General features: G+C 45.0%; 59 protein-coding genes, 2 pseudogenes and 1 riboswitch (2 of these 62 only partly in view). Of the genes and pseudogenes, 43 read left to right on the forward strand and 18 right to left on the reverse strand.

What is annotated here, in order from left to right:
• Window positions 1–682, forward strand: partial view of a putative bifunctional diguanylate cyclase/phosphodiesterase gene (locus ACXAFV_RS02265; protein ID WP_475124157.1) — the final stretch only. Its footprint begins 1,364 nt before the window's first position; only the last 682 of its 2,046 coding nucleotides appear in the window; its start codon lies beyond the left edge, outside the window; its stop codon occupies window positions 680–682.
• A gap of 96 nt (window positions 683–778) precedes the next feature.
• Window positions 779–1,399: a DUF3298 and DUF4163 domain-containing protein gene (locus ACXAFV_RS02270; RefSeq protein ID WP_475124159.1), complete on the forward strand. Its 621-nt coding sequence runs from the start codon at window positions 779–781 to the stop codon at window positions 1,397–1,399.
• 35 nt (window positions 1,400–1,434) lie between these two features.
• Here the strand turns inward: ACXAFV_RS02270 and ACXAFV_RS02275 are convergent, their stop codons facing one another.
• Both ACXAFV_RS02275 and ACXAFV_RS02280 read right to left on the reverse strand, forming a co-directional pair.
• On the reverse strand, window positions 1,435–2,688 hold the full coding sequence (locus ACXAFV_RS02275; RefSeq protein WP_475124161.1) for an Nramp family divalent metal transporter: 1,254 nt from the start codon (window positions 2,686–2,688) through the stop codon (window positions 1,435–1,437).
• A gap of 289 nt (window positions 2,689–2,977) precedes the next feature.
• Complete coding sequence (locus ACXAFV_RS02280) at window positions 2,978–3,469, reverse strand: hypothetical protein (RefSeq protein WP_475124162.1); 492 nt, start codon at window positions 3,467–3,469, stop codon at window positions 2,978–2,980.
• A 192-nt stretch (window positions 3,470–3,661) separates the two neighbouring features.
• Between ACXAFV_RS02280 and ACXAFV_RS02285 the strand changes: the two genes are divergently transcribed.
• Window positions 3,662–3,907, forward strand: coding sequence for a YuzF family protein (locus ACXAFV_RS02285; RefSeq protein WP_475126042.1), 246 nt, complete (start codon window positions 3,662–3,664; stop codon window positions 3,905–3,907).
• Window positions 3,908–3,969: 62 nt separating this feature from the next.
• Here ACXAFV_RS02285 and ACXAFV_RS02290 read toward each other — a convergent pair whose 3' ends face one another.
• Window positions 3,970–4,878: a Gfo/Idh/MocA family protein gene (locus ACXAFV_RS02290; RefSeq protein ID WP_475124164.1), complete on the reverse strand. Its 909-nt coding sequence runs from the start codon at window positions 4,876–4,878 to the stop codon at window positions 3,970–3,972.
• A 121-nt stretch (window positions 4,879–4,999) separates the two neighbouring features.
• Here ACXAFV_RS02290 and ACXAFV_RS02295 point away from each other — a divergent pair, with 121 nt between their 5' ends.
• The 6 genes from ACXAFV_RS02295 to zupT all read left to right on the forward strand — a co-directional run bounded on the left by ACXAFV_RS02295 (window position 5,000) and on the right by zupT (window position 11,779).
• Window positions 5,000–5,515 (forward strand): CBO0543 family protein, encoded by a 516-nt coding sequence (locus ACXAFV_RS02295; RefSeq protein WP_475124166.1) that lies wholly within the window; start codon window positions 5,000–5,002, stop codon window positions 5,513–5,515.
• Window positions 5,516–5,796: 281 nt separating this feature from the next.
• Window positions 5,797–6,213, forward strand: a complete 417-nt coding sequence (locus ACXAFV_RS02300) for an NUDIX domain-containing protein (protein WP_475124167.1) — start codon at window positions 5,797–5,799, stop codon at window positions 6,211–6,213.
• A gap of 258 nt (window positions 6,214–6,471) precedes the next feature.
• Window positions 6,472–7,998, forward strand: coding sequence for a phytoene desaturase family protein (locus ACXAFV_RS02305; protein WP_475124169.1), 1,527 nt, complete (start codon window positions 6,472–6,474; stop codon window positions 7,996–7,998).
• Window positions 7,998–9,467 carry a phytoene desaturase family protein gene (locus ACXAFV_RS02310; RefSeq protein ID WP_475124171.1) on the forward strand — a complete coding sequence of 490 codons (1,470 nt, stop codon included), beginning with the start codon at window positions 7,998–8,000 and terminating at the stop codon, window positions 9,465–9,467. Before ACXAFV_RS02305 ends, ACXAFV_RS02310 begins: the two co-directional genes overlap by 1 nt.
• Window positions 9,460–10,302 (forward strand): phytoene/squalene synthase family protein, encoded by an 843-nt coding sequence (locus tag ACXAFV_RS02315; RefSeq protein ID WP_475124172.1) that lies wholly within the window; start codon window positions 9,460–9,462, stop codon window positions 10,300–10,302. The genes ACXAFV_RS02310 and ACXAFV_RS02315 overlap by 8 nt, the downstream gene beginning before the upstream one ends.
• A gap of 679 nt (window positions 10,303–10,981) precedes the next feature.
• The gene (zupT, locus tag ACXAFV_RS02320) at window positions 10,982–11,779 is read left to right on the forward strand and encodes a zinc transporter ZupT (RefSeq protein WP_475124174.1); all 798 of its coding nucleotides are present in this window, start codon (window positions 10,982–10,984) and stop codon (window positions 11,777–11,779) included.
• A gap of 36 nt (window positions 11,780–11,815) precedes the next feature.
• On the opposite strand, the gene ACXAFV_RS02325 is transcribed toward zupT, so the two are convergent.
• Complete coding sequence (locus tag ACXAFV_RS02325; RefSeq protein ID WP_475124176.1) at window positions 11,816–12,151, reverse strand: LysR substrate-binding domain-containing protein; 336 nt, start codon at window positions 12,149–12,151, stop codon at window positions 11,816–11,818.
• Between the two features lie 15 nt (window positions 12,152–12,166).
• Between ACXAFV_RS02325 and ACXAFV_RS02330 the strand changes: the two are divergent.
• The 3 genes and pseudogenes from ACXAFV_RS02330 to ACXAFV_RS02340 form a co-directional block, all read left to right on the forward strand.
• Window positions 12,167–12,277 (forward strand): annotated as a pseudogene (locus ACXAFV_RS02330) (SDR family oxidoreductase); the annotation flags it as partial.
• Between the two features lie 192 nt (window positions 12,278–12,469).
• Complete coding sequence (locus ACXAFV_RS02335) at window positions 12,470–13,447, forward strand: DUF3231 family protein (protein WP_475124177.1); 978 nt, start codon at window positions 12,470–12,472, stop codon at window positions 13,445–13,447.
• A gap of 151 nt (window positions 13,448–13,598) precedes the next feature.
• Window positions 13,599–14,909 (forward strand): uracil/xanthine transporter, encoded by a 1,311-nt coding sequence (locus tag ACXAFV_RS02340; protein WP_475124178.1) that lies wholly within the window; start codon window positions 13,599–13,601, stop codon window positions 14,907–14,909.
• Between the two features lie 102 nt (window positions 14,910–15,011).
• On the opposite strand, the gene ACXAFV_RS02345 is transcribed toward ACXAFV_RS02340, so the two are convergent.
• On the reverse strand, window positions 15,012–16,142 hold the full coding sequence (locus ACXAFV_RS02345) for a M14 family metallopeptidase (RefSeq protein ID WP_475124179.1): 1,131 nt from the start codon (window positions 16,140–16,142) through the stop codon (window positions 15,012–15,014).
• 467 nt (window positions 16,143–16,609) lie between these two features.
• On the opposite strand from ACXAFV_RS02345, the gene ACXAFV_RS02350 reads away from it, so the two are divergent.
• Window positions 16,610–17,791 carry an Alp7A family actin-like protein gene (locus ACXAFV_RS02350; protein WP_475124181.1) on the forward strand — a complete coding sequence of 394 codons (1,182 nt, stop codon included), beginning with the start codon at window positions 16,610–16,612 and terminating at the stop codon, window positions 17,789–17,791.
• A 9-nt stretch (window positions 17,792–17,800) separates the two neighbouring features.
• Window positions 17,801–18,400 carry a hypothetical protein gene (locus ACXAFV_RS02355; protein ID WP_475124182.1) on the forward strand — a complete coding sequence of 200 codons (600 nt, stop codon included), beginning with the start codon at window positions 17,801–17,803 and terminating at the stop codon, window positions 18,398–18,400.
• 62 nt (window positions 18,401–18,462) lie between these two features.
• On the opposite strand, the gene ACXAFV_RS02360 is transcribed toward ACXAFV_RS02355, so the two are convergent.
• A complete protein-coding gene (locus ACXAFV_RS02360; RefSeq protein ID WP_475124184.1) occupies window positions 18,463–19,797 on the reverse strand; it encodes an APC family permease in 1,335 nt (444 codons plus the stop codon).
• A 128-nt stretch (window positions 19,798–19,925) separates the two neighbouring features.
• Here ACXAFV_RS02360 and ACXAFV_RS02365 point away from each other — a divergent pair, with 128 nt between their 5' ends.
• The 15 genes from ACXAFV_RS02365 (at window position 19,926) to gvpU (ending at window position 28,377) form a co-directional block, all read left to right on the forward strand.
• A complete protein-coding gene (locus tag ACXAFV_RS02365) occupies window positions 19,926–20,294 on the forward strand; it encodes a DUF488 domain-containing protein (RefSeq protein ID WP_475124185.1) in 369 nt (122 codons plus the stop codon).
• Between the two features lie 901 nt (window positions 20,295–21,195).
• The gene (gene gvpA, locus ACXAFV_RS02370) at window positions 21,196–21,456 is read left to right on the forward strand and encodes a gas vesicle structural protein GvpA (RefSeq protein WP_475124186.1); all 261 of its coding nucleotides are present in this window, start codon (window positions 21,196–21,198) and stop codon (window positions 21,454–21,456) included.
• A gap of 58 nt (window positions 21,457–21,514) precedes the next feature.
• A complete protein-coding gene (gvpT, locus tag ACXAFV_RS02375) occupies window positions 21,515–21,997 on the forward strand; it encodes a GvpT/GvpP family gas vesicle accessory protein (RefSeq protein ID WP_475124188.1) in 483 nt (160 codons plus the stop codon).
• Window positions 21,998–22,036: 39 nt separating this feature from the next.
• Window positions 22,037–22,528 carry a gas vesicle protein GvpQ gene (gvpQ, locus tag ACXAFV_RS02380; RefSeq protein ID WP_475124190.1) on the forward strand — a complete coding sequence of 164 codons (492 nt, stop codon included), beginning with the start codon at window positions 22,037–22,039 and terminating at the stop codon, window positions 22,526–22,528.
• A gap of 24 nt (window positions 22,529–22,552) precedes the next feature.
• Window positions 22,553–22,813 (forward strand): gas vesicle protein GvpJ, encoded by a 261-nt coding sequence (gvpJ, locus tag ACXAFV_RS02385; RefSeq protein ID WP_475124192.1) that lies wholly within the window; start codon window positions 22,553–22,555, stop codon window positions 22,811–22,813.
• Window positions 22,814–23,068: 255 nt separating this feature from the next.
• Window positions 23,069–23,335, forward strand: coding sequence for a gas vesicle protein GvpO (gene gvpO / locus ACXAFV_RS02390; protein ID WP_475124194.1), 267 nt, complete (start codon window positions 23,069–23,071; stop codon window positions 23,333–23,335).
• Between the two features lie 28 nt (window positions 23,336–23,363).
• A complete protein-coding gene (gene gvpN / locus ACXAFV_RS02395; RefSeq protein WP_475124195.1) occupies window positions 23,364–24,281 on the forward strand; it encodes a gas vesicle protein GvpN in 918 nt (305 codons plus the stop codon).
• Between the two features lie 18 nt (window positions 24,282–24,299).
• Window positions 24,300–25,064 carry a GvpL/GvpF family gas vesicle protein gene (locus tag ACXAFV_RS02400; RefSeq protein WP_475124196.1) on the forward strand — a complete coding sequence of 255 codons (765 nt, stop codon included), beginning with the start codon at window positions 24,300–24,302 and terminating at the stop codon, window positions 25,062–25,064.
• A complete protein-coding gene (locus ACXAFV_RS02405; RefSeq protein ID WP_475124197.1) occupies window positions 25,061–25,318 on the forward strand; it encodes a gas vesicle protein GvpG in 258 nt (85 codons plus the stop codon). Before ACXAFV_RS02400 ends, ACXAFV_RS02405 begins: the two co-directional genes overlap by 4 nt.
• A gap of 10 nt (window positions 25,319–25,328) precedes the next feature.
• A complete protein-coding gene (locus tag ACXAFV_RS02410; protein ID WP_475124199.1) occupies window positions 25,329–26,135 on the forward strand; it encodes a GvpL/GvpF family gas vesicle protein in 807 nt (268 codons plus the stop codon).
• A 74-nt stretch (window positions 26,136–26,209) separates the two neighbouring features.
• Window positions 26,210–26,497 (forward strand): gas vesicle protein, encoded by a 288-nt coding sequence (locus ACXAFV_RS02415; protein WP_475124201.1) that lies wholly within the window; start codon window positions 26,210–26,212, stop codon window positions 26,495–26,497.
• Window positions 26,451–26,741 carry a gas vesicle protein K gene (locus ACXAFV_RS02420; RefSeq protein WP_475124202.1) on the forward strand — a complete coding sequence of 97 codons (291 nt, stop codon included), beginning with the start codon at window positions 26,451–26,453 and terminating at the stop codon, window positions 26,739–26,741. The genes ACXAFV_RS02415 and ACXAFV_RS02420 overlap by 47 nt, the downstream gene beginning before the upstream one ends.
• 34 nt (window positions 26,742–26,775) lie before the next feature.
• Complete coding sequence (locus ACXAFV_RS02425) at window positions 26,776–27,108, forward strand: gas vesicle protein (RefSeq protein ID WP_475124204.1); 333 nt, start codon at window positions 26,776–26,778, stop codon at window positions 27,106–27,108.
• 15 nt (window positions 27,109–27,123) lie between these two features.
• Window positions 27,124–27,945, forward strand: a complete 822-nt coding sequence (gvpT, locus tag ACXAFV_RS02430) for a GvpT/GvpP family gas vesicle accessory protein (protein WP_475124206.1) — start codon at window positions 27,124–27,126, stop codon at window positions 27,943–27,945.
• Between the two features lie 30 nt (window positions 27,946–27,975).
• The gene (gene gvpU / locus ACXAFV_RS02435; RefSeq protein ID WP_475124208.1) at window positions 27,976–28,377 is read left to right on the forward strand and encodes a gas vesicle accessory protein GvpU; all 402 of its coding nucleotides are present in this window, start codon (window positions 27,976–27,978) and stop codon (window positions 28,375–28,377) included.
• A 125-nt stretch (window positions 28,378–28,502) separates the two neighbouring features.
• Here the strand turns inward: gvpU and ACXAFV_RS02440 are convergent, their stop codons facing one another.
• From ACXAFV_RS02440 to ACXAFV_RS02455, 4 genes are all read right to left on the reverse strand, one after another.
• Window positions 28,503–28,838, reverse strand: a complete 336-nt coding sequence (locus ACXAFV_RS02440) for a hypothetical protein (RefSeq protein ID WP_475124210.1) — start codon at window positions 28,836–28,838, stop codon at window positions 28,503–28,505.
• Window positions 28,839–28,986: 148 nt separating this feature from the next.
• Window positions 28,987–30,759 carry a metallophosphoesterase family protein gene (locus ACXAFV_RS02445; RefSeq protein WP_475124212.1) on the reverse strand — a complete coding sequence of 591 codons (1,773 nt, stop codon included), beginning with the start codon at window positions 30,757–30,759 and terminating at the stop codon, window positions 28,987–28,989.
• 815 nt (window positions 30,760–31,574) lie between these two features.
• Entirely contained in the window at window positions 31,575–31,832 is a 258-nt protein-coding gene (locus tag ACXAFV_RS02450; protein WP_475124214.1) for a GlsB/YeaQ/YmgE family stress response membrane protein, read from the reverse strand.
• A 77-nt stretch (window positions 31,833–31,909) separates the two neighbouring features.
• Window positions 31,910–33,382 (reverse strand): phospholipase D family protein, encoded by a 1,473-nt coding sequence (locus ACXAFV_RS02455; protein ID WP_475124216.1) that lies wholly within the window; start codon window positions 33,380–33,382, stop codon window positions 31,910–31,912.
• Window positions 33,383–33,546: 164 nt separating this feature from the next.
• Here ACXAFV_RS02455 and ACXAFV_RS02460 point away from each other — a divergent pair, with 164 nt between their 5' ends.
• The 3 genes from ACXAFV_RS02460 (at window position 33,547) to msrA (ending at window position 35,685) form a co-directional block, all read left to right on the forward strand.
• Entirely contained in the window at window positions 33,547–34,218 is a 672-nt protein-coding gene (locus ACXAFV_RS02460; protein WP_475124217.1) for a haloacid dehalogenase type II, read from the forward strand.
• 110 nt (window positions 34,219–34,328) lie between these two features.
• Entirely contained in the window at window positions 34,329–34,658 is a 330-nt protein-coding gene (locus tag ACXAFV_RS02465; RefSeq protein WP_475124219.1) for a CHY zinc finger protein, read from the forward strand.
• Window positions 34,659–34,692: 34 nt separating this feature from the next.
• The gene (msrA, locus tag ACXAFV_RS02470; RefSeq protein WP_475126043.1) at window positions 34,693–35,685 is read left to right on the forward strand and encodes a peptide-methionine (S)-S-oxide reductase MsrA; all 993 of its coding nucleotides are present in this window, start codon (window positions 34,693–34,695) and stop codon (window positions 35,683–35,685) included.
• Window positions 35,686–35,742: 57 nt separating this feature from the next.
• On the opposite strand, the gene ACXAFV_RS02475 is transcribed toward msrA, so the two are convergent.
• The 4 genes from ACXAFV_RS02475 to ACXAFV_RS02490 all read right to left on the reverse strand — a co-directional run bounded on the left by ACXAFV_RS02475 (window position 35,743) and on the right by ACXAFV_RS02490 (window position 39,356).
• On the reverse strand, window positions 35,743–36,264 hold the full coding sequence (locus ACXAFV_RS02475) for a DinB family protein (protein WP_475124221.1): 522 nt from the start codon (window positions 36,262–36,264) through the stop codon (window positions 35,743–35,745).
• A 127-nt stretch (window positions 36,265–36,391) separates the two neighbouring features.
• The gene (locus tag ACXAFV_RS02480) at window positions 36,392–36,526 is read right to left on the reverse strand and encodes a hypothetical protein (protein ID WP_475124223.1); all 135 of its coding nucleotides are present in this window, start codon (window positions 36,524–36,526) and stop codon (window positions 36,392–36,394) included.
• 144 nt (window positions 36,527–36,670) lie between these two features.
• Window positions 36,671–38,215 (reverse strand): FAD-dependent oxidoreductase, encoded by a 1,545-nt coding sequence (locus ACXAFV_RS02485; protein WP_475124224.1) that lies wholly within the window; start codon window positions 38,213–38,215, stop codon window positions 36,671–36,673.
• A 283-nt stretch (window positions 38,216–38,498) separates the two neighbouring features.
• Complete coding sequence (locus ACXAFV_RS02490; RefSeq protein ID WP_475124226.1) at window positions 38,499–39,356, reverse strand: bifunctional 5,10-methylenetetrahydrofolate dehydrogenase/5,10-methenyltetrahydrofolate cyclohydrolase; 858 nt, start codon at window positions 39,354–39,356, stop codon at window positions 38,499–38,501.
• A gap of 144 nt (window positions 39,357–39,500) precedes the next feature.
• A riboswitch (ZMP/ZTP riboswitch) is annotated at window positions 39,501–39,599 on the reverse strand.
• A 196-nt stretch (window positions 39,600–39,795) separates the two neighbouring features.
• On the opposite strand from ACXAFV_RS02490, the gene ACXAFV_RS02495 reads away from it, so the two are divergent.
• From ACXAFV_RS02495 to ACXAFV_RS02520, 6 genes are all read left to right on the forward strand, one after another.
• Window positions 39,796–40,530, forward strand: a complete 735-nt coding sequence (locus ACXAFV_RS02495; RefSeq protein WP_475124228.1) for an SDR family NAD(P)-dependent oxidoreductase — start codon at window positions 39,796–39,798, stop codon at window positions 40,528–40,530.
• Window positions 40,523–41,539 carry an S-adenosylmethionine:tRNA ribosyltransferase-isomerase gene (locus ACXAFV_RS02500; protein ID WP_475124230.1) on the forward strand — a complete coding sequence of 339 codons (1,017 nt, stop codon included), beginning with the start codon at window positions 40,523–40,525 and terminating at the stop codon, window positions 41,537–41,539. The genes ACXAFV_RS02495 and ACXAFV_RS02500 overlap by 8 nt, the downstream gene beginning before the upstream one ends.
• Window positions 41,540–41,576: 37 nt before the next feature.
• Window positions 41,577–41,933 (forward strand): VOC family protein, encoded by a 357-nt coding sequence (locus ACXAFV_RS02505; protein ID WP_475124231.1) that lies wholly within the window; start codon window positions 41,577–41,579, stop codon window positions 41,931–41,933.
• 398 nt (window positions 41,934–42,331) lie between these two features.
• A complete protein-coding gene (locus tag ACXAFV_RS02510) occupies window positions 42,332–42,976 on the forward strand; it encodes a YczE/YyaS/YitT family protein (protein ID WP_475124233.1) in 645 nt (214 codons plus the stop codon).
• A gap of 127 nt (window positions 42,977–43,103) precedes the next feature.
• Window positions 43,104–43,571 (forward strand): DinB family protein, encoded by a 468-nt coding sequence (locus ACXAFV_RS02515; protein WP_475124234.1) that lies wholly within the window; start codon window positions 43,104–43,106, stop codon window positions 43,569–43,571.
• 135 nt (window positions 43,572–43,706) lie between these two features.
• A complete protein-coding gene (locus ACXAFV_RS02520) occupies window positions 43,707–44,393 on the forward strand; it encodes a DNA alkylation repair protein (RefSeq protein WP_475124236.1) in 687 nt (228 codons plus the stop codon).
• A 17-nt stretch (window positions 44,394–44,410) separates the two neighbouring features.
• On the opposite strand, the gene ACXAFV_RS02525 is transcribed toward ACXAFV_RS02520, so the two are convergent.
• Window positions 44,411–46,060, reverse strand: a complete 1,650-nt coding sequence (locus ACXAFV_RS02525; protein WP_475124238.1) for an L-lactate permease — start codon at window positions 46,058–46,060, stop codon at window positions 44,411–44,413.
• Between the two features lie 319 nt (window positions 46,061–46,379).
• Between ACXAFV_RS02525 and ACXAFV_RS02530 the strand changes: the two genes are divergently transcribed.
• From ACXAFV_RS02530 to ACXAFV_RS02550, 5 genes and pseudogenes are all read left to right on the forward strand, one after another.
• Window positions 46,380–46,823 (forward strand): peroxiredoxin-like family protein, encoded by a 444-nt coding sequence (locus ACXAFV_RS02530; protein WP_475126044.1) that lies wholly within the window; start codon window positions 46,380–46,382, stop codon window positions 46,821–46,823.
• A 207-nt stretch (window positions 46,824–47,030) separates the two neighbouring features.
• A pseudogene (locus ACXAFV_RS02535) lies at window positions 47,031–47,254 on the forward strand (hypothetical protein).
• Between the two features lie 177 nt (window positions 47,255–47,431).
• Complete coding sequence (locus tag ACXAFV_RS02540; RefSeq protein ID WP_475124239.1) at window positions 47,432–48,622, forward strand: glycine C-acetyltransferase; 1,191 nt, start codon at window positions 47,432–47,434, stop codon at window positions 48,620–48,622.
• Window positions 48,623–48,864: 242 nt separating this feature from the next.
• Window positions 48,865–49,806 carry an L-threonine 3-dehydrogenase gene (locus ACXAFV_RS02545; protein WP_475124240.1) on the forward strand — a complete coding sequence of 314 codons (942 nt, stop codon included), beginning with the start codon at window positions 48,865–48,867 and terminating at the stop codon, window positions 49,804–49,806.
• 334 nt (window positions 49,807–50,140) lie between these two features.
• Entirely contained in the window at window positions 50,141–51,412 is a 1,272-nt protein-coding gene (locus ACXAFV_RS02550; protein WP_475124241.1) for an ATP-binding protein, read from the forward strand.
• A 541-nt stretch (window positions 51,413–51,953) separates the two neighbouring features.
• On the opposite strand, the gene ACXAFV_RS02555 is transcribed toward ACXAFV_RS02550, so the two are convergent.
• The 3 genes from ACXAFV_RS02555 to ACXAFV_RS02565 all read right to left on the reverse strand — a co-directional run.
• Window positions 51,954–53,312, reverse strand: a complete 1,359-nt coding sequence (locus ACXAFV_RS02555) for a YjiH family protein (protein ID WP_475124242.1) — start codon at window positions 53,310–53,312, stop codon at window positions 51,954–51,956.
• Window positions 53,313–53,591: 279 nt separating this feature from the next.
• Window positions 53,592–54,905: a short-chain fatty acid transporter gene (locus ACXAFV_RS02560; RefSeq protein WP_475124244.1), complete on the reverse strand. Its 1,314-nt coding sequence runs from the start codon at window positions 54,903–54,905 to the stop codon at window positions 53,592–53,594.
• A gap of 529 nt (window positions 54,906–55,434) precedes the next feature.
• A protein-coding gene (locus tag ACXAFV_RS02565; RefSeq protein ID WP_475124245.1) for a BCCT family transporter crosses the window boundary here: on the reverse strand, window positions 55,435–56,293 show its 3' portion. The gene runs 662 nt beyond the window's last position; 859 of the gene's 1,521 nt are visible here — the last part of the coding sequence; its start codon lies off the right edge, out of view — the gene reads right to left on this strand; it ends in the stop codon at window positions 55,435–55,437.

Below are 56,293 nucleotides of genomic sequence, written 5' to 3' on the forward strand. Positions count from 1 at the left end.
AGAGGCGTTATTGCGCTGGAATCACCCCATGCAGGGGATGATTTCCCCTGGTGTATTCATCCCCGTTCTGGAGGAAAGCGGGAAGATATTCGAGGTGACAGACTGGGTCGTAGAGAATGTCTGCAGGCAGGTCTCCCTGTGGCTGGAGGAAGGAGTGGCGTTCAAGCAGGTCTCCATCAATATTCCGGGACCTTATGTGACCTCCTCCAGGTTATTGACTGTCTTGAATGATAATCTGAGGAAGTACGGAATCGACAGCCGCTTCATAGAACTTGAAATCACTGAAACGAGTGTCATCCATGACATTGATAACGCGATTACCGCAGTCGGACGCTTCAGGGAAATGGGGCTGTCCGTGGCACTGGATGATTTCGGGACAGGATTATCATCCTTATCGTATTTAAGGAAAATCCCGATCACAACAATCAAGATCGATAAATCTTTTGTCGACGGTGTTCCATTGTCCGAAAAGGATTCCGCTTTATTGAGGGCGATCATCACATTATGCACGTCCTTGAAGTTGAGGGTGGTCATAGAGGGAGTGGAAACGCAAGAGCAGATCGATTTTATCACTTCGATGATCGAGGCGCCTCATATCCAAGGCTATTATTTTTCGCCTCCTTTAGGGGAGCGGGAATTGGCAGGGTGGATCGCTCGACGGGAACTAGTCGGACAAGCTTAAATCGTAAGGGGCATCATTTTTTAACAGCAACTGTTGAAGGTCACGTTGGTCTTTCCTATGAATACAATGGGTTAAAAAAAGCAGAGGATGATCAAATTGCCCATATCGTTTCCAGTGAGTATAAAAACGAGGATGATCAGCAGCGGACCGAAGCAGACGGTCTATTATCCGAAAGCAGTGGAAATGCAGAATCGGGAGTTTCAACGCTTCATCAACCGTACCATTGTCCATGAAACCCAAAAGCTGATTCAAGAGCAGACCGGCAATATGCCGACGAGTGTCGAGGAGATGCTGGGGTCATTTGAAATCAAGAACAACCAGCGCGAGGTATTGAGTCTATCACTCTCCAACTATACGTATCATTACCAGGCAGCGCACGGGCTGACGATCATCAAGTCGCTGACATTCGATCTCGAGAAAGAAAAGCGTTGCAGTCTGAAGGATTTATTCAAGCCCGGAAGCGATTATGTGAAGAGGATCTCGGACCTGGTCGCCCAGCAGATCAAACAGAGGGACGTTCCGCTTCTTGGCGAGTTTACGGGCATCCGTCCCGACCAGGACTTTTACATCGCCGACAAGGTGCTTGTGATCTATTTTCAACTCTATGAAATCACGCCATATGTCTTCGGATTCCCGATGTTTCCGATCTCTGTGTATGATCTGCAGGACATCATCGAGGAAAGCGGGCCGCTTGGAAGAATGGCAGTCAATAATTAAGCCGTGGAGGTATGCTCCACGGCTGTTTTTTTAGATTAAAAGATTGAAATCAACTTGGTCACGGCAAGGACAGCGAATAAAAGAATGCATGCAGCGAAAACGATATTCGCCAATAGGCTGTTTCGATAGTCCTTCTCCACCTTTTTCGAATTCAACAGCCATATCAAGCTGAATGACAAGAATGGCATGAACAAAGCACCCAGCGCGCCGTATAAGATGATCAGCTGAACCGGTTTCCCGAAAAATAGCAGAATCATAGGCGGGAATGTGAGCCACGCGAGGAACAGGCGGTATGCCGGGTCCTTTTCCGTTACAGGGCGATCCGTCTTTTTTCTGACAACCCGTACGAAATCAGCAAATAGATAAGGGACGCCGTTCCATACACCGAGCAGCGATGAAAATGCCGCCGACCAGAAACCGATCAGGAACATCCAGGAAATGAATCCCCCGTATTTATCCCCGAGCAGGCCCGTCAGTTTGATCAAGCCTTGTTCACCTTCAATTTCTACGCCTGTCCCATATAAAAATTGGCTCCCGACAATAAGCAGGGCGAGCGTGAAGATGGCCGTCATAGTGTAGGCTGCCTTGGAATCGAGACGCATCGTCGGGATCCATTCCTTGCCGCTCCATCCTTTCTCCTTCAGCCAATAGCCGTATGAGGTCATCGTGATCGTTCCGCCGACTCCTCCCACCAAGCCGAGGGCAAGCAGGAATGATCCTTCAGGGATGGTCGGGACAAAGCCTTTCATGAAATCACCGAGGGCAGGCAGGAATAAAAGGGCAGACCCGACGACGGTGACGAACATCAATCCGATCAGAAACATCATGACCTTTTCAAAAAGCAGATAGCGTCCTGTCCATACGAGCAGGAAACCGGCGATGGCATGAATGGCGGCCCACGCCCAAAAAGGCATGACCGGAAACATGGTGGTCATGGCAAGCGCACAAGCGGAGGCTGCGGCAGCCCCGTAGACAAACCCCCAGATGACAGCATAAATACCGAAGTACCCTGTCGCCCATTTCCCCATCTCCTGCCAGCCTTCAAGAATCGTTTTCCCGGTGGCAAGGTGCCAGCGTCCGACCCCTTCATTGAGGAAATGCTTCAGGATTGAACCGACTACAATCGCCCAGACAAACACCAGTCCGAAACCCGCGCCGGCCACCAGGGCAGCAACGAGATCCCCCGTACCGACCCCGGTTGCTGCTGCAACGAATCCAGGACCGATCAGGGCGGCCCGTTTTTTGAAAGATTTAGGTGCTGATACATGTGTGTTCACTTCAAGTGACATCGTTTTGCTCCTTTCTTGATGTAAGCGACTACATTTTTATGTACGGAAAGCAACCATGTAGTAGAAAACAACTTTATGTACAAAAAATTTAGAATATTAACACTTTACTATGGTAAACGTTTTTGTACAATCGTTTCAACCCATTTTTCTGGTAATTAAGGCATAGGTCTGATTGTACCCTGGGTCTTAGTCCTCCTATTATTCTTTTGGAATAGATCATATTAACCAACCGGCATCACACAAAAAGCCGAACAGCATCATGTTCGGCTTACCCACTCGGGAATCCACTCTAGCACCATACGATTATTTTATAAGGCGTGGTCTGGGCGGGGATGCTCATAGTGGCAGGACCATATTGAACGATCAGATTCCGGTTGGCCGGACTATTTGTGAAAAGCTGCCCATTTCTTAAAAGGATCTGGGTATAGGGTGAGATATTCAGTTTTAAAAGACCGTCACTGCTCACCAATTGAGAATTGAAAAAATCAACTTTTACATTCTGAGCCGAATTTTCCTTGACTATGATCAGTGGCCGATATTGAGGCGGGTAGATAAGCGGGACAGGGGCATTTCCATCATAATATCCCGTCACTCTGTCACCCACTGCGACCATCTCTTGATCGACAAAATAAGTAGACGGTTCCACCACAAAGTTGACGTTTGCACCTGTATCATCCACTACCGATATCAGTTTATAGCAGCCTTCTCCTTCCCCATTCTGCCCAATCAAAAAATCACTGATCGTGGTGATCGTTCCTTGAAAAAAATAGAAATTGACCATGCGCACTCCTCCAAAATGAAGTTAAGGTACTTTCAATTTCAAGGTAATCCTTATGCTTATTGGAGGATGAAAAGAACAAGTAATTCTTTAATTGGGGTCTGTTCAGGATGAAGGTATGAGCCAGGCAAGGGACATCATAAACATAAGATGTAAAAAACAGTAAACGGATTGGAGGTTAGCGAATTGTATAGTATGTATCCGTATCGAACCAGCCCGCAAGTACCTTCCAATGGACCAATGCAAGTGGTTGTAGTGGAGCCTTATGTATATGCTGCTTTAAAAAGTCTTATCGGGAAAAGAGTGGTCATTGATACTTCACGGGGCTCAGTAAGCGGTACAGTAGCTGATGCAAAACCTGATCACGTAGTGGTTCAAGAGCATGATTCTTCATTCTTTGTACGGATTTGTGAAATTGTTTGGATTATGCCGGAAAACTGAAGCGTTTATTTAACCATTTATAAAAAAGTGTCTGCAGCTTGTGCTCAGACACTTTTTATATTTTAAGCCTGCGGGTCGATTGATTTAACAATCTTTTCACAGATTTCATGGGTGATGAGGGAATCCTCGATCGAAGGGTCCGGCTCCTTACTGCGCTCGACACAGTCGATAAAGTGATCGGCTAGTTGGTAGAATCCCCGCTTGTAGAGGGTCGGTTCCCAGTCACCGAACTTTGTCAGGCTGATTTCTTTGTTGTGAAAATGAGTTGTTTCAACAAGGCTGTTGACGACATATTTGTGATGTCCGGTATGATACTCGATGGTTTCTTCTGTAACCCCGCCATTTCGATTCATGATGCCGATTGCGGTGCAGCCGTCGCCGAGCAGCTGGATGACCAGGTGCTGGAGCTCATCCCCATCCTTCAGGCATTCCACTTTCACATCTCGGACATCCGTATCCATCAGGAAGCGGAGCGTATCGACTACGTGAATGAAGTCTTCGACCACAAATCTCCTTACATGCTCAGGGGATGCGAACCGATTTTTCTGCATCAAGATCAAGCTTGCTTTCCCATGTTCCTTCAGCTCATTCACCCGTGGAATGAATCTTCGGTTGAAGCCGACCATCGCGACCTTGTTTTTTTCTTTGGCCAGATTGACGATTCTTTCGGTTTCGTGGATCTTCATCGAGATCGGTTTGTCGATATAGACATGAATTCCATTTTCAAGGAGCTTCTCCGCTATTTCAAAGTGGGCTTTTGTTGCCGTGCTGATAAAGGCAGCGTCTATTTCTTTCGTGATCAGTTCGTCTATTGACTGAACTTTCTCCTCGATTCGATACTTCTTTGCCAGAGTCTTCAGTGTCTCTGTATTACGTGTACATAGGACAAGCTCGATTCCTTCCTTTTCGGATAGAACGGGCAAGTATGCTTTTTTTGCGATATCGCCTAAACCGATAATGGCCAGTTTCATCAGAATGCCTCCTGTCTGTTTTCTCAATACGCTGAATAATGAGGGGTTAACTGCGTGTCGTTCGTATAAAAGCCTCTAAATCAGTCAAAGATGATGACAGCAATGATAAGTAGGTGTGTATATGTATTTACTATTGGTGATCGTGGTATGGATTCTGTTTGCGTATAAATTTGTTGATTGGTCACAGTGGAGAAAACAGTATCCGACACTGTTATTTTTCATGCTGGTCAATTTTGCATACAATTATTTTTATTATGACCATACTCTCTGGGCCTTCAGGGGTGTCACCGCAGAGTGGCTGAATCATTCCATCATCAACACGGCGTTTACCTTTTTTATCTGTCCCGTCGGACTCACGATCTATCTGCAGCGATTTCCGAAAAAGAGGAACAGCCAGCTTCTCTATATCTTTATATGGGCAGGTTTTTATACGGTCATTCAGACCCTTTTCGCTCAGAAGGGCATGTATGTGTACGATAACGGTTGGAATGGCTGGTGGAATATCCCGTTGAACCTTGTTCTGTTCAGTGTACTGTATCTGCATTACAGGAATCCACTGAGAGCCATTGGTGTTTCGATTTTGCTTATTGTCATATTTTACCTATTATTCCCATTCCCTTTGGAAAGTTTAAAATAATCGGGGGCGTGACGTCATGTTAATCCAAAATGTTCTTTCAGTACCAGTCTTTTTAATCTTATTATTCGCCACGTACATCGTGATGTGGATGTATTTAAAGAGAAAAGCCGTAAATAAAGGGAAGGAAAAAGAGTAGACGGGATCTTACCCCAGCACATAAGCAAACCATTTGATGAAAGAATCTCTCTTTCATCTTTTTTTATTTAAGGATAGGATTCTGCTGGTTTTTCCAAAAAATTCTATATATTGTGATAAAATAGGAAAAAAAGGAGTGACCTTTCATGAAGAAGGACCTCGAAGCCCGTAACCGTCCGAGGGCTTGTGCGGCGATCATCAAAGACGATCATATCCTCATGGTGAAAATGAAGCGTGGGGATAAAGTATGGTGGTCGCTTCCAGGCGGCGGTGTGGAAGAAGGGGAAAGTTTCGAAGATACCGTGGTGAGGGAAGTGAAGGAAGAGGTAAACCTTTCTGTGAAGATTGGCCGGCACTTATTTACATATGACTACAGTGCGGGGGAATGCCGTGTCTTTTCAGCTGTACTTACTGGTTCCCACGTGCCGGAGCTTGGATATGACCCTGAATATGCCGGGGATGAACAAAAGCTGCAAGAAGTGAAATGGTGGCCAATCGAGGGAATGAAGGATGACCTGGAAGTCTCCAGGGTCATCGAACAGATGAACATCATGACGACATAGATTTCCAGAGAATCTGACTGACTCCCATGATTCAGTCAGGTTTTTTTTGTATTCCCTCTTTAGTGTATTAACGCATCGAGGGACGGGCCTTTGTTGTATAGGGGTTGTACAAGTGTTTAGATTCATTGTTCTAATAGATGCCTTTATTTACAGGGGTTTGGCTGCTTTTGCACGTTTACTAAAGGTTATTTGTAGCCATTCACATTCAATATATGTATAATAATTGTATAACTTTTGTGCGATTGGGAGGTCTTGTGAATGGGAAAGCGGATTATCGTGGTTGGAGCGGGCCCGGGCGGCTTGGCGGCCGCCATGCTTCTGGCCAGTAAGGGATATGATGTGAAGGTGTATGAAAAGCAGGATTATATAGGCGGCCGGAATGCCGAGATCCGCATGGGAGATTACAAGTTCGATATGGGTCCGACATTTCTATCGATGTTTCATATTGTCGAAGAATTATTTTCCGCTGCGAATAGAAATGCGTCGGATTATATGGAGGCAGTCGAACTCAAGTCCATGTATGAACTGATCTTCGAGAACCGCAAGTTGCTCATGTCACGGGATCGGGAGCGAATGAAGCAGGAAATCGAAACCCATTATCCGGGCAATGGGGAAGGGTACGAACGCTTCATGAAGGAAACGGGGAAGAAAATGGAGGCGCTGAGCCCGGTCCTGCAATCGAAGATGGACCGCTTCATGCATTATTTCCAGCCCAAGGTGCTTCAGGCACTTCCGGAGCTTGAACTCGGCCGCTCCCTTTACGATGTTCTGTCGCGTTATTTTACGGAAGAAGAACTGAAGCTCGCCTTTACGTTCCAATCCAAGTATCTCGGAATGTCACCGTGGGAATGTCCCGGAGCCTTCTCCATCCTTTCCTACATGGAACATGCGTATGGTGTATTTCATCCGATCGGAGGGGTGAACCAGCTTTCAAAGGCGATGGCACAGGTGACAGAGGAACATGGCGGTAAGGTCCATACCGGGTGCGGGGTGAAGAGCCTGTGGATTGAAGGAAAAAAGGTAAGGGGTGTCCATCTTGAAGACGGCCGGAGCGTGGAGGCGGAAGAAGTCATCATCAACAGCGATTTCGCCCATGCGATGACGAATCTCGTCGATGGAAAGCAACTGAAGAAGTATACGCCGGAAAAACTCGCGAAAAAGAAATATTCGTGTTCGACCTTCATGCTGTACCTCGGTCTCGACACGATTTACGAGGATATGCCTCATCACACGATCGCTTTTTCAAAAGACTACAAAAAGAACGTCGAGGAAATCACGAAAGATAAGATCCTCTCAGAAGATTCCTCCCTTTACATCCAAAATGCAAGCGTGACCGACCCTACCCTTGCTCCGGAAGGGAAGTCCACACTTTATATATTGGCACCTGTGCCGAATAATTTCAGCGGAATCGATTGGGAAAAGGAAAAAGAAACATTCCGTCAGCTCATCCTGAAAACGGTCGAAGAAAAAACAGGATTCAAGAATATTGAAGAGCATATCGAGGTGGAAAAAATGATCACGCCAAAGAACTGGGAACAGGATCTCTATGTCTATCAGGGAGCCACATTCAATTTGGGGCATCAGCTCTCCCAGATGATGGTGTTCAGGCCGCATAACCGCTTCGAGGAACTGGAATCCTGCTGGCTCGTAGGCGGCGGGACCCACCCCGGAAGCGGGCTCCCGACAATCCTTGAATCGGCCAGAATCACAGCCAACGGTATCCTGGAACAGGATATGCAGGGCACCATCCCTGTATCTCCTCTTCCTGTTATGGAGGGATTCTAATGAATACAGCGATTATCGGAGGCGGCATCGGCGGGCTGATGAGTGCGCTTCTTTTATCGAAGCAGGGTGTGGACGTGACCATTTATGAAAAAGAAGCGCGCCTTGGCGGAAGATTGGCGTTCGTTGAAAGGGACGGTTACCGGATCGACCAGGGGCCGACCATCGTCCTCCTGCCCGAAATGTTTCAGGCACTGCTGGAAGAAACGGGGATTTCCCGGGACAGATATGAGCTGCTCTTGTGCGATCCCCTCTACTCTCTTGAATTTCCAGACGGTTTAAGATTCACCAAATACCCTGATCAAGACCGTCATCTGGAAGAAATGAAAAGGGTCTTTCCCCGTGAAGTGAATGGGTTTGAACAATTTTTAAAAGAAGGAAACGAACGATTTCAAACCGGCAAGAAATCGTTTCTGGAAGAGTCTTTCGTCAATCCCTTTGATTTCTGGAAGCCGAGCAATCTGATATCGCTTCTCAAACTCAAACCCTATCAATCTGTCAAAACCTTGATGTCCGGCTACTTCCAAGATGAGCGGCTGCAGACAATCTATGCCCTTCAGTCCCTCTATATCGGGGGTAATCCGTTTCAGTCTCCTGCCATGTATTCGCTCGTTTCCTTCGCCGAACATCAATACGGGATCCATTATCTGAAGGGCGGGTACGCAAGCCTTGTCCCGCTTTTGGAAGAAGAGCTCAGAAGACGGAATGTAACGATCCATCTCAATTGTGAGGTGACGGATATCCCGAGACAGGGCAAGAAGGTAAACGGCGTGAGGACAAAGGATGGTCTGCAATCATATGATTCTATCGTGTTCAATGGAGACTTCCCGGGATTGGATCCGTTGATCAAGCGGAAGCACACCAGGGAGTATGAACCTTCCTCGGGATGTGTGCTGCTTTATTTTGGCTTGAATAAGGTGTATGACGATGTCAATGTTCATCACTATGTGATGGGGGATAGCTTTTCAGAACATATGAGGGATGTGTTTGATGAAAAGAAGATTCCGGATGATCCCGCCATTTATACGTTTCATCCGTCCAAGATAGATGACAGCCTGGCACCAGAGGGGAAAGCCGTGCTGTATGCGCTCGTACCGGTCCCTTCTGACACGGATATCGATTGGAAAAATGAGAAAGAGTGGACGGATGGGCTGATTGACCGCCTGGAAACACGTGCCTTTCCGGGGCTCCGTGAAGCGATCGAATGGATGGAAATCAGGTCCCCTCAGGATGCAAAGCAATTCGGACTTCACAAAGGCGGGAGCTTCGGTGTAGCACCCACCCTCTTTCAATCAGGCGTATTCAGGCCACAGGTCAAACCGTATCGCATTGACAACCTGTACGCTGTCGGTGCCTCCATCCATCCGGGAGGCGGCATCCCGCTGGTCATGCAGGGAGCAAAGCTGTTAGCCGATCAACTGCTTACCGATCAAAAAGATCCAGCGATAAAAGGAGTGAATGTCCATGTATAGTGTAAAACAAGCGTATAAACATTGTGAAAACATCATATCGCACCATTCCAAAACCTTTTATAAAGCCTTTTCCATGCTGCCTAAAAACGAACGCAACGCTGTATGGGCCGTCTATTCCTTTTGCCGGAAAGTGGATGATATCGTGGATGAGGGAAGTAACCCCGAAGCGGAACTTGCCCGGTTCAAAGCGGAATTCGAGCAGTTTTTAAAAGGCGGTTATGACTCTTCGGATCCGTCCTGGCTTGCACTAGGTGATGTGTTTGAACGCTATGATATGAACGAACAGGCCTTTCATGGCTTGATCAAGGGGCAGGAAATGGATTTGACCATCAACCGTTATGAAACCCTTGATGAGCTGCTGGATTATTCCTATCATGTTGCGAGCACGGTTGGATTGATGCTTCTGCCTATTCTGGCTCCGGGGAAGACGGAGGTTCTGGAAGAAAGTGGTGTGTCGCTTGGTCTGGCTATGCAGCTCACCAATATTCTGCGGGACATCAGTGAGGACCTGGAGCGCGACCGTATCTATCTGCCCCGGGAAATCATGAAGCGTCATGGTGTAACGGAAGGATCGCTCCGAGCCGGGATCGTCGATGCTTCCTTCATCGATATGTGGGAAGAAATCGCCGGGCATGCTGAGTATTACTATGGGGAAGCGTTCAAGACGATGAAAGAATACCCGCTTTCATCACGGATCCCGGTGAAGGGTGCCGCCTTTTTGTATCGTGAAATTCTCCCGACAATCCGTTCGAAGGAGTACGCTGTGTTTGATGAAAAGCATTATGTAAGTGATGAAATGAAGAGAGAGATTGTGGTTGGTTTAAGCTCACTTTGATGATGGAAGTGGGCTTTTTTTGTTGTTGTGTGGAATGATGGGGCGGTTATGGTCCAGCCTGGTTCTTGTGTGGTGAAACTCACCTTGGTTAGGCGGGGTTTTTTTTCGGCAAATGGCTTGAATATAAGGAACTTGGCTTGCATAGTTGGATTTTTGCACGATTATCATGAAAAAGTGGATTGAATCACAATTCAACCCAGCTACTGAATCTTTCATCGAGGGTATGATGGGTGTGGCCGGGGGTATCGGGAAGGATCTATGTGCGGATTTCTGATTTTAAGGGCGAAATTTTCGATATATGTGCGAAATTTTCATTTTAAGAGCGATATTTCAAATATAAGAGCGAACTACCGATTTTCCGACAATATTCGTTTGGAGCATACCCGTGTGTGTATATAAAAATAGAATACCAATCCAATCTCCATCCCAACTCCATAAAAAAAGACGGATGAAGCAGGTCGAAGCGGAGCAGTATAACACCGCAGGTATGCCATATAATAAAAAAACGAGACAGGATGTCGCCTGGCTTCATCTCTCGCTCCTCATTTATACAAGAAGGAAATTATTGATGTAAACGAAAGGAAAGAAGCAGCTTCCGATAAACAATTCTTTAAAAATGAACTGCAGGGAAGTACAATAGGACTTATATGACATGCACCTATGATGAAGGAGAAAATATATGGCTGAAAATTTATTATTGGCATTCGGTTTAACATTGATGGCAGGACTTGCAACCGGGATCGGAAGCTGTCTTGCGTTCTTTGCTTCGACCACGAATACGAAGTTCCTGTCGATATCGCTCGGTTTTTCCGCCGGGGTGATGATTTATGTGTCGATGATTGAGATTTTTGTGAAAGCGCAGGATGCACTTGTATCTGCAATGGGAGTCACCCAGGGGAACTGGCTGACGGTCGCAGGCTTTTTTGGGGGGATCCTCTTGATTGCGATGATCGATAAGTTGATCCCGAAGCAGGGGAATCCCCATGAATTGAAGAAAGTCGAAGATATGAACGAGCCGGGGAACGCGAAGCTTCTGAAGATGGGTACGTTCACGGCGCTCGCCATTGCGATCCATAACTTCCCTGAAGGAATCGCCACGTTCACATCCGCCCTGCAGGACCCATCGCTCGGGATCGCCATTGCGGTCGCTATCGCGATCCATAACATCCCGGAAGGCATCGCGGTGTCCGTTCCGGTTTATTTTGCAACGGGGGATAAGAAAAAGGCATTCAGGCTTTCTTTCTTATCTGGTTTATCGGAGCCGGTCGGTGCGGTCGTGGCCTACCTGCTCTTGATGCCTTACTTGAACGATATCATGTTCGGAATCATCTTTGCAGCCGTTGCCGGGATCATGGTATTCATCTCTCTGGATGAGCTTTTGCCGGCTGCGAAACAGTATGATGAAGCCCATCTATCCATTTACGGGACGATTGCCGGAATGGCGGTTATGGCAGTCAGTTTATTATTATTTATTTAAAAAGAAAGACGCAGGGGCATGCTCCTGCGTCTTTTGTCATTCCTTAAATGGCCGGAGTACACGGATGAATTCCTTCGAGGCATGTGAAACATACCTGCCTCTTTTGGTGATGATCCTTAGGTTCCAGGGAATGGGTGGCGCCGTTATCGGAATGGCTTTAACTTGCTGCTGGTTCACTTTATTCTTGATGGAATGAGGTAGGATGGAAATGCCCAGATTCTCTCCGATCATCCCGGAAATGAAGTCCCATTGAGAGCTTTCATAAGCGATGGAAGGAGTAAATCCTGCATTTAAGCATTCTTCAATAATCCGGCCATGCAGGGCGAAGTATTCACTGAAAAGAATGAATGGTTCCGCTTGGAGCTCCTTCATATCAATTTTTTCCCGTTGTTGGATGTAAGTGAAATTGCGGACTACGCTATGTTCTTGTCCAGCGGAAAATCAAAAAGTGTGACCGGCCAGGCGATTGTCATCGACGGCGGTTATACGGCTCAATAACGTTCATGTAGCGCTCTCGCTTGCATCAGCAGGCGGGAGTTTTTTTGTGGTGAGGCAGCGTAGCACTATTTTTTATACCAAGGGGCATTTCCGGTTTTGAACTGAATAGCCCAATAGGAACGAATGATTTCACTCATAAAGTCCATACTACTATTATCATTCAATACGAAAAAATGTATGGAGGATATGCCCATGCCCGAAAAACCGGCTTTAACTTCTTCAGAACTAGGTGTTTTGTGGATTACCTATCAGCAAAAAACAATGACCCAAAGGATGCTTGAGCACTTCATCAAACATGCTGATGATGTTGAGGCAAAGACCATCCTGGAAAATTCATATAAAGACTTCAGGCATTATCCAGATAAAATAAAGGACATGTTTCAACAAGAAGGTGCAGTGGCGCCGATAGGTTTTACCGAGGAAGATGTGAATCTGGATGCTCCTAAATTATATGAAAATGGATTTGATATCACGTTTATCCGCATGCTCAAAGAAATCAGTATGGGGATGCATACGTTAAATATTACGATGTCCTATCGGAAAGACGTGATTGAACTTTTTCATGAGATGACCGCCATTACTCAGAAACATTATGCAATCTGTACAAACTATCTGCTTGAAAAAGGCTTGCTATGCCGTGCTCCTTATGTCCCGATGCCAAAGTCAGTAGAATATATAAACAATAAAAATTATTTAGGCGGCCTCACCCCTTTTTCCAAGACACGCCACTTGAACACCGTGGAATTGGCCAATTTGTATCACGGAGTGGAAGCAAATATATCTGGAATCATTATGATCGATGGCTTCGCTCAAGTAGCCCAGGAAAAAGATGCACGAAAGTTCTTCGAAAGAGGCAGTAAAATCGCGAAGGACATCGTTCATGATCTGAGTGAAGTGATGATGAACAGCAAACTTCAGGTCCCTGTTGCGGCAAATGGGAATGTTACAAATTCAACCACCGCTCCCTTCTCGGATAAATTGATGATGTATTGTGTCAGTTTGTTCTGCAGTTTTTCTATCGGCAGCGGTTCGATTGGAACGGCTTTCTGTTTGCGCAATGATTTGCCTGCTAAAATGGTCGTGATCATGGAAGATATTTTCAGCTATGGCCATGAAGGTGCAAAGATCATGATTAAACATGGCTGGTTGGAAGAACCGCCTCAGACTTGAAACAGAGACACCCGGGAGGAATTTCGGGTGTCTATTTTATTTCTCCAAATACCCGATCCATTGCTTGTGATCAAAAATTTTGTGAGATTAATAGGATTCCAGAGTGTTTCGTAGAATACTCATACTATAAGACAAGGTCAGGAGGGTACATATGAAACGATTATCGGCTGCTGAAACGGCGTTTTCTTCGGTGCAATGGCTGTTTTTTATCTTTGCCAATACAGTAGTGGTCCCTATTTCAGTAGGGATGGCATTCGAGCTGCCTGCTCATGAAATCGCCGTGATCCTCCGGAGTTCACTCATCTTCACCGGGATTGCCTGCATGCTGCAAGGGCTGATTGGACATAAGTACCCGCTGATGGAAGGTCATTCAGGGGTCATGTGGGGAGTCGTGCTCAATCTGGCCGCAGCGGCACCGGCACTCGGGATGGACCTGTCATCAATAGGGGGCGGAATAGCGACCGGGATGCTGCTTTCTGGTGCAGCGGTCGTGGTGTTATGGGCATTTGGACTTCTGTCTTTGATTCAAAGGATTTTTACGCCGATGGTGATGAGCGTCTATTTATTTTTACTGACCTTTCAGTTGATCTTTATCTTTTTTAAAGGGATGCTGACCATTTCAGAGGATGGAAGATTGGTGCTGCCGGTCAGCTTGTTTTCAATTTCCATTGCCATTCTCGTCAGTCTGTTGAAAATCAAGGGGACTCCCTTTCTAAGTAATTTCTCGATTTTGATCGGGATGATGGCGGGGTGGATCGGCTATCTTCTGTTATTTCCCTCAGCACCTGAGGGAAGTGCAGCGAGCGGGGGTTCTTTTTTTATTTTGTTTCCTTTCGGGTCACCGAACCTGAATGCAGGAATCGTCTTCATCACCTTTTTGGCAAGCTTGATGAACCTTAGTAATACGCTTGCTTCCGTGCAGGCTGCATCCCAGCTTTTTAAAGAATCGCCATCTGAGAAGAGGTATAACCGGTCATATGTATTATCAGGCCTGTATTCAATTGTCGGTGCATTATCCGGTCTGGTGTCCTATGCTCCCTTCGCTTCTTCGATCGGATTCCTGGAAAGCACGAGGATCTTCTATTTACGGCCGTTTCTTATCGGCGGGGCCCTAATGTCTCTTTTAGGGATTATACCTTTCCTGGGGGGCATTCTGGCCACTCTGCCGATCACTATCGGCAACGCTGTCCTGTTTACAGCATACCTGCAGCTATTTGGCACATCACTGAAGAGCCTGCAGGGAAGGGTTTTTAATTCTGTGACCATTTACCGGCTTGCTGCTCCGGTACTTGTGGGCATCTCCATCATGAATATGGACCCCCGTTTATTCACCAGCCTGCCGGTCTTTGTTCAGCCGATTGTGTCCAATGGCTTCATCGTGGGCGTCCTCGTCTCGATTGCTTTGGAAAAGATGGTGAATTGGGAAAAGGAAGAAGAACTGAATCGAACAGAGTCGGTGTGAAGAGGGGAGGGGGGCTGTGCATTCCTTTAAGCCTAAGGTGATTAATCTCTTTTACTTAAAAAAATGTCCCGGTCAGAAACATTCCTGACCGGAGCATATGGATTATTCTTGCGACAAAATCCCTTCTTTCCCCAGTACTGCTTCTATACCGAGTCGTCCTTCATCCAGAACGGATTTCTTCCATTCTTTGCTTAAGGGGTAGAACATCTCTCGGAACTCTGCAAGGATCCACTCTCGATCTTCAGGATTTACCGCGCCTTCCCAGTAGAGATGGTTCTCAAGGACGATGGTCATGAATTCCCTGAGTTCTGCCTTTTTTCCTGTTCCGAATGTGCCGAATTCGAAGAGGGCAGAGAATAAATAATTTGTCGGATATTGTTCGTTCTTCAGTTTATGAAAGTGGTTGGTTGAATCTCCTTTTACTTTTTTAGGTGTAAATTTCTGGATGTTTTTCAAGTCGTATTTTGCTTTTAATTCCTCTTCCCTTCGTCCATCTTCAGAGGATACGACCATGGTGATCTCGTTGGAAGGGCCAAGAGCCGTGTGCCAATCCATATGGATGACGCGGGGATAGTCGGATAATAGCTGGTTTTGTATCTTTTTCAGGAAGATTGCCGTTTCTTCCTCTTTTTCTCCTCCATAATAGACGCCGCGTTCAAACTGAAACTGTCCCATCCCTTTGGCTTCCTTGATGGCGCTGTAGCCTTCTTCGGCAAGAGCCTTGACCAGCTGTGCCTGCAGCTTCATTTTTTCTTTTGTTAAGTCCTTAATCTTCCCGTGAGGAAGGAATAGCTCACTTTCTCTTTCATAGTACGTATTCACGTCCTCAGGTACCGCAGAGCGGTTATATAAGTAATTTCGATTCAAATCGACATTATTTTCGGTCACCCGCCTGAAGTTTCTCATCCCCCACGGGTTAAGGGCATGTATAAAACAGATCCCAGTCGTGGCAGGATCGACGCGGTCTAAGTATTCATCTACAAACAGATGAATCATGGCAGCTCCTGCATACCCCTCGATACCATGTTCACCTGTAGTAAAGAATAAGACTTGCTCGTTTCTTTCCGTCGCTTGGGATGTAATCATATCGATTGTATTATCTTCTTCTTTTCCAATCGAAGTAGTGGTAAGCTCCGCATTCGGCCATTTTTCCTTGATGATTTGCAGGTGACTGCGGAAGGTATTCCTCGATTGTTCATAATCTGCTGGAAAGTAGCTTTTTTGTTCATTCATCCGTCATCATCCTCATCTATGTTATATTTTTTGTTTTAATGATCTCTTTTCCTTTTATTTCACTCATCCGTTTCTCTTCAACTTTTTCCCGTTTTCATTTTTCATAAACGACCGCCTGCACTTATTACCATTTTTTTCAATTGAAGATTGGTAGTTTAGTAGAATCTCATAGTCCTATTTTTCATCCATATTATGGTTGTTTACAAATTTGTATACTTGTATACACTTACGTACACAATTGTAGACAAAAATGTATACAAGTATACAAAGTCGTGTACATGTTGATATACAAGGATGTGTACATAATGGTATACAACGATACACAAATGTATACAAATATGCTTAACATTACAGTTGTGTGATAGAGTTAAAAGTAGGATTGACCGGAGACGAGAAGTGATTTAATCTTTGATTAAGAGTTTAAATTTTTTGATAAATTTTTACTTATATATGAAAGGATGATTTTTTTGACGAACTCTCGAATTGCTGCAATTGATGTAGGTAACGATTCTCTAAAAGGTATATTTGGAAAGCTGGATAGTGAGCTGAATATCCCAAACGTGATTGCAAGAGATATTGAAGATCGTCCGATTATCGGAATCGAGGAGTTGGATAAGCAAGACCCTCTAGACGGCATACATATTCGTGTCCACTCCCCTGCCCTTCAGGATAATAATGCAATTTACCGTGTGGGAAATTTGGCAACGAAAAGCAATAACTCTACTGAATTGGATCCGGGCAGCAGTAAATCAGAAGAAGATCAAACGCTGATCATGCTATTTGCTTCTTTAGCTTTGGATGCAGCTGAACAGGATTCTATTTTTAAAAAGAATAATAATGTCATAGAAGCAAACTACACACTTGGTACGGGTCTTCCGCTACGTGAAGTAAAAGAAGGTAAGGATGTTGGATACCGTTCGAAGCTTCTTGGATCTGTGCACCAGGTGGAATTCCTTGTGACACCGCGCCATCAAGGAATCAAAGTGAACATCAAGTTTGAAGAAGTGAAAGTATATCCAGAAGGATTCGCAGCCTTCATCAATTTAGTGATGGACAATAACGGGAACATCATCAATAAAGATCTGATTGACAAGCGCATCCTGATTCAGGATATCGGAGGTCTTTCAACCGATATCGCTGTGATCAAGAATCGTAAAGTGGATGATGACAAGGCGCAGGGATTCAATCTCGGTGTGTCTGAATCACTTGAATTGATCCGTGAAGAAATCCGTTCGAAATACGGCATCGAGCTCGACAGCCGCCGTGACGTTGTGGAAATCATCACGAAGAAAAACGACCGCAATCATATCATGGTCAAAGGAAGCCGTACAAGTGTACATGAGATTGTCGACCGCATTCTCGTTGAGCTTGCCAAGAAGCAGTATCGTCACCTTCGCAATATGTGGCAGAAAAATTCCCAAACGGAAATCTGCTACTTCATCGGCGGCGGTTCAAGCGTGCTGAAGGAATATATCAAAACGCTAAACAACAATCTTGACGGCTACAACATCGACTTCTTCGAAGACGAAAATGAAAGCATCTGGATGATGGCCAATGCGTATTACAAACTAATCGCTGATTTCTCAAGAAAGAATCAACAGCAGAATCAAAAGAAAGAAGACGAGAAAAAGTTAGCGAAAACCAAATAGGGTGATTGTATGAAAGAAAAGGGGATGTCAAGGGGGCAGCCGATCACATTCCGCCTCCCCTCCGATACACCTGATCATATTTTGAAGCATCTGCAGAAGCTCAAGGAAACTGAGAAGCGCAATTTTTCGAGTAAGATTGCAGAGCTTGTCGTAAACGGGATCAATGAGTCTGTCTCAAAGCAGCGTGAAGCAATAACCATCCCGCTTCCAAGGGCACTCGACAAATCCCAGCGCGACTGGCTGAAGCATGAACACTCGGAGGCATTACTCGGCAGCATCGTCTATCAGTTATTGACGAATCCTGTCCGGACCGCTTCCCTGCTTACCCCGCTCAACAACAGTGCAATGGATATCGATGAAGCACTGTATCTTCAGGAGGAGACTGCGGCAAGTAAGGACTCTTCCCGTGAATGGTCGCTCGATTCAGTTATCGGGGAGGACGAACAGGAGCCGGAAGTGGAAGAACGATCACATTCCACAGATGAAGACCTGGATGACTTTGATTGGGAAAGTGCCATGAAGTCACGGCAGCCCGAAGAAAATGAAGAACCGAAGGAAGAAAGCATGGAAGACTTGCTCGGTGACTTCCTTTCACAGATGAATAAATAATCGAAGGCCAAATCAAAGGCCCGTCCCTCGCTGCTTTAAAGCGGTGAAGGACGGGCCTTTTTTTAGTGTTCATGGGATGTGTGGGCATCTTTTTCATCGGGATCCTGCTTTTTCAGGAAGAAATGTTCTCCTGCAAAAATGAACATCATAAATACGATTGATACACCGACTACTAGCAGGTCAGCCTGCGCTTTTACCCAAATGAATGCTCCAAGGACAATGGCATCGAGAATAAGGGCAGTGAGGACGATCACAGGGTTGGCATTCACTTTGCCTCGCAGATGCTTGTAGACACCCCAATGGACCATCATATCCATGACCAGATAGAGAATGGCACCCATGGAAGCAATTCTGCTTAAATCAAAGAAGATGGTCAATACCATCGCGGCAACAATGGTGTAGACTAGGGTGTGCTTTTGGATCCTTCCCGGCATGCCGAAGTGCTTATGCGGAATCAATTTCATATCCGTCAGCATGGCGAGCATGCGGGAAACGGCAAATACACTCGCGATGATCCCTGTGATGGTCGCAATGATGGCGATAATGACGGTAAACCACAGTCCTGCACCGCCAAATGCCGGCCGGGCAGCTTCAGCGAGCGCATAATCCTTCGCTTTGATGATTTCAGTCAGGGATAAATTACTTGAAACGGCCCATGCCAGCAGCAAGTAAACAACCAGACTAATTAAAATAGAAATCGTAATCGCTCTTCCGACATTCTTTTTTGGCTTCTTGATTTCCGAACCGCTATTGGTGATCGTCGTAAAGCCTTTAAAGGACAGGATCGTCAAGGCGACAGCTGCGATATAGCTTGCCATGGAAGGATCAGGAGGGTTCGCTCCACCTTCTGAAGGCTGAAATGTGAATCCAACCACCCATAATCCGGCAATCGCGAAAATGGCCAAACCTGCAATCTTGATGAGGGAAGCGATACCGGTGAAGGTTTGGATGAAGCTGTTTCCTGAAATGTTCACAAGGAACGCAAACGTCAATAAACCCACACCCAATAAGGGAATGAGATAATCAGGCTGCTCCCCGTTTACCAGCTGCAGTGTATAGGTACCGAATGTCCTTGCCACAAGGCTTTGATTGATGACCATCGAAAAAGCCATCAACAACGCAGCAGAAGCAGTCAGTGTCCCCTTCCCGTACGCTTTCACTAAAAACATACCTATTCCGCCTGCTGAAGGATACTCGTTGCTCATTTTCACATAGGAATATGCACTGAAGCCGGTCACCATTCCCCCGGCAATAAATATAAGCGGAAACCAGGCGCCTGAAAGCTCTGCCACCTGGCCGAGCAGTGCGAATATCCCTGCACTGATCATCACACCGGTGCCGAGTCCGACGGCACCCGTAAGTGAGATACTATCTTTTTTGTAATCTGAATCTGACATTTTTCCACCTCACAAGCTAGAATTTCACGTGTATGTATCTTGTATACCCATGGAGTATGCAATTAAAATGCAGAAATCGTTGTGTGTTATAGTCTGAGGGTATAAATACAGAAAAGGAGTGATATTGAATGCCGGTCAAGATAAAACGAGCATACGAAGAAAAATCGGAACAGGACGGGGTCCGCGTCCTTGTCGACAGACTATGGCCGCGGGGTAAATCGAAGGAAAACCTAAGCATCGATCACTGGATGAAACAAGTGGCCCCCTCATCCGAATTGCGCAAATGGTTCGATCATGATCCTGAGAAATTTAATGAGTTTAAAGAGAAATATAAAGATGAATTGAATAATGATGAAGACAAACAAGAAGCCTTGGAAGGGTTGAAGAGGATCGTGCAGGAAGAGAATAAAGAAGTAAGCCTGATCTATGGAGCAAAGGATGAAAAGCATAACCATGCCATTGTTTTAAAGGAGATCCTTGATCGTCAGCAGGTGTAGGGGATGGGTAATTTGCAGGCTTTGCGATAAGCGGTGAATTTTTGTAAGGAATAATTGATCAGAGTTGTTCAACGAAGGGGATGTTAATAAAGTGATGTGATCGATAACAATAAAGTTTATTAGATAATAAGAAGCTTGTTTCGATAGTAAAAATGATCTTTAAAAACTTTTTGATAATAAAATTGCCGATATCGATAATAATCTTTTAAAATTCGATAATAAAACTTCAATTCTCGCTAATAAATCAAAAAATGATTTTCGTAAGTCAGTTTTTTCATTGAAATTGATACCTTTTTAACTTAATAATCTTTTAAGGATCTTAGGAAAGATTGAGAATCCAAGAAAATCTTGATGTTCAAGGTGAATTATTTGTATAAATGCTCTTATTTTCATGTTGTTCGATAAGCTGTAGATTAGAGTGCAAAACGAAGACTCCTGCCGGAAAAGCGAAGCTGGGGAGACCCCATAGGCGAATGTCGAGGAGGCTCCCAGCCCGCCCGCGGAAAGCGAAGTCCTTCACGAAAATCAACGGCGTTAGTAGAACTCTTTAACACAGTTTCCACAGCTGCTCATACCTCCTCAACTCATCAAAACACCCCTGAAACAAAAATCATTTAAATGTAATCAATTTGTCTTAATTGACTAGTATCTCCACCTCCAACACGTAAAAATCCTTGAGAATCCAGCTCTCCACTCGTTACAAATCCAGCACATCGATTTAAAACATGTATAAAAAATGCCAGTTATTTTCAAGTATTATCCAGCATGGGTTTTAGGTTGGATGAATCGAGGTATACACGTTGTAAACCGCATAACAAATCGTAGTGAAATGGATCTTTGACAGCGTCTGACTGAAGTGAATTTTGAATCAGACAACTTCCATTATGAGAGGAGTGAAAGAGTGAGTATTCAAAAGAGTACTGACAGTTCCAGTCTCGCTGAAGTAATTGACAGGATTTTGGATAAAGGAATTGTGATCGATGCCTTTGCAAGGGTTTCCCTTGTGGGGATTGAAATTCTTACAGTCGAAGCAAGAGTGGTCATTGCAAGTGTGGATACGTGGCTGCGCTATGCTGAAGCAGTCGGACTCCTCCGCGATGAGGTTGAAGAAGAAGGTCTTGCAAGACAGGAAAATGAAAGAAACTCACAATTCAGCATCTAACAATTGAAATTACCAACAATTTTTTAAATAAAACAGTCTTAAGAAAAGAGGATGAAAGATGGCAGAAAAGGAAAAGCAGGAAAAAACAAATCAGGAAGAACAAAATAACCAAACCGAAACAAAAAATGGCGGACGCTCAGGCATGAATGTAAATTACGCCATCATCGGCGGTGTTGTCGGAGCAGGCGTCGGGCTGTTGAGTCATCCCGGCACTGGTAAAAAGGTGGTAGGCAGTCTGGGGAAATCAGAAGTCGTGCGCATAGCAGGAAGCGAACTGCGCCGAACCGCACAGGAATTCATTACGGAACAGGCACTTATTACTTTAAGGCAGACCGCTACAGGGTACATGAGCAAATACGAAAACGGGTTATTGCCTTTCAATAAGAAAAAAGAAGACACAGCAGAGCAGGCGCAGGAAGAAACGTCGGCTACTGTGCAAAACGATGAAATTGAAGAAATAAGAGAAGAAAACAAGAATCTGAATGAGCGATTGGAACGAATCGAAGAAATGCTCAGCAGCCTTGTGGAGTCAAAAAAGTAACGGTCCAACTTAACTGGGCGTTTCCGAAGGGGGAATGACATGGGTAAGTCAGCAGCAAAAAAAGCAGCCGGCAAAATGGCTGAAACAATCGTCGAACACACCCCGGAACCGGTCAAGGATAAGGTAAAAGACAAGGTCAAGGAAAAAGCCAAGGAAAAGTTTGTGGAAGGCGTCCAGGACAAAGTTGAAGACGGTATTCAATCTAAAGCAGACGAGGCTTCTGAAAAGCTTCAAAAAGCGAAGGATAAAAACGCAGACAAGGTTCACACAAAAGCGGAGGAAGCAAAGGAAAAAGTACAGGATGTACTGCTTTCCGTCCGTGAGAAGCTGGGGAATGCCAAGGAAGCCGGTGAAGAATTTCAAGATAAAATCTCTTCATCGAATAAAGACAAGACCAAACTGAAAAGTGTCTCGGATATCAAGGGAGTAAATGATATCAAGAGCTCGATGAACATCAAAAGTTCCACTGATATCAAAAGCTCCACCAATATTAAATCATCGACAGACATCAAAACCATCAGTTCAAGGTAAAAGCACCGAAGGGAGATTTTTTAAATGGCAATCCAAAAAACAACAGACAGTTCAAGTTTAGCAGAGGTTATTGACCGTATTCTCGATAAAGGGATCGTCATCGATGCCTTCGCAAGGGTATCGGTAGTCGGAATCGAAATTTTAACAGTTGAAGCGAGAGTCGTAATCGCCAGTGTGGACACATGGTTGCGTTATGCCGAGGCAGTCGGGCTGCTTCGTGATGATGTGGAAGAAAACGGCCTTGCCACTCAGGAAAATGAAAGAAGTTCACAATTCAGTATTTAGTGCTTGATGTTAAGGGGTAGTTAAAAAGGGGACCCAATAACGGGTCTCCAGGGTGATCCACACCGGATCCCCCTTTCCCTTTTTTTATATTGTAAGAATGTAAAATTTCTATTGAGAAATATCCAGCTCCAGCGCCTAGCCCCTCGAGACGTTTCGCTCCGGCGGGTGGAGTCAAAGAGCGACTTCACTGGTCAGAGCTCCAACGCTTGTCGGGGCTGACCAAGGCGCTTACGCTTTTCTAGTAAGGAGGCCATTATGAAAATCAAAGAAATCATGGGGAATGTATCCGATTTCTTCAATGAACACGTAGCTCCCGTCCATAAAATTACTTCGGTTGAAGTAAGGGAAGAGGAAGGCTGGCGAGTGATGGTGGAAGTCATCGAAGAAAAGGAATACATGAAGAAATACGCCAAAGATGAAATGCTCGGCACGTATGAAGTACTTCTGGATAAAGATAAGGAAGTCGTATCGTTTAAACGCCTTGATATTCGTTACAGAAGTGCGATTGGACAGGAAATGTAGCGGCAAGTGAGTAGGAGGGAGAACCAACGTGACAGTCTTACGGAACAGTATCAAAAAAGACAGCAGGGCCATCGTACAGGATGATGAAACGAAGGAATTGATGACCCGCTCGCTGCATTATCTTAAAGCTGGTTACCCTGTACATTTTACAGGCCCCTCGGGAGCCGGGAAAACCTCCTTTGCGCTCGCTTTAGCCAAGAAACGAAAGCGGCCCGTCATGCTCATACACGGAAATCATGAATTAAATAATCGAGATTTGATCGGTGACTTTACGGGCTATACAAGTAAAAAGGTTGTCGACCAATATGTACGATCTGTTTATAAAAAGGATGAAAGTGTAACGGAGACCTGGAGGGACGGCCGGCTTTTAGAAGCAGCAAAAAATGGCTATACCCTCGTTTACGATGAATTCACCAGGTCACAGCCGACAACGAATAATATCTTTTTATCAATTTTAGAAGAGGGAGTCATCCCATTATATGGGACGAAATTAACGGAACCGTTCGTGAAGGTCCACCCGGAATTTTCAGTGATTTTTACGAGTAATCCTGCAGAGTATGCAGGGGTCTATGATACGCAGGATGCCCTGTTGGACAGGATGATCACCATCCCGGTCGATTTTATGGACAGTGAACGTGAAGCCTTGATCGTATCGGAGAAAGCGGACCTGGTGATAGAAGAGGCAGGGACCATTACTGCCATTATTTCTACTTTGCGTGATCAATGTACAAAGGAAAACGAACACGGGCCGAGCTTGCGTGCATCGCTGATGATTGCAAGACTCGCCATTGAATTAGACATTCCCATAGACGGGGAAAACAAAGAGTTTCAACGTCTATGTATCGATATAGCAGGTAACAGCATGAAACGCGGCATTGAAGCCGATAACCCTAGAGAAAAAGCGGAACAATTGATTATAGATGCATGCGAAAGCGTGAACAGATAAACAAAGGAGAGTCTACCCATGAGCCAAGAGAATGGAATATATGTATTTTGTGCGATTCAGACGGATAAGGATGAAGCGTTGGGATCAGTGGAGTTAGAAGGAGAAACGCGTGACGTCTTTACAATCAAATACAAAGATGCCGCGATGGTGGCAGCTGAAGTGCCAATGAAGATCTATCACCCAAAGAAAGACAATCTGCTGATGCACCAGCAAACGGTATCCAAAGTGATGAGCCAGTATGACACCGTTATTCCGATCAGTTTCGGTAACGTTTTTCAAAGTAAAGAGGATGTAGAGGCTCTGCTTGAAAATCTTTACCCTCAATTTGAAAAGCTCTTCCCGGCCATCAAAGGGAAAATCGAGCTGGGTCTCAAGGTGATCGGTAAGAAAGAATATCTTGAAAAAATGGTGAAAGAGAATCCTGAAATGGAGAAAATGTCATCTTCTGTAAAAGGGAAATCAGAATCCGCCGCTTATTATGATCGCATCAAGCTTGGCGGCATGGCTCAAAAGCTCTTTACATCGCTTCAAGAGGAAATGAAGAAAGAAATCTTCGAACCCCTTGAAGAAACTGCCGAGGCAGCGAAAGTAAATGAGCCTTCGAGCGAAACGATGCTTCTCAATGCAGCATTCCTGATCGATCGCGATAAAGAAGAATTATTCGATCAGAAAGTGAATGAAGCTCATGAAAAGTGGAAGGATAAGGTCGACTTTCATTATAGCGGTCCATGGCCGGCGTATAACTTCGTAAACATCCGCTTAAAGGTTGAGGAAGCGGGATGATCCATAAATTGGTCAGTGCGCCAATTAATATGGTCATAAAAGTCGGAGAAAAGATCAAAGAAGAAGCAGACAAGGAACTATACGACCTTCCTACCATCCAACAAAAGCTGATTCAGCTTCAAATGATGTATGAGCTTGGTGAAATCCCTGAAGAAGCCTTTCAGGAAAAAGAAGATGAGCTGCTTGCACGTTATGAAATTGCGAAGAAGCGCGAAATGGAGCAATGGGAAGAATTGACGAAGATGAAGGAATGAGGGTGAAAGAATGAGCGATTTACTTTATTTATATGGCTTAATCCCAACGAAAGAAGCAAATGATCAATCGCTTCCCTCCATAACAGGTTTTGATGGTGAAAACGAGCTTTACACCATCGCAGTTGGTGATGTGACAGCCATTGTGTGCACGATTGATTCCGAAAGGCATTCGGAAGAAGAGTTAAAGGATAAGATTGAAAATGATATGGAATGGCTGCAGGAGAAAGCATTCCATCATCATGAAACCGTATTGATGGTGTCGAAGATGTATACGATCGTCCCTTTGAAATTCTGTACTCTATACAAAAACAAGGACAGCTTAAAGGACACCATCGAAAGCAGCCGACAAAAGCTTTTAAGCACTTTTTCTAGATTGAAGGGCAATGAAGAATGGAACCTGAAGATATTCTGCAATGATAAAGAACTCAGGGAAGAAGTAAGCAAAAGCAATCCGGCAATAGAGGAAAAACGAAAAGAAATCAGCGAGCTTCCAAAGGGAAGACAATTTTTTGAAAAGAAGAAAATAGATCAGCTGATCGATCAGGAACTCGAAAACGAAAAAAACCGTATCTGTGAAGAAGTCCATGAAAAGTTGAAAGAAAAGGCGCTCGAAGGCAGTGTAAAGAAAAATTGGGGCAAGGACGTCACCGGACGTCAGGAAAACATGGCCTGGAACAGTGTGTTTCTAATTGCTGAAGAAAAAGTGGATGACTTCATCGAGGAAGTGAATCGATATAAAGAAGAACTCGAGAAAAGAGGCTGGAGCTTTGAAGCTTCGGGCCCATGGCCGCCTTACCACTTCTCAAGTTTTTCATAAATTTGGCTGTTTCAGGAATGACCGCAGAGGGAATTTAAAGAAGTATTAGAGAGAATAGAAAGGGAATGTGAGCTATGACAGTAAGAGAATCGATTGAAAACAAAGATATTGCACTCATAGACATTTTAGACGTGATTCTCGATAAAGGTGTAGCCATTAAAGGGGACCTCGTGATTTCAATCGCAGGTGTCGATCTCGTCTATTTAGATCTCAGAGTATTAATTTCCTCGGTGGAAACACTGGTACAGCATAAAAACGGAACAAGGAAAGAAATCAATTCCGAAAAACTTGATAAAGAAAGGGAGGAACTAATCGATGCAACAGGTCAGCCAAACAAATGGGCGCAGCAGAATCAATTTTGATTCAAATAATCCTGAGGACGGGTTGGCACAGTTGGTCCTCACCGTCATCGAGTTAATCAGACAAATCGTCGAAAGGCATGCCATGCGGCGTGTGGAAGGCGGTACCCTGACAGATCAGCAGGTGGAGGATCTCGGAGTTGCCCTGATGAATCTTGAAGAAAAAATGGAAGAATTAAAAGAAATTTTCGGTCTGGATGCAGAAGACCTTAATATAGATCTCGGGCCGTTAGGAAGCCTGCTGTAATCACTTCCTACTTGGGCCAAAGGAGGACAACAACATGGCTATGGAACATTCTATGCAGTCAAGTACGATTGTGGATGTTTTAGAGAAAGTCTTAGATAAAGGGGTTGTCATCGCCGGAGATATTACGGTCGGGATAGCCGACGTCGAGCTCTTGACCATCAAAATCCGTTTAATCGTCGCTTCTGTCGATAAGGCAAAGGAAATCGGCATGGACTGGTGGGAAAACGATCCTTACCTAAGCTCCAAAGCGGCTGACAACAATACACGAGCACTCGAAGAAGAAAATAAAAAGTTACTGGAACGCTTGGAGTCACTTGAAAAAAAGATGGATTCAAATCGTTTGAAAACTAGTAATCAATCAAACTAATCGGAGGGTTTAACCATGGCAGAAAAAAACTCAAAAGTTGAAGACACCACCGTAGAAAATCAAGATAATAAATCAACAAATGAAAAGAAGAAAAGAATGAGCGGTCCGATCAAGCGAACAGTAGCAGGCAGTGTCCTTGGAGCAACCGTCGGATATCTGGCCACTCCTGAAAACGGGAAAAAGCTGCTTGATTCAATCGATCAGGAAAAGTTAAAAAGCAAATCCCTGGACTTCGGAAAAGCAGCAAAGGAAAAATCAAGAAGTGCGGTCACTTCATTGAAAACTTCAACAGCCGGTCTGTTCAAGCGTGATAAAAACACGGATGAAAATATGGAAGAAGAAAGCGATACAACATTAAGTACAGACCAATCTGACGAGCAAGAGACAAACAGCGACAAAGACTATGAATCACTTAAACAAGAAAACGAACAGCTTAACGACCGACTTCAAAAACTGGAAGATATGCTGACAAAACTCACTGAAAAAGATGAGGATGCAGACGAAGAAGACGATGATGATGAAGAATCAAAATCCAAGAAAAGTACGAAAAAAGCGTCCAAGAAAAAAGCAGACGAAGAAGAAGAGGATTCTGACGAAGACTCAGACGATAACGAAGAAGATGATGATTCAGATGAGTCTAAGGACGAAGACGATGCTGAAGATGAGAATGATGAAGATGAAGACAATAAGAGTGAAAAGAAAGGCAAATCAGGTTCATCAAAGAGCAAAAAACGCTCTACACGCAAATCTTCAAAATCTAAAAAATCATCTAAAAAAGAAGATGAAAACGAAGACGAAGAAACAACACTTTCAAGTGATGACGACACATCTTCTTAATTGATAGACAGGCAGGAGGGAATAGTGAACATGAGCTTAGGATCTGGTGCAAATAAAGATTCAATACTGGAATTCTTTGTACAAGCAGCTAATAAGCATGACTTTACATTGGACATCACCCTGAATGTAAACGGGGCTGTCATCTCAGGCACACTGATTTCTGCTAAAGACTACTTTGACGCACTGAGCGAAAACTTTGAAGACGGCAGCGATGTTGCGCAGAAGCTGAGTGAAGAGCTTGTTAAGGCAGGTGAGCAGGTGGATGACGGCGCCCTTAGTGAAGCCAATTTCATTCATTTGAAAAACACGAAAGTATACTGCGGAGACAACAAGCCCACTCCTTCAAAAGGGAAAATTCTCTGGAGGGGCAAGCTGAGTGAAGTCGACGGATTCTTCTTAGGGAAGATATCTGAATCAAAAAGCAGTAAATAACAATATCAGATATAAACAAACGCCCAGGGAGCAGTCTCTGGGCGTTTGTTTATGGAAGGTAGGATAAAACCTCTCTCTTAGGTTATGGAAGTGTAAGAGAAGCCGCTAAGGGCTTTCTGACATTATTATTTCATGTTTACTTCCTTGATTGTAGTAACTTTGTTGTTTCGGAAGCTGATATGAACGAATGAGTTGGGATCGGCTCCGTCCCATACATAACTCACTTGATGGGCTTTTGTACCGGCTTTACCCGTCTCCCCCTGCTGCTTTCCTTCACCGCCGATGATGTCGATTACCTCCCCGAGTACCATTCCTTTCGTAATTTTCGTGAATTCCTCCAGGGTGATTTCCGGTGAATTTGCTGCTTCGCTGGAGCTGAAGCCGGAGTCGGGGCTTGTGCATGCAGTCAAGGAAAGGAACAGGATGGTACACAGGAACAATCCGTTTAATTGTTTTTTCATATTATATTTCCCCCTTTAATAATTCATTTATAGATATAACCACGTATAGATGGAAATTGTTTCAATTTTGAAGGATGTTTTTAGAAGTAAGAGGAAGGTTTCGAGGAAAAAAAGACCCCCGCCTTAGAAGGAGAGGGTCTTCAGTATGCTATTGATTTACGGTGATAGTCTCTGCTGAATTTGCAGGGACAGTCACCTCTATTTCAAGGTACTGCTTACCTTCAGAAGAATAGTTTTGCTTGATCGTGCCTTTTGAAGCTTTATATGTGCCTTCCTTCATGTAGAGGGGTACGGTAACCGTCAGCGGTTTACTCAGTCGATTCGTTACGGTTGCCTCTTGAGAAGACGAGCTTCCATCGTTTGCGTGTTTGTAGTCTGCCTCATAGGACATCACGCCGCCTTTGGTATCTCCGTTCTCATAAACCGGGATGGAATGACCCGATTCATCATAATGATAAGAGGAGATCTGTCCGTCTTTTACGGTGAAATCCCTGAATCCTACCCAAGGCTTCCCTGTTAGTTCAATAGCGGTGGTAGTCGTGTATAGGATGCCGTCTTGTTCTGTGACATCATCTATATGGGTATGCCCGTGAAGACTGACGTTCACGTTATTATTTTTCATCACATCGATTAATTCCTGAGCATTTTCTCCGTGCCATTGCTGATCATATTTGATCCCCAGTTTTTCACCAAGTATCAATGTGTCAAGGGTTTGAGGATTATGCTTTTCGTCATATTGCTTCCAATATTTTTGAACTTCCGGATCATCCTGCGGCCAAATCTCACGGTCGCGCCATAATGGATTATGGTGAGAGAATAACCCTCGTATCTGACCTGCCTGCGCAGTTTCTGCATTCTTCTGCAGATCCTGTTTAACCCAATTTAATTGTTCTTCCCGGATTTGTCCGCCCCATGTCGGAACAGATACGGTACCATGACCGCTTCGGTCGAATTTATGCCAATCAAATGAATTGTAGCCAATGAAATGTGCATATGGTCCGTAATCAAACGAAAAGTATTGCGGACCGAAATATTTTTCCCAGTACTTCGCACCATCGGCCAGAGTCGCATCCTGAGCATAGTAATCATGATTACCAGGTACGATATATACTGGGACGTTCAGTTTTTGAAGCATTTTATATGTTTCTTCATACTCATAGATATACTCCTGCGGGTTCATTTGGCCGTACATTAAATCCCCTGTAACCACTACAAAATCAGGATTCTTCAAGTTTACCTCTTTTATCGCCTTCTGAAGATAAAGCCAGCGCTTATTCGGATCGGGATCCCACATGCCGGCTTCTTTTGCCAGGGCCGGGTCTGTTGAGGCCGGGTCATCCGGGTCACCTAGGTTTCGTGGTGATCCGATATGAGTGTCTGTTACATGCAAGAAAGTGAAATTCTTCTTATACTCGTCCACCACTTTTACAGAATGAGGCTGTTTGTCTGTGATTCTTTGTCCATTTCCTGTGTAAGACACTTCCAAGTCATACAATTTTTCTGGTGTGCCTTCTGGAATCTGCACTGTGACATCCATAATGGAAGAGCTGTCCTTCCAGTGAGATTGTCCTTTCTTGACGGATTGTACCGGTAATTCATATTCGCTTGTTAGCGAAGAGTGATTGGTTTGCTTTAGTTTAACGTTCCATTCTCCTGCCTTTTTACCCTGTGTATCAATCTTCAGAGTGAGGGTTTCACCCTTCTTCTTGATCGCCGGGGTGGCAAAGAGAGGATAAATAATTTGATTGACCTTGGAATCTACTGAGATATTCGGTGCAGCATCCAAATAATTGGTAGTATCGCCTATTCCGCCATCTCTTTCTCCAGATGAGCTGCCAGGAGTGTCGAGCGCTTGGACAGAAATTGGAATGAGAGATAAAACAATTAATAAAACTAGACCTTTCTTGAACCAACTTTTCATCATTACTACCTCCTTTATTTGATTTTAGGGTAGCAAGCAATTGTAAATGGAGTGTGGATTCTCTATTACAAAACAAAACTTCCAGAAAGTACTTGTGATTCAAAGAATCTACTAGAAGAGTACGAAGTTTCTAATTGGCGAGTGGGGTTTTCTTTTCCTTTGTACCGGGTAAACAATACATAACAAAGGAGGTTGCCTTTTATGAAACGTTTAATTGGAAGATTGATCAAATGGGGACCTATCATCTACCCGATCTTTAAAAAATTCCGGAATAAGAGAAGATCTCGTAAATCGATGACGTATTAAGTGAAGTGGAAAAACAGCCTGCGGGCTGTTTTTTTGTTGTGTGGAAAAAGAGTATGAGGGTGTGGTTAATAGTTCTGGCAGAGATGGACAGAGTAGGACTGTGATGGAATGAGTTATTGGTAATTAAAACTAGAAACTTATTAAAATGAGCTTGGAAACGAGTCGTTTTAGAGGCTGTTCACTCAGAAATTCTTAAGAAGCTGGAATTGCCGGTTGAAAGGTTGCTGTTTTAGAGATTTTAGAAAGTGTAAACAAAAATATGATCCATTCTGTGATTTTATGATCCATTCTCAAGAAATACGATCCATTCTGTGGATTTATGATCCATTCGACAAAAGATACGATCCATTTTCCTGCTTTATGATCCTTTAAGAATGATTCTAATTAACGGGAACAAACATGAATTGAAAAATGGGCTGTCGCATCGCGGTGAGTACTCTTCACGCGTAAGCCACACAAAAAGCTCCCCGAGATGACTCTCAGGGAGCTTTCCAATCCAATCGTATTCATTAATGCGATGTTCTTCTCATTCCTCTTAATAACAGGCTTAGAAGGAATACGAAGATGATGGCTCCGATCAATGCTGGAATAATGGCAATTCCGGCCAGTGCCGGACCGAAGCTTCCCAGTAATTCTCCGCCGATCCATGCGCCGATGATACCCGCGATGATATTTCCGATGACTCCGCCTGGAACGTTCTTACCTAAAATCAAACCGGCTAACCAGCCAATGATTCCTCCAACGATTAAATATAAGATGAAACCCATAATTATTACCTCCATTTTTCGTTTTTATAAGATTTGTTGTTAGTTTTGTAATTCCCGGTTTAAGAGTATTTAAACCTCTAGTATGTGGTCACTTGGAAGATTTTTTGTAAAAAGTACATGATGTATTTAAATGCAGGAAGTTTGTCCTGATACTTTTCATAATCCACCGTATACGTACCGTCTTCGTTATTCCAGATTCGTTTGAAATAGTCATCAATGGAACGGATGAATTCACTATCTGTAGATGATACCAGCTTGATGTTTTCCTCAAGATTGTAGTCATCAAGGTTTCTAGATGTGTAGTTGGTGGACCCGCCGATGACGGTGGATTTCGTCTTCCCTTTGACATATATGAATTTGGAATGGTATTGTTCTTTGTTTGTGTCATACCAGCGGATGGTGATGTGTTCCTTGTTGAGATTATGGAGTTCCGATGCGATCGGAAGGTTGGGAAGTCCGATTTTTTCCTGGCCGAATGCGTTTTGGTTCGGGTCCAGCACGAGCCGTACTTCAACCTTCCGCTCTGCGGCGTCCTCTATGGCGTCAATGATGTCGCGGTCGGCTAAATAAAACATCCCTATCCATATTTCATCCCCTTTTTCAGCCTCATCCATCGCTTTGACGACATGGTCCTGAACCTTGCTTTCTGTGAGGATCTGTGCCTTCACAGAAGGTCCTTCCCCCGAACCGGCAGGCTTGATCAGCTTGTCCAGCTCTTCATCTGTCGGAAAAGCGCTTTTATCACCATCGGAATAAGCCGCCACCGCTCTTTCGGCTTTTACCATGTCCTTCAGGATCTCCCCCTTCACTTTGAAGGCGATATTGGAATGAAATCCGCTTGCATCATGGGGATTGGCTGAAAGAATCAGTCCTGCATCCTCCGTGATCACCGTTTTTCTGTGGTTCGCTTTTACGTTCAGTAACTTTAAATAAGACCGCGCTGTCACTTTTGGAGCTGAAGGAGCCATCGGGTTCGGGAGCCAGCCGATCCCTTCCTGCCCAAACCATCCGAGGGCGGTTCTCCAGACTGCTGAGTAGATGATGTTTGGATCGCGGAGCCTGTTCAAGTCCGTATAGATGATTTCTGCACCAAGCTCTTTTAGAGGCGCTATTTGATGAGCGGTATGTGAACGATAGGTCGTATTGACATGGTCTGTAATGAAGACAACCTTCAAGTCAGGTTTTTTCTTCATCTGTTCCTGTACCTTTTTTGACAATTTTTCGCTCAGCTTGGGATAAGGCCGTTTGCCATCTGTATAGCCATTGACGAGGAAGAGATCAAGAACGAGAAAATCGTCCGCTTCCTCAATGGTTTTGTATACTTCATCAAAGATGGAGTGGTCGTACACTTCTTTGCCGTTCTTTTCATACGTCAGATCGTACAAAAATTCCACGTCTTTTTGAGGAAGGGTATGAACGCCGCCTTCATAAGATATGCCCGGCGGAAGAGGCTTCACCCGATGATAGAGCATGATTGCCGCAAGAATAAGAATGACAGCCCCGCCGATCCACCATCGTTTCTTCTGATACCACTTTTGTTTCTTTTTCAATTGAATTCCCCTGTTCTTCTGTTTTTTTCTTACTATACCCTTAACGGTGACAATAGAATCCTATTTGAAAGTGGTTTGTACAAGGGCTATCAGTTTGTTTAAAAAGAAATCTCATATATCATGAAGGTAAGTAATCATTAAAACGATTGTGGGGAGGAAACGAAATGACAAAGCCGAAGATAAAGGCATTTGTATTCGATGCCTATGGTACGCTGTTCGATGTACATTCTGTAATTGAGAAATGCAATGAATTATTTCCTGGCAAGGGAGATACAATCAGTGGGATTTGGAGGCAGAAACAGCTGGAATACAGCTTTTTACGCCAACTGATGGGCAGATATTCGACATTCTTTGAGATTACCCGGGATGCACTCCGTTACGCCTGCAAGGAGGCGGGTGCCGAGCTTTCGGGCGACACGGAACGAGAATTGATGGATTCTTACCTGAAGCTTAACCATTATGAAGAAACGGAAGAGGTATTGGAAAAACTTCAATCCTATCAAACAGCGATTTTCTCCAACGGGTCACTTGATATGCTGTCTCCATTGGTCGAACAATCACCATTTGCTTCACTGCTTGATGAGGTGCTTTCTGTGGATGAAGTGAAGCAGTTCAAACCGACCCAGATGTCTTACCAGCTGGTGCTTGAAAGACTCGGTGTCAGAAGGGAAGAGGTCTTATTCATGTCTTCGAATACGTGGGACATCGCAGGTGCTGCAAGCTTCGGCTTCTACACCGCCTGGATCAATCGGCAGGGAAAGGAAATGGACGAGCTTGGAGTGAAGCCTGATTATGAATATCGGGATTTGCGCGGGATACTGGATCATGCCGAATAAGTGAATGGATATCAGCCGCTTTGGCTGGTATCCAATTTATTTAGTGACAGGTAAACACGTCCTTGATGGCGAAAAAGTAGACAAGACTTTTCAAAAGGAGCTGTGTTGGAATGGAGCCTCAACAAGTTGTGGTCAAGGGAGTAGATGTTGATTCAAAAACCAGATGCCGTCATTATCATAGTGAAAAAGATATCATCGCCATAAAATTCAAGTGCTGCTATACATATTATCCATGCCATTTTTGTCATGAGGAAACGGCCGATCATGAGCCCGTCCGCTGGTCGAAGGATGAATGGAATACAAAAGCTGTACTGTGCGGGGAATGCCGGAATGAACTGACAGTCCTGCAGTACATGAACTGCCAATCGGTCTGTCCGTTTTGCAGGTCTCTTTTCAATCCGGGGTGTCAGACTCATTATCATCTTTATTTTGAAGGGTGAGGGTAAAGTGCGGTCATGTGGTAAAAATGAGAGCATGAATGATTTGTTCCACGTGAAACGAAGGAGTGTTGAAATGAAACAGGAGAAAGCGACCTTTGCAGGCGGATGTTTCTGGTGTATGGTCGAGCCGTTTGATGATCAGGAAGGGATTCTCGATATCCGCTCCGGTTATACAGGAGGGAAGACCGAGAATCCGACTTATAAAGAAGTGATAACGGGCGATACGGGTCACCTTGAAGCGGTGCAGATTACATTCGACCCCGATATGTTTCCTTACAAAAAGTTATTGGATCTGTTTTGGCAGCAGATCGATCCGACAGATGCCGGCGGTCAGTTTAAGGACCGCGGTGAATCCTACGGGACCGTGATCTTTTATCATGATGAATCACAAAAGGAGCAGGCGATACAATCAAAGAAAAACCTTTCGGAAAGCGGCCGATTCAATAAGCCGATCGTAACGGACATCCTTCCGGCTGAAGCCTTTTATGAAGCGGAGGAGTATCATCAGGATTTTTATAAGAAAAATGCCTTCCGATACGCGTTGTACAAGAGAGGGTCGGGAAGGGAAGAGTTTATGCGGACATATTGGCCGAAGGATCGTTCGCATCTGCGTGTATCGCTAAGCGATATGCAATACTATGTCACCCAGGAAAACGGGACGGAGCCGCCTTTTGAGAATGAATATTGGAATAATAAAGAGGAAGGTTTATATGTAGATGTAGTGAGCGGCGAACCGCTTTTCACCTCGAAAGACCAATATGACAGCGGATGCGGTTGGCCCAGTTTTACAAAACCGGTGATGGACGCGAGTGTGAGGGAGCGATATGACCTTTCACATAAATCGACACGCGTGGAAGTAAGAAGCAGGGAAGGGGAATCCCATCTCGGACATGTGTTCACGGACGGTCCGGGACCAAAGGGACTCAGGTATTGTATTAACTCTGCAGCTCTCAGGTTCATCCCGAAGGAACGACTGGAAGCCGAGGGATATGGGGACTTTCTGATTCTATTCAACGGGAACAAATAAACGTGTCCGCAAGGGAATCTGCGGGCACGTTTTATATATCGGGTACCGATATATACTTTATTTCACTTTTGCTTCCACTTTCTCAAACAGGTTTTCAACACCCTGGACCCGTTTGATGGAAGTGATGGTCCCCTGGTGGAGTCCTTCGTGCCAGTTAGCAAAGGACAGCACCTCTCCCAATGTAGTGAATGAAGCAGTTCCCAAGTCGAACGGCTTTTCACCCTGTTCTTCGAGACGGCCGGTGAATGCCTCTTTCACTCTCTTCGGCTGATCTTCGAGCAGGTCGCGAATCTCCTTTAAAGATGGAGGAGTCAGTCCGTTTTCATTCCACGTCGAAGGACTTGTGTTGAAGCCGAACAGGTCATTGTAATGAGCAGGGATCCCTTTTCTTTCGTTTTCTCCTGTAAAAGAATAGAGAAGGTTTTCTTGTGATAAAAGGATATGGCCAAGATTCCAGCGAATCGAGTTGCGGAAACCATCCGGCATTCTGTCAGCCTGTTCTTCAGTTGTTGCATCTAAAAAGGCGAGTGTGCGCATTCGGATAAAGTCCATTTGTTGAAACACCATATGTTCTTTCATTTCATCTTCCTCCCAAAAAATAGTCTGCTCTTTGTGTATTCGGGATAAGCGGCTGGTATTCCTTTTCGGATAAGGAAGAAATAAAAAAGTGCCCTTGAATCACATATTCAAGGGCACTTTGCGTAAATCAGTCTTGAGGGCGGTTCTTCTCAGGCTTGGCCCGCCCGGTTGTAAATTCCACTAATTCAGAGCTTGTGCGATTTCCTCTTTTAGCATTGGTATTTGCCTGTGCATTGCGGTTTCCCTGCTTTGTGCGGCCCATACTTTCCCCTCCTAAAAAAATACTCTTGCTTTTATAGTGTGAGAACTTACCGACGGAAATATTCCTTTATATCATTGCCAGGACTGCGTCAAAAACTGACATATTTCGTTTTTATCTGTGATATTTCCCGGGCTATATTCGACGTTATTTGAGTTGATCTTCGAGCCGGCTAAGCGGTTCGGTGGCAGGCCCTTCAATGACTGTCCCATCTGTAGAAAACCTGGAACCGTGGCAAGGGCAGTCCCACGTGTGATCACCGTGGTTCCATGAACATTCACAGCCCATATGGGTGCAGGTGGTATCCACCACGAAAAGCTCTCCTTTTTCGTTTCTGTATCCGCCGCATCGTCTTCCGTTCACCAATACAATGGCTCCTTCGCCATTTTTTATATCATCTGCTTTCTTTGTCGGGATATCAAGCTTTCCTTTCACCAATTGGGCAGCGACGTTGGCATTTTCTTTCGTGAATCGTTTAATGCTTGGGTCGGCTTTAAATCGTGATGGCGTAAAGAGGTCCTTGTATAGATTATGATTACCAAGCACATGATCGGAAAGGATCTGCCCGGCAAGTGTCCCCAATGTCATACCCCATTTTCGAAACCCGGTAGCGACGAGGATGGCGGGGTGCTTTTTGGTTAAAGGACCTATGTAAGGGACCTTGTCCAATGTGATAAGGTCCTGTGCAGACCAACGGTATTTCACTTCCTCGATCCCGAGGACTCTATTTCCGAAGTCTTCAAGGGCATTGTAATGCTCCAACGTGTCTTTGCCTTGTCCCGTCTTATGGTTATCGCCGCCAATCAAGACAAGCTTATCGCCGTTGTCGTCTTCTGTGTAGCGAAGGGAGCGGGTCGGTTCTTCGGCACTGAGGTACATCCCCCCGGGGAACTCTTTATTTGTTTTCACCCCGATCGTATACGAACGGTCAGGCTTGAGGCGGGCGAAGTAGCCGCCCATCCCATCATAGAATGGGAAATGAGTGGCGATCACCACATATTCACTGTCGAGGTGATAGCCGTCTTCCGTCACCACCTGTGTACTTTCTCCTTCGTTGATGGTTTTAGCCAATGTCTGTTCAAATATTTGGCCGCCATTGTTGACGATACTGTCAACAAGCATCTTGAGATACTTTACAGGGTGGAACTGCGCCTGATTTCTCATGATGACAGCATTTTTTATCGGGAGATCGATCGGAAGCTGTTCCATCAGTTCACTGTCTATCCCCAGCTTTAGATACGCTTCAAATTCTTTCTCTACCTTTTTCTTATATTCATCGGTCGTGGAGTAAATATAAGCATCCTGTTTTGTGTAATCGCACTCAATGTTTTCAGTCTGAATGGTGTTTTCCATGAAAGAGAGGGCCTTCATGTTTCCCTCGTAATATTTCTTTGTAAATTCTTCTCCGAAATGATTGATCAGTTCATCATAGATCAGTCCGTGCTGGGCAGTGATTTTTGCCGTCGTATGTCCGGTTGTTCCATTGACAAGCCGGCCTGCGTCGATCAAGGCGACCCTTTTACCGCCTTTTGCCAGCAAATAAGCAGTTGTGATCCCGGCGATCCCTCCGCCTACAACGGCTACATCGGTCTTGATATTTTGTGCAAGCTTCGGAAATACAGGAAGCTGAGCCGATTCACGCCAAAATGGCTCGGGCGGCTGATTGAATGAATGATTGTTCTGAATGTCCATGGATCTGCTCCTTTTTTAAAATTATTAGAAAGTACAAATATAATTTGAGAATTGTACAGCTCCAGCGCCTAGCCCCTCGAGACGTTTCGGTCCGGCGGGTGGAGTCAAAGAGCGACTTCACTGGTCGGCCCAAGAGCGTTTGTCGGGGCTGAACAAGGCGCTTCCGCTTTTCTTGTTTCTACACATTTTTCCCCAATATCGGAAGAATAAGCAGAGATTTGGAAAAGAAAACAAAAAGAGGCTAGCCCTTATAAAAGAGCTAACCTCTGATCCGAACGATGAGTTATGAAGATTTCTTGAGAAGTTTTGCTGTTTTTTCAGCAGAGTCTACGGTTTGTTTTAAAAGCATGGAGATGGTTACAGGTCCGACTCCGCCAGGGACTGGAGTGATCGCACCGGCTTTTTTGTAACAAGAGTCATAATCGACGTCGCCGACGTTCCCTTTATTGTATCCGGCATCGAGGATGACCGCGCCTTCTTTCACCCAGTCGCCTTGAATGAAGCAAGGCTTTCCGACAGCGGCTACTACTATATCTGCCTGCGATATGATCTCTGGCAGATTTTCTGTGTATGAATGACAGGTCGTGACGGTTGCGTTGCGGTTTAACAGCATCATGGACACCGGTTTGCCGAGAATCGGGCTTCTACCGATTACGACGGCATGCTTTCCTTCGACATTTATATCATAGAAATCAATGATGTTCATGATGGCAGCAGGTGTACATGATGGATACTCGCCGAAACCAAAGGATGTCTGACCAAAGCCGAGGCTCGTTACACCATCCACGTCTTTTTCGATGGAAATCGCTTCGAACGCGGCACGCTCATCGATATGCTTAGGGACAGGGTGTTGTAGAAGGATGCCGTGTACATCCTCATCAGCGTTCAATTCGTTGAGGACTTTCAGCAACTCACTTGTCGTCGTTTCCTTCGGAAGGTGAATGCGGCGGGACTCCATACCTATTTTCCTGCAGGCATTCCCTTTCATTTTTACGTATGTTTCCGAAGAAGAATCGTCGCCGACAAGCACGGTGGCAAGACATGGCGTGATCCCTTTTTCCTTTAAAGCAGACACTCTCAATCGCAAGCTTTCCTTCACTTCTGCAGCTACTCGTTTTCCGTCTAAAATTAATGGTTCCATTGCAATCCCTCCTGTAAATGTAAAAGACTGTTTTCTGTTTCGCTTCTTTTCGAAGGTCTGCCTCTAAAACAAGGCTAGTCTGAAAAGCAACAAAATAGGGGAAAAGAGTCCAATAAAAAAAAGACAAGGGCATACGAATGTCCTTGCCTTTGCCCAGGCGAACGGCATTATGGCTAATGATAAATGAAAAGTCGCAGCTCCCCTGTGGTTCGTTCCACGTTTTCGCCAGTCACTGCTATTAATTAAGTTCGAATTCATTGTAACACGAATATAAATAAAAAATCCAGTTAAATCGTTCGTGTTCTTGTAAAATCTCCATCATAAGTCTGAAATGAATACCGGTCGAATTTTCTATCTTCAGTCCTCCCTTATAGCCGATTTGCGGCGTTCATCGTTTTCATAAACTAAAAGCAACAAAACGATTTAGGAGGAAAATAGAATGTTAAAAAATAAAGTTGTGATGATTACTGGAGCTTCAAAAGGACTCGGAAAGGAATTAGCACTGCAATTTGCACGTGAAGGGGCAAGACTTTCAATATGTGCCCGGAATGAGGTTCCTTTAAAAGAAGTGGAAGAGGAAATTCGTGAATTAGGGGCTGAGGTCGTTGCGTTAGCCGCGGATGTATCGGTTTTGAAGGATGTCGATCGTTTTGTCTCGGTGACGGAGGAGGCGTTCGGCAGAATTGACGTACTGATCAACAATGCTTCCATCTTCGGGCCAGGTCCAAGGCTGTTGACAGATTACCCTGAAGACAATTTTCTTGAGGTATTAAAAGTCAACACATTCAACCCATTTATCATGACCAAACGGGTTCTGCCGGGGATGCTGATGAGAAAAGCGGGTTCTGTCATCAACCTTACCTCTGAAGCGGGAAAAACCGGTTTTGCAGAATGGGGAGCATACGGAATATCCAAATTTGCTGTGGAAGGACTGACCCAGACATGGGCATATGAGCTTCAGGACACAGGCGTGCGGATCAACATGGTGGATCCCGGTGAAATGGACACCGACATGCATGACGAGGCCGTACCGGACTGTGATTATCCGTTAGCTGAGCCGAATGAACATATGGATGTTTTCTTATATCTTGCTTCTGATGCTGCCCGCGATGTGTCCGGCAGACGTTTTGAAGCGCAGGAGTTTCAGTGGAACCGGGGTGAGGATCATGAATGAAGCGGTCTTTGACATACCGGAACAGTTGAATGCCTCGGCACCGATCGAGCTCACGGGGAAGAACAGGGATGAAGTGAAACTGATGGTATTGAACAGGAAAAGTGGAGACTGCCTGCATTCCCGCTTTGATCAGCTTCCCTCCCAGCTGAAAAAAGGGGACATTCTGGTGGTCAACAACAGCAGGACGATCCCGGCGTCACTTCAGGGGAAGCAGGGAAATCGGCAGGTTGAAGTCCGGCTTTCCCGAAAGGTGAGCAGCAATGAATGGGATGCCTTGATTCTTGGCTGCATGTATGACACCCTGCTGCCCATTTCATTCGGTGACGGGGTAAAAGCCGTCATGGCGGGAAAAGGGAGTGAAGAGCCTTTGATCCGTATGGCATTTAATGTGGAAGGGGCGGCTTTTTATGATTTTTTATATCGAGAAGGGCAGCCGATCCGCTATGAATACATCGATACCCCGTGGCCGCTCGACAAATACCAGACTGTATACGGGTCGGTCCCGGGATCGGTGGAAATGGCTTCTGCAGGAAGGGCATTCTCCTGGAAATTGATTTCACAGCTTCGCGCGGAAGGGATCGAGGTCGTGCCTCTGCAGCTTCATGCGGGACTCAGCTATTACGGTGATGACCGTTGGCCGACTCCAACGAACCACCCTGAGAAGTATCACCTCCCTCAAGGGACGGTTGAAAGCATAAGAAGAGCGAAAAAGGAAGGGAACCGGGTGATTGCGGTTGGGACGACGGTCGTTCGCGCCCTTGAAACCGTTGCGGCAGACCATGATGGTGAACTCGCTGAAGCGAGCGGCGTGACAAATCTGTATATCACAAAAGAAAGTGCCTTACGCGTCGTTGACGGATTGATCACCGGCCTTCATGAACCGCAGGCGAGCCACCTGGACCTACTGCGGGCATTTGTCCGGGATGAGCATTTATTCCGTGCCTACCGAAGCGCTTTGGCGAAGGGATATATGTGGCATGAGTTTGGGGATATGAATTTGATTTTTTGAATGCGGAAGTATGCGTCCGGGGAAATGGGGTGAAATCATGAAGCTGCATCACATTGGGATCAACGTCAGGAACCTGGAACAATCAAAAAGGTTTTATGAAACTTATTTCGGTTTTAAAGAGGAGTTCTCCACTGACTTAGGGAGTGAGCACATTGTTTTCTTATCAAGGGAAGAAGAAAGACTGGAATTAATTTATGACAGTGAAGCAGATCCTTCACCTTTCTCAACTATCCATTTTGCATGGCAAGTGGAAGAGTTGGAACGAGAGACAAAGCGTCTCTCTCATCTGGGATTGGAACCCTTGGAAGGTCCGATCCATCTTGATAATGGATGGAAAGCTGTATTCTACAAAGGGCCGGATGATGAAGTAATTGAATTGATCTCAATCATGTAATTTTTAGTCTTAACCGGTTCCAGCAGTTGATTGGAGTGGAAGACGAAGACTCCTGCGGGAAAAGTAGCTTATGTGAGACTTGTCCAGCTCTGGCGGCTAGAGGCTCGAGGTCATAAGTCAAGCCAGCCAAAAAGGCAAAGGACGCCTTTCCGTCTGGCTCGCCTTATGCTTGTCGCCTCTGGGCAAGCCGCCTCCGCTTTTCTGCCCCGCAGGGAGGAACGACCGAGGAGGCTCACGGGCTACCCGCGGAAAGCGAAGTCTTCCAGGGAAATCAACTGCGGTGTTAAAAGGTAAATACCTCACCAACCCGATAGGTTTTATGAAATTTTTTTGTTTTCCCATCTGTGTTACAGTTATCCGGGTATTAAGGAATTTATACAGATTGGGAAGGGATTTTCATGAGAAGAGAATTCGTGATTCGCTGGGCGTTTTTCTTTGTCGGCTTGCTTGTACTGGCCTTGGGAATTACACTTACGATCAAAGGAAAGGATCTTGGAATCGGCCCATGGGATGTGTTTCACTATGGACTGTTTAAGCAGATCGGCCTTACGATCGGGACATGGTCGATCATCGCCGGACTTATCATACTGCTGATCACCGGCATCGGAACCAGATCATTTCCGAAAATCGGTGCATTTTTAAATATGCTTTTAATTGGTATTTTCATAGATTTATTTAATTTCCTGATTCCGGATCCGGAGTCGTTCGCGGCTCAGGCGATTGTATTTGCCATCGGGATCCTGGTGATCGGGTACGGAATCGGACTCTATGTTTCCGCTGATTTAGGAGCGGGACCGCGGGACAGCCTGATGCTTCTGGTTACAGAAAAAACGGGCTGGAAGGTGCAATGGGTCCGGAATGGGATGGAGCTCATCGTCTTCTTCTTCGGATGGCTGCTTGAAGGTCCAGTCGGAATCGGGACGGTCGTCATTGCGCTCGGCCTTGGTTCCATCGTTGGCATTTCTCTGCCGCAAAGCAAGAAGCTTCTGGCATACGTCCTTACAAAACAATTAGCGAAAAGAGACAATCCCCTTGCAAGTTGAGGGGATTGTTTTTTTATATCGAATTTTAAATCACTCCGCACCGTATTGATTAAAAGTTAATTAATAGGCGTGACAAGGGATTTCTTCCATGGGGAGAGAACTACTAGAGTAAAGGAGTGGATAGATAATGGAATTTACTTATCATGTATGGGCTACCCAAAAACTATTGGATCACTTAAAGACCCTCCCTCAAGGAATTTTTCACAAAGAACTTCAAAGTGTGTTTCCTTCGGTGGAAAGGACGCTCTTTCATCTCTTTGAAGTGGATGCGCTGTGGTTTTCAAGATTGAAGGGTGAGCGTGCGCCGATTGAAAAGAGAATGTTTGAAACAGTGGAAGAGTGCGAATTGGATTTTTCTGATTTACATAACGAAATCTTGGAATGGCTTGGTGACATGTCGGATCATCTTGTTTCCATCAGCTACACGACTTCTGAAGGTGAAACTTTTAATAATAACAGGGTTGAAATCTTGAATCATTTGGTCAACCATGGCACCTATCACCGTGGAAATATTACTGCTATGCTCTGGCAGCTTGGTGAAAAGGGGGTTTCTACGGATTATATCTATTACTTGAGGGAAAAAGAGGACGCATAGGAATGAAAGAGCTTGTAGGTCACTGCGACACTTGTCAAAAGCCGATTTATTGCCTTGATGGTTTTTTTAACGGTGTAAAAAAGGACAGCGGAAAGATTCAATGTTTCGACTGTCATGAAGAGGAGGAAAAGAAGGATGGGTCATGAGTATGCGGATCGATTGGTAACCCTATTGAGAGAGAATCAAAATGAGGAAAATCGGGAAGCGATGGAGAAATATATGCGCAATCAATTTGCGTTTTTTGGCATTAAGACCCCTGAACGGAATGCGTTGATGCGCGAATTTTTAAAAGAAAACGGAAAGCCGCAGGTTGAAGAACTGCCGGAGATTGTCCGTTCCCTTTGGAGAGAGCCGCAGCGTGAGTGTCAATATTCTGCAATGACGCTTCTGGATAAGCAGGCAAGGTATCTTACGAGAGAACATCTCCCTCTCATGGAAGAGATAATATTGACGGGATCATGGTGGGATACGATAGATCTTATCGCTTCAAACCTCGTTGGGAGAATCCATGAAAAAGATAATGCGGATGAGTATCTCGAAAAGTGGATACACTCAGAGGACTTCTGGTTGAACCGGACAGCGATCCTTCACCAGTTGAAGTACAAAGACAAGACTGATAAAGAACGCCTTTTCCGCTACATCCTCATGCACAATGAGTCCAAGGAATTTTTTATCCAGAAAGCCATTGGGTGGGCCCTCAGGGAATATTCGAAGACGGACCCTGAAGCTGTCCAGCAGTTCATCGACAGGGAGAATCTCGCTCCTTTAAGTAAGCGGGAAGGATTGAAGCATATCAAAAGACTGGAAAAAGCGAAGGGATGATGCCCTTCGCTTTTTGCCTAGATGACATAGACTAATAGGATACCAAACAAGCCACCTAATAACACATATAGGATCATAGGAAGCAGTGTGATCCTGATGATCTGACCCTCTTTTCCGCTCAGTCCGACAACAGAGGCTGCCGCGACAACGTTCAGGACGCAGACCATGTTTCCGGCATTGGCACCGAGCACTTGAAGGGCAAGGATCACATCAGGTGCAGCTGAAATTTGGTCGGCTACACTGAATTGAAAAAGTGAAAACATCATATTGCTGAAGGTTGCACTGCCGGAGATGAATGAGCCGAGAGCACCGATCAAAGGCGCAGCAAGCGGCCATCCTTCCCCGATTGTCCCTGACATCAGTATGGCAAGCTCCATCGGCATGCTGAGAAGCCCGCTTTCATTCAGGTCGGAATTAATGAAGATTCTCACCATCGGCACTGCTGTCATCAATGAGATCATGGTCCCTTTCATCGTGATGATGGAGCTCTTCAACGTGTCTTTGATCTGCGTTGGCTTCATTCTGTGAATGAAGAATGTAATGAGCATCACGGTAAAGAAAATGGTACCCGGCAGATAGAGAGGCTCAAACTGAGTTGAAATCGTCGTTCCGAGAATGTCAGTCCATCCCACTTTTAAACTCCGCAGCCAACTTTTAAATGGGAGGAAATCAAGTCTTGTGAGGACTAGAAACAGAGCGACCAGGATGTATGGTGACCATGCCAGCCATATGGGCATACTCCGTACTGGAATCTTTTCTTGTCCTTGTTCATCTGCTGGCTTCACCTGAAAATCCCACACTTCATCTGGCAGCAGAAACCCTTTTTTGGCTGCCGGCACGACCAGAAGCAGTCCCGCAAGCCCGCCGATGATGGAAGGGAATTCAGGTCCCAGGAAAGCCGCGACGAGCCAGGCAGGAATCGTAAAACTGAATCCTGCGAAAAGAGCGAACTTCCACACAGCCAGGCCTTCTTTCCAAGAACGATTTTCCCCAAAAAAGCGGGTCAGAATCGCAACCAGAATCAATGGGATAAAACTGCCTATAAAGAGATCGATGCTGACAGTCTGGCTGGCAACAGAGCTCAGATAGTCGAGCATATTCCCATTACCGATTTGCTGAGATACTTGTTCTGCAAGGGATCCCCCTTGTCTCAGTCCTTGGTCGACCCCAACCAGTACCGGTGTCCCGACCGCACCGAAAGATACGGCACTGCTGTCGGCAATCAGAGCAAGCGAAACAGCGGCGAGCGCCGGAAATCCCAAAGCGACGAGCAGTGGAGCACCAATGGCAGCAGGTGTTCCGAATCCTGCAGCGCCCTCGATGAAAGAACCGAATAACCAAGCGATGATGATCAGTTGTACCCGGCGGTCAGGGGAAATGACGGAAAATCCATTGCGGATGGTCCCCATTGCCCCGCTGTTACTCAATGTATTTAACAGGAGGATGGCCCCGAATACGATCCATAGGATGGAAATCGAAATAATGATTCCTTCGATCGTCGCAGCCCCAAGCTGTACGAATGGGATTTTCCACACAGCAAAACCCAATAGAGCCGTCACAAGGAAGCTGACGGGCATCGCCACGGAAGCCGGCAGACGGAATAACACAAGAAAAATGAAGACAGATAGTATGGGTGTCAGAGAAGTGAGAAGCTCAAGGATACTCAAGATGTTCACCTGCTTTTATAATTTATACTCATATTGTATATCTATTTGCTCACTATTTCACAAACTTTTATGAACGATTTATGACAACGTATGATAGACTGCCTTCCTGTTCAAGAAATAGGAGCAGGAGAGAGTTCTGTAAGCCCTATATTTTGAATGTTTCTTTCCCGATTAGGTATGATAGAAATACAAAGAATGAGGAGGTCATTTCATGGACTTTAAGCTCGAACGTCCCGATTCACAGGAAGAAGTGAACATTAACACGCTTCTTCAAGACAAGAAATCCGCAGTCATCTTTGTCCGCCACCTTGGCTGACCGATCTGCAGGAATTACCTCATGCAGTTGCGTGAGCGCGTTGAAGAATTTAAAAAAAGAGGGATTCAATTAGTGGTCATCGCACCATCCAAAGGAAGCTTCGTTTCTCAATTCCTAGAAGAATTCGGCCCTTTCCCATTCACTATATACGGGGATCCTTCCCGCGAAGGATACAAACAAGCTGGCACCGTCACCATGCCGAAATGGAAGCTCTTAAGCAAAGCAATGTTCGGCTTTATAACAGGAAAAGTGAAAAACTTCCTGCCCGATGAACAAGGCCAAAAGAAATTTGTCCAAAAATCCATGAAAACCCAGGACGTCTACATCCAGGGAGCAACATTCCTCTTTGATGAAAAAGGAAAAGTCGTCTGGAAACACATCGACCAATCGCCTGAGGACCATGCAAGCATTGATGCTTTGTTGGATAAGATAGATTCGAATTTATAGAAAAAGCGTTAAGTTGACGATATATTATTCTACAAGTATTAGCTTATACATCTACATTAAAAGAGAACATGTATGGGTCAATAAGTGTCTTAGTTGAAGAGAAATCCGAACTGTAATTCAAGGTTCTTTAATTAGAATTATCATTAGTTCGGATCTCTTAATTGGTTTTGTTAGAACATGTTTGTGGTTTTTAGCTTGTTCCAGCGATTGATTGGAGTGCAAGACGAAGACTCCTGCGGGAAAAGCGAAGCTGGGGAGACCCCGCAGACGCAGAGCGTCGAGGAGGCTCCTCGCTCGCCCGCGGAAAGCGAAGTCTTGCACGGAAATCAAAAGCGGCATTCAACAGTCATTCTACGTTTAACATGATCCTGAAAACAAACAACATGAAAAAGACTGCAGTTTCAACAAAAAACTGCAGTTTTTTTCATTAATCGGGAACACTAAATTTATGAATAAAATAGATAATTTTTTTGTCCATCACCAAAAAACATGTTAAACTAATAAATAGATTAAAAACAAGGAAATATATAGAAATATCTGATATTTACTGTATTTTTGGAGTGGACAACTGTTTATAAATCGCTTACATATCAAAGGAGGATATCCAAATGACAAGCAAAACTCTTGATTCTTTTTTACAAGAAAACCTCGAAGATTTAAAATCACGCGGTTTATACAATGAAATCGATCCTTTAGAAGGTGCGAACGGACCTGTCATCACCATTAAAGGGAAGAAGCTAGTGAACCTTTCTTCGAATAACTATCTGGGACTTGCAACAGATGAGCGCCTGAAAAAAGTAGCGATCGAAGCTGTCAAAGAATACGGTGTAGGAGCGGGTGCCGTGCGTACAATCAACGGTACGCTTGACTTGCACGTGAAGCTTGAGGAAAAGCTTGCGAAGTTCAAGGGAACAGAAGCGGCGATTGCCTATCAATCAGGCTTCAACTGTAATATGGCGGCGATTTCTGCGGTGATGGATAAGAACGATGCGATTCTTTCAGACGAACTGAACCATGCGTCGATCATTGATGGCTGCCGTCTTTCAAAAGCAAAGATCATCCGTTTCAACCATTCTGATATGGAAGATCTCCGTGCGAAAGCGAAGGAAGCGAAGGAATCCGGCCAATATAATAAAATCATGATCATCACAGACGGTGTCTTCTCCATGGACGGAGACGTATGTAAACTTCCTGAAATCGTGGAGATTGCAGAAGAATTTGATATGATGACATACGTGGATGACGCTCATGGCTCTGGCGTTCTTGGAAAAGGTGCAGGTACAGTAAAGCACTTCGGACTGCAGGATAAAGTCGATTTCCAAATGGGTACCCTGTCAAAAGCAATCGGGGTAGTAGGTGGCTATGTAGCAGGTACACAGAACCTGATTGACTGGCTGAAAGTCCGTTCCCGTCCATTCCTGTTCTCAACTTCTTTAACACCGGCAGACGTGACTGCTTGTACAGAAGCGCTTGACCTACTGATGAACAGTACAGAGCTTCAGGACAAGATGTGGGAAAACAGCGCCTATTTAAAAGAGAACCTGAAGAAACTCGGCTTTGACATCGGAGACAGTGAGACACCGATCACACCGGTTATCATCGGAGAAGAAAAAGCGACGCAGGACTTCAGTAAACGCCTGTATGAAGAAGGCGTTTATGCAAAGTCGATCGTCTTCCCGACCGTGCCAAGAGGAACCGGACGTGTGAGAAACATGCCTTCAGCGGCTCATACGAAAGAGATGCTTGATCAGGCAGTTGCGGCTTATGAAAAAGTCGGCAAGGAAATGGGTATTATCTAAAACAGACATCAGAATATATACGGTACCGTGCCGGATGAACGGACGATTCGTTAACCCGGCAGCGTGCTTTTGTATTATAAGAATGTATAAATTTTAATTGGAGAATTGTCCAGCTCCAGCGCCTAGCCCCTCGAGACGTTTCGGTCCGGCGGGTGGAGTCAAAGAACAACTTCACCGGTCGGTCCAGGAGCGTTGTCGGGGCTGAACAAGGCGCTTGTGCTTTTCTTACAGGAGGAAACAGAATGAAAAAGATTTTACTAACAGGGGCATTGGGTCAAATCGGTTCTGAGCTTACGGCGAAGCTTAGAAAAGAGTATGGCTCTGATAATGTCATTGCAACGGATATCCGTGAAACGGACAGCCACGTCGTTCAAGACGGCCATTTCGAGAAACTGGACGTGACGGATGCAGAAAAGATGTTCGACATCGCCAAAAAGAATAACGTCGATACGATCATTCACTTGGCCGCTTTATTATCGGCTACTGCAGAAAAGAAGCCTCTACTTGCATGGAACTTGAACATGGGCGGATTGGTGAATGCTCTTGAAACAGCAAGGGAATTGGACTGCAAGTTCTTTACGCCAAGCTCGATCGGCGCTTTTGGTCCAACCACGCCGAAAGACTCAACACCACAGGATACGATCATGCGTCCAACGACGATGTACGGAGTGAATAAAGTATCAGGTGAGCTCTTATCTGATTACTATTTCCACAAGTTTGGGGTGGATACAAGAGGACTGCGCTTCCCAGGCTTGATTTCTTATGAAACACTCCCTGGCGGTGGAACGACGGATTATGCGGTGGAAATTTACTACGAGGCGATTAAGAACAACGCCTATACGTCCTACATCGGTGAAGGAACGTATATGGACATGATGTATATGCCGGATGCGCTTCAGGCAATCGTAGACCTGATGGAGGCAGATCCTTCAAAGCTTCAGCACCGCAACTCATTCAACGTATCTGCCATGAGCATCGCACCGGAAGATGTGGCTGCAGCGATCCGCGCCCACCAGCCGGACTTCAAACTGGACTACGACGTAGACCCTGTCCGCCAGTCAATCGCAGAAAGCTGGCCGGATGCCATCGATTCAAGCGCTGCAAAAGCCGAATGGGGCTTCAAAGCAGACTACGACCTGGCAAAAATGACAGCAGATATGCTGGATAAACTAAAAGCGAAATAATTTTATAGAGATTGATTGCCTTCTTTTGATGAGGTGATCAATCTTTTTTTGTTTTATATTCGTGAGTGTGTCACAATGGTTTTTATTAAAAACAGTTGCCGCATTTGAGCAGGAGTGCAGCGACAAGGAGGCTCACGGGCTACCCGCGGAAAGTGAAGTCTTCCACGGAAATCAACAGCGGTGTTTGAATAGAGAATTAAGTTTAGTGCTATGATGATTTTTGACCCTTTCCAATTTGTAAAATGAATAGAAATATAGAATAATACAAATAAAGTTACTCGGAAAATTAAGACGTATGGTACGATACAAGAAAAAAGATAGCGCAGGTGGCGTCATGAAAGAGAATAAGGTTTATTTCAAAAATGAAAAATTCAATAATCTGCTGGCGCTGGTTGGCCTGCTATTCGTACTTCAGCTGCTGTCTGTGCTGTTTTTGGATAGACCATGGAACATCGTTTTCTCTGTGTTGACACTGGTCCTCGGCGGCTTTGTACTCCTAAAGATGAAAAGAAAAGCGAAATCCTTTTTCACAGAGTATCAACAATTGATAGAAGAAGAGAATCAATTGTCGACGCTTCTTCACTCGCTGCCTGACTTCGTCTGCTTTAAAGACGGTGAGGGACGCTGGCTGAAGGTCAATCAATTTGGCCGTCAGCTTTATAACCTTGAAAATATAGATTATCTTGGGAAAACCGATCTTGACCTTGGGGAATTGGTTCCATTTTTCAAGGATGCTTTTCAATATTGTGCCGAGTCGGATGAACAATCATGGAAAGCAGGAAAGGTAACACGGTGTGAAGAGGGGTTTTATATTCCTAACGGGGAATTCAAGACTTTTGATGTAATTAAAGTCCCTTTGTTTCACAATGACCAGAGCCGAAAAGGACTCGTGATCATCGGAAGGGATATTTCCCAGCAGAAAGTGGCTGAGGAGATGCTCTTAAGGAAAGAAAAGCTTTCGGTGGTAGGTGAACTGGCGGCTGGGATTGCCCACGAAATCAGGAATCCGCTCACAAGCATCAAGGGGTTCATCCAGCTGCTTGAAGAGAACGAACATGTGGCTGAAAGCTATTTATCAGTCATGTCTTCTGAAATGGACCGCATCAATCAAATCGTGGGAGAGCTGTTGATATTGTCAAAGCCTCAAATGAGGGAATTCACAGCATTCGACATGAGGGAAGTCCTTGATTACACTACAAAGGTGATGGGGCATGAAGCGCTTCTAAAAGGAATCACCATTCAAGAACATTGTCCTGAAACTCCTCTGGAAGTGTACGGAGACAAAAATCAAATCATCCAGGTTCTAATTAATATCGTAAAAAATGCAATCGACGCCATGGATGAAGGTGAAATAATGGTCGACTGTACAATCGGAGAAAAGCATATCAATATCTCCGTAGTCGACCAGGGCACAGGAATACCACCCGAGCGATTGAAACGCCTCGGAGAACCGTTCTTCACCCTCAAAGAAAAAGGAATGGGGCTGGGACTCACCATCAGCCAAAAAATCCTCGAAGACCACAAAGGCAGCCTCCATATCGAATCGGAAGTCAACATAGGGACGAAGGTGGACGTACTGCTTCCCCGTTATATGGGAAATGAATAAAAAGTAAGACTGGTGCAAAATACTGCGCCGGTCTTTTTTGTTGATACATCATTTGGTAGAATCCTTTTTATTTCAGGTGTGACTTTGCACAGCAGTATGGTCTTGGTTAATTCCCAGTAGTGTTTTTAGATTTGTAATGGTTGGCAAGAAAGATTAAATCTCTGTGTATACTTGTTTTATTTATTAACCGTTCCAGCTTTTGATTGGAGTGGAAGACGAAGACTCCTGCGGGAAGAGTAGCTAATAAGAAAAGCGGAAGGGCTTTGAAGAGAGGCGTGTGGCATAAGACGAATCGGCCTGGAAGGCGTTCTTTGCCTTCTTGGTCGGTTTGGCTTATGACATGTGCCTCTAAGCCCTGCAGCTAGACAAGTGAGACCCCGCAGGAACGATCGAGGAGGCTCACGGGCTACCCGCGGAAAGCGAAGTCTTCCACGGAAATCAAAAGCGGTATTAGTAGGCACTTGAAAGGAATACCAACTAAGTTTTTCACATAAAAAACCAGGTCCCTTCAAAAAGGAACCTGGTTTTAAACTATTAACTATTAAAATATCATATGCGCAATCGCCACAATGACCAACAATGTCAAGAACGTACGCTGTAAGAAAATGATCACAAGATCTTTAAAGTCTACCGGGATCTTTGAACCAAGCAATAATCCACCGACTTCAGACATGTAAATCAACTGTGTAACAGATAATGACGCAATCACGAATCGTGTCATTTCACTTTCAATTCCTGAACCGAAGATTGCAGGCAGGAACATATCGGCAAATCCGACAAGAATGGACTTGGATGCTTCCTCTGCTTCAGGAATCTGCAGAATCTCCAATAGTGGAATGAAAGGCATTCCGACCCATTCGAAGAACGGCGTGTTCTCCGCGATGATCAATGCCGTCGTACCGATTGCCATAACGATTGGCGCAACACCCATCCACATATCGAGTACGTTCTTCATTCCATCCGCAAAGAATTTGGTTACGCTATTATTAGCCTTAGCTTGTACAAGCGCAGATTTATATCCGTAGCCAAAACGCGTGTAGCCTTCAGGAATGACATCCATCGTGTCTTTTCCTTCTTGGTCGTTATAGTACGTGTTCGGTTTGCGGGATAAAGGCGGTATGCGCGGCAGGATGATTGCGGCAATCAGCCCGGAAGCTGCCACCGTTAGATAAAACGGAATGAAAAAGTCTCCCAATCCTACTTCTGAAATCACGACTAAGCTGAAGGTGATTGATACAACCGAGAAAGTCGTACCGATGATGGCAGCTTCTTTCTTCGTGTAGTATCCTTCTTCATACTGCTTGTTTGTCAGAAGTACCCCGATCGTTCCGTCACCTAGCCATGAAGCCAGACAGTCGATGGAAGAACGTCCTGGTAATCCGAATAGTGGTCTCATGATCTTCGTTAATAAAGCTCCGAATAATTCCAGTAATCCGAAATTCAATAATAAAGGCAGGAACAGCCCTGCAAATAAAAAGACAGAGAATAAAATCGTGAGAAGTCCTTCGGAACTTAGAAGAAGTCCTCCGGTGACATCCGACCATACCCACTCAGGTCCGAGCTTGAATAAGGTCATGATGGCGTAAACAGCACCCAATACCCTTACAACTACCCAAACCGTCGGTACATTGAAAAGATTATAGAAAAATGGCGATTTCTTAATCATGTCAGGTTGAGCTGCTTTTGTAATAAAAGTCCCAATCACGGTTAAAACGATCAAACCGGTCATGATTGCCGGTACAAAGGTCCCGATGTTCTCCTGCAGCCATCCTGATAAAATGGCGATCGGGATTGTAATTCCGTCTTCTTTAGGAATTGGAATGATAAAAAGAAAGATTCCTATTAATGAAGGAATGATAAATCGTAAATGACTAATTAGTGGATAACGTTGCTGATTCATATATTCACCTCTGATGATCTGTATGCTTCGAATGAAACATTATTCATTTTAATGTATAGATATAAATTTGTCTAGGTGGAAATTCATGCCTTGAACAGTTAAGCATTTTCTATTTGGGCATGACAGCAGGTAAATGGATGGAGAAAATACTGCGATTATTCGGCACCAACCGATTTATACCCAGTTCATGTCTTACATAAACAAAATTGTTTATATCTAAATAGAAACCCTCAATGACGGGGGCAGGCTGACTTAATGGAGCCTGCCCGCTCAATTATGTTATAAAAATAACAATCCAAGCGAAATGATGATTCCGCTGATGACGAGTATAAATACGCAATAGCCCATAATATCCTTTGCCTTCAATCCGGCAATGGCCAGGGCCGGTAACGCCCAGAACGGCTGGATCAGATTGGTCCATGCATCTCCCCATGCTACTGCCATTGCTGTTTTTGCCACTGAGGCATCAAGGGTTTGGGCAGCATCGAGCATGATTGGAGCCTGTACTGCCCATTGTCCTCCGCCCGATGGCACGAAGAAGTTGACGATCCCTGCGCTGAGGAATGCAAAGAAATAGAATGTCACATCATTTGAAATTGATACAAACGCCTCTGACATGACCACGGCTAGTCCAGAAGCCGTCATCATCCCCATGATGCCGGCATAGAAAGGGAACTGGATGATGATTCCGCCCGCCCCTTTGACCGCTTCCTGAACGGCAGCCAGAAAACGTTTCGGTGTCCCGTGGAAAATGATGCCGAGGAACAGGAACAGGAAGTTTACTATGTCTAAATTGAGGGCAAATCCATTTTTCACAAAATAGTACCCAAGGAAAATCACACCCAGCACCCCGATGATCACTGAAAGGACCATACTGTTTTCCATTTTTTCAGCAGGTGTCATAGGTCCAGTTTCAACAGTAGCAGCTGTTTCATTGAATACAGAAGGATCTACTGTCACGGTCTCTTCCTTCGAAGGCATCAGTAATCTCGCCGTAATCGGAAGTGCGACAAATAATACAGCCACGATAATGATATTGAATGAAGCAAAAATCGTATCACTTGTTGAAATGACTCCGATCATGTCCTGAAATGGATGACCCTCGGTTGCAATCGATAATGGAATTGAGCCTGAAAAACCTGCATGCCAGACAACAAACCCCGAATAGGCGCTTGCGATAAGCAACCGGTAATCAACACCTTTTACCCTTTTCGCCAGCTCTTTTGCAAAAAGCGCACCGATAACCAGCCCGAATCCCCAGTTGATCCAGCTTGCTATCATCGATACAATCGTAACGATGACAATCGCTGATCCAGGAGATTTAGCAAAAGAAGCAAGGAAGCCAAGGAATCGTTTAAATACCGGACTGCTCGCCAGTACATAACCGGTTACAAGAACCAGCACCATTTGCATGGAAAATGCCAGGAGCGCCCAGAATCCTTCACCCCAGAACTGGACCATCTGCATGCTTGTACTGTCTGTGAAGATTAGTCCCAAGCCGAATACAGCCAGGGTCAAGATGACCACAAACAGGAACGGATCGGGCAGATATCTCTGCATAATCCTGTTTGATAATGAAATTAACGGTTTCAATTCATTTCCTCCCCTTTGTCTCTTTTTTTCTTTATAAAACCATCCCATTTCCTATTCTTCTATAATGATATGTGAAAACCCTTTCAAAATTATTAATTTTCTTATTATTTTGTTTGGATAGTACATCGTTGACCGTTCCTTTGCGCGTCAGGCATTTGCTTTCCGCAGGGAGGAAGTCGAGCCTCCTCGTCGCTGCGCTCCTGTGGGTCAGAAAAGCGGAGGCGGCTGGTTCAGCCCCGACAAGCATAAGATGAATGGGCCGGGAAGGCGTTCTTGGCCTTCTTGGTCCATTTAGCTTATGACCTCGAGGGGCTAGCCGCCGGAGCTGGACAGGTCTCGACGTTTCCTCTATTTCCCGTCGGAGTCAAATGCCTTCCGCTTCAATCCACTACGGACTTTCAATTTATAATAATTTTTAATGTCACTTTATTATTAAATTTGACAGATTATTATCCAATAAATAACATTCTTATATAGAAAATACCCGGTCCCTCTTTATAAGAGAAACCGGGCATTTTATTCAGTGCAGTTATTTCTTCTGAACTTTCGGCTTTCGTTTTATTTCTTTCCTCAGCAGAGTGAAGAGGGTGAAGCACATGAGCAGCAGGATCACCGTGAATGGCAGTGCCGATACGAGCGAGGCGGTTTGCAGTCCCTCTAATCCACTCGATAAGAGAAGTACGGCTGCGATGGCAGCTATGAGCACGCCCCAGACCATTTTTACAAGCATCGGCGGGTTCAGGCTTCCTTCTGTTGTCATGCTGCTCAAAATGTACGTGGCTGAGTCAGCTGACGTAATCAGGAAAGTGAAAATCAGCAGGATGGATAAAACATTGAGCAGCATCGTAAACGGCATTTGTGCATAGGTCGAGAATAATGCACTCGTTACGTCTTTATCCACCGCTTCTGCAATTGATGTGCCTCCGAATAAGTCAAAATGGAGGGCCGTTCCGCCAAAGACCGCAATCCACAAGAGTGCGATGAATGGAGGCATGATCAGGACACCGACAATGAATTCCCGTATCGTCCGCCCTCTGGAAACGCGCGCAACAAACGCACCGACAAATGGAGACCATGCGATTGCCCATGCCCAGTAGAAGATAGTCCAGTCCTGAACCCACGTCCCGCCCTGGTATGGGGTAAGACGCAAGCTGTAGCGGATGAAATTGGTGATATAGTCGCCGATCCCAAGAGTGAACGTATTCAAAATGAATACCGTAGGCCCGGCAATAAAGACAAAGACCATAAGAAGCAAGGCCAATGTCAAGTTAAGATTGCTCAGCCATTTGATCCCTTTATCAAGACCCGTCGTCGACGAAGTCAGGTATAGAATCAACAGAACGGCTACGATCAGCAACTGGGAAAGTGTACTTTCATCCATGCCGAAA

It is taken from the genome of Rossellomorea sp. ABR4_012 (genome assembly GCF_056159545.1).

Excerpts from the sequence above, each read along its gene's own strand:
- ACXAFV_RS02275 (WP_475124161.1), bottom strand. The coding sequence starts at position 2,688 with ATGTCACTTGAAGTGAACACACATGTATCAGCACCTAAATCTTTCAAA.
- ACXAFV_RS02280 (WP_475124162.1), bottom strand. The coding sequence starts at position 3,469 with ATGGTCAATTTCTATTTTTTTCAAGGAACGATCACCACGATCAGTGAT.
- ACXAFV_RS02285 (WP_475126042.1), top strand. The coding sequence starts at position 3,662 with ATGTATCCGTATCGAACCAGCCCGCAAGTACCTTCCAATGGACCAATG.
- ACXAFV_RS02290 (WP_475124164.1), bottom strand. The coding sequence starts at position 4,878 with ATGAAACTGGCCATTATCGGTTTAGGCGATATCGCAAAAAAAGCATAC.
- ACXAFV_RS02295 (WP_475124166.1), top strand. The coding sequence starts at position 5,000 with ATGTATTTACTATTGGTGATCGTGGTATGGATTCTGTTTGCGTATAAA.
- ACXAFV_RS02300 (WP_475124167.1), top strand. The coding sequence starts at position 5,797 with ATGAAGAAGGACCTCGAAGCCCGTAACCGTCCGAGGGCTTGTGCGGCG.
- ACXAFV_RS02305 (WP_475124169.1), top strand. The coding sequence starts at position 6,472 with ATGGGAAAGCGGATTATCGTGGTTGGAGCGGGCCCGGGCGGCTTGGCG.
- ACXAFV_RS02310 (WP_475124171.1), top strand. The coding sequence starts at position 7,998 with ATGAATACAGCGATTATCGGAGGCGGCATCGGCGGGCTGATGAGTGCG.
- ACXAFV_RS02315 (WP_475124172.1), top strand. The coding sequence starts at position 9,460 with ATGTATAGTGTAAAACAAGCGTATAAACATTGTGAAAACATCATATCG.
- zupT (WP_475124174.1), top strand. The coding sequence starts at position 10,982 with ATGGCTGAAAATTTATTATTGGCATTCGGTTTAACATTGATGGCAGGA.
- ACXAFV_RS02325 (WP_475124176.1), bottom strand. The coding sequence starts at position 12,151 with ATGAAGGAGCTCCAAGCGGAACCATTCATTCTTTTCAGTGAATACTTC.
- ACXAFV_RS02335 (WP_475124177.1), top strand. The coding sequence starts at position 12,470 with ATGCCCGAAAAACCGGCTTTAACTTCTTCAGAACTAGGTGTTTTGTGG.
- ACXAFV_RS02340 (WP_475124178.1), top strand. The coding sequence starts at position 13,599 with ATGAAACGATTATCGGCTGCTGAAACGGCGTTTTCTTCGGTGCAATGG.
- ACXAFV_RS02345 (WP_475124179.1), bottom strand. The coding sequence starts at position 16,142 with ATGAATGAACAAAAAAGCTACTTTCCAGCAGATTATGAACAATCGAGG.
- ACXAFV_RS02355 (WP_475124182.1), top strand. The coding sequence starts at position 17,801 with ATGAAAGAAAAGGGGATGTCAAGGGGGCAGCCGATCACATTCCGCCTC.
- ACXAFV_RS02360 (WP_475124184.1), bottom strand. The coding sequence starts at position 19,797 with ATGTCAGATTCAGATTACAAAAAAGATAGTATCTCACTTACGGGTGCC.
- ACXAFV_RS02365 (WP_475124185.1), top strand. The coding sequence starts at position 19,926 with ATGCCGGTCAAGATAAAACGAGCATACGAAGAAAAATCGGAACAGGAC.
- gvpT (WP_475124188.1), top strand. The coding sequence starts at position 21,515 with ATGGCAGAAAAGGAAAAGCAGGAAAAAACAAATCAGGAAGAACAAAAT.
- gvpQ (WP_475124190.1), top strand. The coding sequence starts at position 22,037 with ATGGGTAAGTCAGCAGCAAAAAAAGCAGCCGGCAAAATGGCTGAAACA.
- gvpJ (WP_475124192.1), top strand. The coding sequence starts at position 22,553 with ATGGCAATCCAAAAAACAACAGACAGTTCAAGTTTAGCAGAGGTTATT.
- gvpO (WP_475124194.1), top strand. The coding sequence starts at position 23,069 with ATGAAAATCAAAGAAATCATGGGGAATGTATCCGATTTCTTCAATGAA.
- ACXAFV_RS02400 (WP_475124196.1), top strand. The coding sequence starts at position 24,300 with ATGAGCCAAGAGAATGGAATATATGTATTTTGTGCGATTCAGACGGAT.
- ACXAFV_RS02405 (WP_475124197.1), top strand. The coding sequence starts at position 25,061 with ATGATCCATAAATTGGTCAGTGCGCCAATTAATATGGTCATAAAAGTC.
- ACXAFV_RS02410 (WP_475124199.1), top strand. The coding sequence starts at position 25,329 with ATGAGCGATTTACTTTATTTATATGGCTTAATCCCAACGAAAGAAGCA.
- ACXAFV_RS02415 (WP_475124201.1), top strand. The coding sequence starts at position 26,210 with ATGACAGTAAGAGAATCGATTGAAAACAAAGATATTGCACTCATAGAC.
- ACXAFV_RS02420 (WP_475124202.1), top strand. The coding sequence starts at position 26,451 with ATGCAACAGGTCAGCCAAACAAATGGGCGCAGCAGAATCAATTTTGAT.
- ACXAFV_RS02425 (WP_475124204.1), top strand. The coding sequence starts at position 26,776 with ATGGCTATGGAACATTCTATGCAGTCAAGTACGATTGTGGATGTTTTA.
- gvpT (WP_475124206.1), top strand. The coding sequence starts at position 27,124 with ATGGCAGAAAAAAACTCAAAAGTTGAAGACACCACCGTAGAAAATCAA.
- gvpU (WP_475124208.1), top strand. The coding sequence starts at position 27,976 with ATGAGCTTAGGATCTGGTGCAAATAAAGATTCAATACTGGAATTCTTT.
- ACXAFV_RS02440 (WP_475124210.1), bottom strand. The coding sequence starts at position 28,838 with ATGAAAAAACAATTAAACGGATTGTTCCTGTGTACCATCCTGTTCCTT.
- ACXAFV_RS02445 (WP_475124212.1), bottom strand. The coding sequence starts at position 30,759 with ATGAAAAGTTGGTTCAAGAAAGGTCTAGTTTTATTAATTGTTTTATCT.
- ACXAFV_RS02450 (WP_475124214.1), bottom strand. The coding sequence starts at position 31,832 with ATGGGTTTCATCTTATATTTAATCGTTGGAGGAATCATTGGCTGGTTA.
- ACXAFV_RS02460 (WP_475124217.1), top strand. The coding sequence starts at position 33,547 with ATGACAAAGCCGAAGATAAAGGCATTTGTATTCGATGCCTATGGTACG.
- ACXAFV_RS02465 (WP_475124219.1), top strand. The coding sequence starts at position 34,329 with ATGGAGCCTCAACAAGTTGTGGTCAAGGGAGTAGATGTTGATTCAAAA.
- msrA (WP_475126043.1), top strand. The coding sequence starts at position 34,693 with ATGAATGATTTGTTCCACGTGAAACGAAGGAGTGTTGAAATGAAACAG.
- ACXAFV_RS02475 (WP_475124221.1), bottom strand. The coding sequence starts at position 36,264 with ATGAAAGAACATATGGTGTTTCAACAAATGGACTTTATCCGAATGCGC.
- ACXAFV_RS02480 (WP_475124223.1), bottom strand. The coding sequence starts at position 36,526 with ATGGGCCGCACAAAGCAGGGAAACCGCAATGCACAGGCAAATACCAAT.
- ACXAFV_RS02485 (WP_475124224.1), bottom strand. The coding sequence starts at position 38,215 with ATGGACATTCAGAACAATCATTCATTCAATCAGCCGCCCGAGCCATTT.
- ACXAFV_RS02490 (WP_475124226.1), bottom strand. The coding sequence starts at position 39,356 with ATGGAACCATTAATTTTAGACGGAAAACGAGTAGCTGCAGAAGTGAAG.
- ACXAFV_RS02495 (WP_475124228.1), top strand. The coding sequence starts at position 39,796 with ATGTTAAAAAATAAAGTTGTGATGATTACTGGAGCTTCAAAAGGACTC.
- ACXAFV_RS02500 (WP_475124230.1), top strand. The coding sequence starts at position 40,523 with ATGAATGAAGCGGTCTTTGACATACCGGAACAGTTGAATGCCTCGGCA.
- ACXAFV_RS02505 (WP_475124231.1), top strand. The coding sequence starts at position 41,577 with ATGAAGCTGCATCACATTGGGATCAACGTCAGGAACCTGGAACAATCA.
- ACXAFV_RS02510 (WP_475124233.1), top strand. The coding sequence starts at position 42,332 with ATGAGAAGAGAATTCGTGATTCGCTGGGCGTTTTTCTTTGTCGGCTTG.
- ACXAFV_RS02515 (WP_475124234.1), top strand. The coding sequence starts at position 43,104 with ATGGAATTTACTTATCATGTATGGGCTACCCAAAAACTATTGGATCAC.
- ACXAFV_RS02520 (WP_475124236.1), top strand. The coding sequence starts at position 43,707 with ATGGGTCATGAGTATGCGGATCGATTGGTAACCCTATTGAGAGAGAAT.
- ACXAFV_RS02540 (WP_475124239.1), top strand. The coding sequence starts at position 47,432 with ATGACAAGCAAAACTCTTGATTCTTTTTTACAAGAAAACCTCGAAGAT.
- ACXAFV_RS02545 (WP_475124240.1), top strand. The coding sequence starts at position 48,865 with ATGAAAAAGATTTTACTAACAGGGGCATTGGGTCAAATCGGTTCTGAG.
- ACXAFV_RS02550 (WP_475124241.1), top strand. The coding sequence starts at position 50,141 with ATGAAAGAGAATAAGGTTTATTTCAAAAATGAAAAATTCAATAATCTG.
- ACXAFV_RS02555 (WP_475124242.1), bottom strand. The coding sequence starts at position 53,312 with ATGAATCAGCAACGTTATCCACTAATTAGTCATTTACGATTTATCATT.